The organism is Caproicibacter fermentans, assembly GCF_009746625.1.
Lineage (GTDB): Bacteria > Bacillota > Clostridia > Oscillospirales > Acutalibacteraceae > Caproicibacter > Caproicibacter fermentans.
Genome location: NZ_VWXL01000003.1, coordinates 56,377 through 105,285, shown reverse-complemented (window position 1 = coordinate 105,285; position 48,909 = coordinate 56,377). Strand labels below are relative to the sequence as shown.

Annotated in this window: 44 protein-coding genes and 2 pseudogenes (1 of these 46 only partly in view); 31 read left to right on the top strand and 15 right to left on the bottom strand. The window is 51.8% G+C overall.

Annotated features, from left to right (window positions below; genetic code table 11):
• Nucleotides 1–151: 151 nt before the first annotated feature.
• The 3 genes from CAFE_RS00790 to CAFE_RS00780 form a co-directional block, all read right to left on the bottom strand.
• Complete coding sequence (locus CAFE_RS00790; RefSeq protein ID WP_166525032.1) at nt 152–2,524, bottom strand: ATP-dependent helicase; 2,373 nt, start codon at nt 2,522–2,524, stop codon at nt 152–154.
• 160 nt (nt 2,525–2,684) lie between these two features.
• The gene (locus CAFE_RS00785) at nt 2,685–3,830 is read right to left on the bottom strand and encodes a sodium ion-translocating decarboxylase subunit beta (protein WP_407926833.1); all 1,146 of its coding nucleotides are present in this window, start codon (nt 3,828–3,830) and stop codon (nt 2,685–2,687) included.
• A gap of 38 nt (nt 3,831–3,868) precedes the next feature.
• Complete coding sequence (locus CAFE_RS00780) at nt 3,869–4,270, bottom strand: OadG family protein (protein ID WP_066644678.1); 402 nt, start codon at nt 4,268–4,270, stop codon at nt 3,869–3,871.
• Between the two features lie 181 nt (nt 4,271–4,451).
• Here CAFE_RS00780 and CAFE_RS00775 point away from each other — a divergent pair, with 181 nt between their 5' ends.
• Both CAFE_RS00775 and CAFE_RS00770 read left to right on the top strand, forming a co-directional pair.
• Nucleotides 4,452–5,312 (top strand): AraC family transcriptional regulator, encoded by an 861-nt coding sequence (locus CAFE_RS00775; RefSeq protein ID WP_066644668.1) that lies wholly within the window; start codon nt 4,452–4,454, stop codon nt 5,310–5,312.
• Nucleotides 5,305–5,862 (top strand): DUF1836 domain-containing protein, encoded by a 558-nt coding sequence (locus CAFE_RS00770; RefSeq protein WP_066644665.1) that lies wholly within the window; start codon nt 5,305–5,307, stop codon nt 5,860–5,862. The genes CAFE_RS00775 and CAFE_RS00770 overlap by 8 nt, the downstream gene beginning before the upstream one ends.
• A 139-nt stretch (nt 5,863–6,001) precedes the next feature.
• Here the strand turns inward: CAFE_RS00770 and CAFE_RS00765 are convergent, their stop codons facing one another.
• Nucleotides 6,002–7,123, bottom strand: coding sequence for an ROK family transcriptional regulator (locus tag CAFE_RS00765; protein WP_156989505.1), 1,122 nt, complete (start codon nt 7,121–7,123; stop codon nt 6,002–6,004).
• 215 nt (nt 7,124–7,338) lie between these two features.
• Here CAFE_RS00765 and CAFE_RS00760 point away from each other — a divergent pair, with 215 nt between their 5' ends.
• From CAFE_RS00760 to CAFE_RS00735, 6 genes are all read left to right on the top strand, one after another.
• Complete coding sequence (locus CAFE_RS00760) at nt 7,339–8,118, top strand: SDR family oxidoreductase (RefSeq protein WP_413814405.1); 780 nt, start codon at nt 7,339–7,341, stop codon at nt 8,116–8,118.
• A gap of 12 nt (nt 8,119–8,130) precedes the next feature.
• Nucleotides 8,131–9,651 carry an FGGY-family carbohydrate kinase gene (locus CAFE_RS00755; protein WP_156989504.1) on the top strand — a complete coding sequence of 507 codons (1,521 nt, stop codon included), beginning with the start codon at nt 8,131–8,133 and terminating at the stop codon, nt 9,649–9,651.
• A gap of 147 nt (nt 9,652–9,798) precedes the next feature.
• Nucleotides 9,799–11,181: a glycoside-pentoside-hexuronide (GPH):cation symporter gene (locus CAFE_RS00750; protein WP_066644657.1), complete on the top strand. Its 1,383-nt coding sequence runs from the start codon at nt 9,799–9,801 to the stop codon at nt 11,179–11,181.
• A 164-nt stretch (nt 11,182–11,345) separates the two neighbouring features.
• The gene (gene asnB / locus CAFE_RS00745; RefSeq protein ID WP_066644655.1) at nt 11,346–12,785 is read left to right on the top strand and encodes an asparagine synthase (glutamine-hydrolyzing); all 1,440 of its coding nucleotides are present in this window, start codon (nt 11,346–11,348) and stop codon (nt 12,783–12,785) included.
• A 389-nt stretch (nt 12,786–13,174) separates the two neighbouring features.
• Nucleotides 13,175–13,339 (top strand): hypothetical protein, encoded by a 165-nt coding sequence (locus CAFE_RS00740; protein WP_156989503.1) that lies wholly within the window; start codon nt 13,175–13,177, stop codon nt 13,337–13,339.
• A complete protein-coding gene (locus CAFE_RS00735; RefSeq protein WP_156989502.1) occupies nt 13,339–14,808 on the top strand; it encodes a recombinase family protein in 1,470 nt (489 codons plus the stop codon). The genes CAFE_RS00740 and CAFE_RS00735 overlap by 1 nt, the downstream gene beginning before the upstream one ends.
• 160 nt (nt 14,809–14,968) lie before the next feature.
• Here CAFE_RS00735 and CAFE_RS00730 read toward each other — a convergent pair whose 3' ends face one another.
• The 6 genes from CAFE_RS00730 to hsdR are packed head-to-tail and all read right to left on the bottom strand — an operon-like array spanning nt 14,969 to nt 22,559.
• Nucleotides 14,969–15,868, bottom strand: a complete 900-nt coding sequence (locus CAFE_RS00730; protein ID WP_156989501.1) for a GIY-YIG nuclease family protein — start codon at nt 15,866–15,868, stop codon at nt 14,969–14,971.
• 41 nt (nt 15,869–15,909) lie between these two features.
• Nucleotides 15,910–16,368 carry a PDDEXK family nuclease gene (locus tag CAFE_RS00725; protein WP_156989500.1) on the bottom strand — a complete coding sequence of 153 codons (459 nt, stop codon included), beginning with the start codon at nt 16,366–16,368 and terminating at the stop codon, nt 15,910–15,912.
• A gap of 4 nt (nt 16,369–16,372) precedes the next feature.
• Complete coding sequence (locus tag CAFE_RS00720) at nt 16,373–17,155, bottom strand: ImmA/IrrE family metallo-endopeptidase (RefSeq protein ID WP_233452647.1); 783 nt, start codon at nt 17,153–17,155, stop codon at nt 16,373–16,375.
• Entirely contained in the window at nt 17,152–18,747 is a 1,596-nt protein-coding gene (locus CAFE_RS00715) for a restriction endonuclease subunit S (RefSeq protein WP_156989499.1), read from the bottom strand. The genes CAFE_RS00720 and CAFE_RS00715 overlap by 4 nt, the downstream gene beginning before the upstream one ends.
• Nucleotides 18,744–20,186, bottom strand: a complete 1,443-nt coding sequence (locus tag CAFE_RS00710) for a type I restriction-modification system subunit M (protein ID WP_156989498.1) — start codon at nt 20,184–20,186, stop codon at nt 18,744–18,746. Before CAFE_RS00710 ends, CAFE_RS00715 begins: the two co-directional genes overlap by 4 nt.
• Nucleotides 20,187–20,204: 18 nt before the next feature.
• Entirely contained in the window at nt 20,205–22,559 is a 2,355-nt protein-coding gene (gene hsdR / locus CAFE_RS00705; RefSeq protein WP_156989497.1) for an EcoAI/FtnUII family type I restriction enzme subunit R, read from the bottom strand.
• 276 nt (nt 22,560–22,835) lie between these two features.
• Here hsdR and CAFE_RS00700 point away from each other — a divergent pair, with 276 nt between their 5' ends.
• The 8 genes from CAFE_RS00700 to CAFE_RS00665 all read left to right on the top strand — a co-directional run bounded on the left by CAFE_RS00700 (nt 22,836) and on the right by CAFE_RS00665 (nt 31,432).
• Nucleotides 22,836–24,767 carry a bifunctional 3'-5' exonuclease/DNA polymerase gene (locus CAFE_RS00700; RefSeq protein WP_156989496.1) on the top strand — a complete coding sequence of 644 codons (1,932 nt, stop codon included), beginning with the start codon at nt 22,836–22,838 and terminating at the stop codon, nt 24,765–24,767.
• Nucleotides 24,764–27,280 (top strand): phage/plasmid primase, P4 family, encoded by a 2,517-nt coding sequence (locus CAFE_RS00695; protein ID WP_330593681.1) that lies wholly within the window; start codon nt 24,764–24,766, stop codon nt 27,278–27,280. Before CAFE_RS00700 ends, CAFE_RS00695 begins: the two co-directional genes overlap by 4 nt.
• A 224-nt stretch (nt 27,281–27,504) precedes the next feature.
• Complete coding sequence (locus CAFE_RS00690; protein ID WP_066643482.1) at nt 27,505–27,858, top strand: HNH endonuclease; 354 nt, start codon at nt 27,505–27,507, stop codon at nt 27,856–27,858.
• Nucleotides 27,859–28,246: 388 nt separating this feature from the next.
• On the top strand, nt 28,247–28,858 hold the full coding sequence (locus tag CAFE_RS00685; protein WP_156989494.1) for a hypothetical protein: 612 nt from the start codon (nt 28,247–28,249) through the stop codon (nt 28,856–28,858).
• Nucleotides 28,824–30,095 carry a site-specific DNA-methyltransferase gene (locus CAFE_RS00680; RefSeq protein ID WP_461949996.1) on the top strand — a complete coding sequence of 424 codons (1,272 nt, stop codon included), beginning with the start codon at nt 28,824–28,826 and terminating at the stop codon, nt 30,093–30,095. The genes CAFE_RS00685 and CAFE_RS00680 overlap by 35 nt, the downstream gene beginning before the upstream one ends.
• Before the next feature lie 91 nt (nt 30,096–30,186).
• Nucleotides 30,187–30,429, top strand: coding sequence for a hypothetical protein (locus CAFE_RS19735; protein WP_175391632.1), 243 nt, complete (start codon nt 30,187–30,189; stop codon nt 30,427–30,429).
• 63 nt (nt 30,430–30,492) lie between these two features.
• The gene (locus tag CAFE_RS00670; RefSeq protein ID WP_156989493.1) at nt 30,493–31,176 is read left to right on the top strand and encodes a hypothetical protein; all 684 of its coding nucleotides are present in this window, start codon (nt 30,493–30,495) and stop codon (nt 31,174–31,176) included.
• Entirely contained in the window at nt 31,169–31,432 is a 264-nt protein-coding gene (locus CAFE_RS00665) for a DUF4314 domain-containing protein (RefSeq protein WP_156989492.1), read from the top strand. The genes CAFE_RS00670 and CAFE_RS00665 overlap by 8 nt, the downstream gene beginning before the upstream one ends.
• Here CAFE_RS00665 and CAFE_RS00660 read toward each other — a convergent pair.
• Both CAFE_RS00660 and CAFE_RS00655 read right to left on the bottom strand, forming a co-directional pair.
• Nucleotides 31,404–32,069 carry a DUF4386 family protein gene (locus CAFE_RS00660; protein ID WP_156989491.1) on the bottom strand — a complete coding sequence of 222 codons (666 nt, stop codon included), beginning with the start codon at nt 32,067–32,069 and terminating at the stop codon, nt 31,404–31,406. The genes CAFE_RS00665 and CAFE_RS00660 overlap by 29 nt on opposite strands.
• Nucleotides 32,070–32,146: 77 nt before the next feature.
• Nucleotides 32,147–32,584, bottom strand: a complete 438-nt coding sequence (locus CAFE_RS00655; RefSeq protein ID WP_156989490.1) for a MarR family winged helix-turn-helix transcriptional regulator — start codon at nt 32,582–32,584, stop codon at nt 32,147–32,149.
• A gap of 277 nt (nt 32,585–32,861) precedes the next feature.
• Between CAFE_RS00655 and CAFE_RS00650 the strand changes: the two are divergent.
• The 5 genes and pseudogenes from CAFE_RS00650 (at nt 32,862) to CAFE_RS00630 (ending at nt 37,990) form a co-directional block, all read left to right on the top strand.
• Nucleotides 32,862–34,491, top strand: a pseudogene (locus CAFE_RS00650) (terminase large subunit).
• On the top strand, nt 34,491–35,741 hold the full coding sequence (locus tag CAFE_RS00645; RefSeq protein ID WP_156989510.1) for a phage portal protein: 1,251 nt from the start codon (nt 34,491–34,493) through the stop codon (nt 35,739–35,741). Before CAFE_RS00650 ends, CAFE_RS00645 begins: the two are co-directional and overlap by 1 nt.
• The gene (locus tag CAFE_RS00640; RefSeq protein WP_156989489.1) at nt 35,738–36,469 is read left to right on the top strand and encodes a head maturation protease, ClpP-related; all 732 of its coding nucleotides are present in this window, start codon (nt 35,738–35,740) and stop codon (nt 36,467–36,469) included. The genes CAFE_RS00645 and CAFE_RS00640 overlap by 4 nt, the downstream gene beginning before the upstream one ends.
• Nucleotides 36,470–36,489: 20 nt before the next feature.
• Nucleotides 36,490–37,677, top strand: a complete 1,188-nt coding sequence (locus CAFE_RS00635) for a phage major capsid protein (protein WP_156989509.1) — start codon at nt 36,490–36,492, stop codon at nt 37,675–37,677.
• A gap of 1 nt (nt 37,678) precedes the next feature.
• Entirely contained in the window at nt 37,679–37,990 is a 312-nt protein-coding gene (locus tag CAFE_RS00630) for a head-tail connector protein (RefSeq protein ID WP_156989488.1), read from the top strand.
• A gap of 5 nt (nt 37,991–37,995) precedes the next feature.
• Here CAFE_RS00630 and CAFE_RS00625 read toward each other — a convergent pair whose 3' ends face one another.
• Nucleotides 37,996–38,268 (bottom strand): hypothetical protein, encoded by a 273-nt coding sequence (locus CAFE_RS00625; protein ID WP_156989487.1) that lies wholly within the window; start codon nt 38,266–38,268, stop codon nt 37,996–37,998.
• A 99-nt stretch (nt 38,269–38,367) separates the two neighbouring features.
• On the opposite strand from CAFE_RS00625, the gene CAFE_RS00620 reads away from it, so the two are divergent.
• From CAFE_RS00620 to CAFE_RS00600, 5 genes and pseudogenes are all read left to right on the top strand, one after another.
• A complete protein-coding gene (locus CAFE_RS00620; protein ID WP_330593679.1) occupies nt 38,368–38,703 on the top strand; it encodes a head-tail adaptor protein in 336 nt (111 codons plus the stop codon).
• Between the two features lie 12 nt (nt 38,704–38,715).
• Entirely contained in the window at nt 38,716–39,147 is a 432-nt protein-coding gene (locus CAFE_RS00615; protein ID WP_330593678.1) for an HK97 gp10 family phage protein, read from the top strand.
• Entirely contained in the window at nt 39,144–39,485 is a 342-nt protein-coding gene (locus tag CAFE_RS00610; RefSeq protein ID WP_156989486.1) for a hypothetical protein, read from the top strand. Before CAFE_RS00615 ends, CAFE_RS00610 begins: the two co-directional genes overlap by 4 nt.
• Before the next feature lie 2 nt (nt 39,486–39,487).
• Nucleotides 39,488–40,087 (top strand): major tail protein, encoded by a 600-nt coding sequence (locus CAFE_RS00605; RefSeq protein ID WP_156989485.1) that lies wholly within the window; start codon nt 39,488–39,490, stop codon nt 40,085–40,087.
• A 14-nt stretch (nt 40,088–40,101) separates the two neighbouring features.
• Nucleotides 40,102–40,491: pseudogene (locus CAFE_RS00600) on the top strand (hypothetical protein); the annotation flags it as partial.
• Nucleotides 40,492–40,691: 200 nt separating this feature from the next.
• Here the strand turns inward: CAFE_RS00600 and CAFE_RS00595 are convergent.
• On the bottom strand, nt 40,692–40,997 hold the full coding sequence (locus CAFE_RS00595; RefSeq protein WP_156989484.1) for a barstar family protein: 306 nt from the start codon (nt 40,995–40,997) through the stop codon (nt 40,692–40,694).
• 12 nt (nt 40,998–41,009) lie between these two features.
• Nucleotides 41,010–41,612 carry a ribonuclease domain-containing protein gene (locus tag CAFE_RS00590; protein ID WP_083209938.1) on the bottom strand — a complete coding sequence of 201 codons (603 nt, stop codon included), beginning with the start codon at nt 41,610–41,612 and terminating at the stop codon, nt 41,010–41,012.
• Nucleotides 41,613–41,759: 147 nt separating this feature from the next.
• Here CAFE_RS00590 and CAFE_RS00585 point away from each other — a divergent pair, with 147 nt between their 5' ends.
• The 5 genes in view from CAFE_RS00585 to CAFE_RS00570 are tightly spaced (at most 49 nt apart) and all read left to right on the top strand, a layout consistent with a single transcriptional unit that may run on beyond the window.
• On the top strand, nt 41,760–43,616 hold the full coding sequence (locus CAFE_RS00585) for a phage tail protein (protein WP_413814407.1): 1,857 nt from the start codon (nt 41,760–41,762) through the stop codon (nt 43,614–43,616).
• A gap of 49 nt (nt 43,617–43,665) precedes the next feature.
• Nucleotides 43,666–44,052 carry a hypothetical protein gene (locus tag CAFE_RS19840; protein WP_233452645.1) on the top strand — a complete coding sequence of 129 codons (387 nt, stop codon included), beginning with the start codon at nt 43,666–43,668 and terminating at the stop codon, nt 44,050–44,052.
• Nucleotides 44,052–44,765: a distal tail protein Dit gene (locus CAFE_RS00580; RefSeq protein ID WP_156989483.1), complete on the top strand. Its 714-nt coding sequence runs from the start codon at nt 44,052–44,054 to the stop codon at nt 44,763–44,765. Before CAFE_RS19840 ends, CAFE_RS00580 begins: the two co-directional genes overlap by 1 nt.
• A complete protein-coding gene (locus CAFE_RS00575) occupies nt 44,765–47,278 on the top strand; it encodes a phage tail spike protein (RefSeq protein WP_156989482.1) in 2,514 nt (837 codons plus the stop codon). Before CAFE_RS00580 ends, CAFE_RS00575 begins: the two co-directional genes overlap by 1 nt.
• 11 nt (nt 47,279–47,289) lie before the next feature.
• Nucleotides 47,290–48,909 carry the 5' portion of a DUF859 family phage minor structural protein gene (locus tag CAFE_RS00570; protein WP_156989481.1) on the top strand. 90 nt of this gene lie beyond the right edge of the window, so the window shows 1,620 of its 1,710 coding nt (coding positions 1–1,620); the start codon lies at nt 47,290–47,292; the stop codon falls past the right edge of the window.

The window sequence follows — 48,909 nt, the reverse complement described above, 5'->3', positions numbered from 1 at the left end:
ATCTGTTATGCTCTAAGAGCTTTTTATTTTTTTTCACAACTAAATTTTAAAGCAAAAAGCCGGAGCTGCCAATACCTTTTCGTATGGTTGCTCCGACTTTTTTTTCGTGCCGTTTTGCAACGGCCCCTTGTTTTTCAATCGCGCAGAGATGTTATATTTTTTGCAAACGGGCAAAGTTCGCCATCAGCTTTTTGGTTCCCGCCTTGTCGAACGCAATCTCCAGCAGGGTATCGTTCCCCATGGAGGAAGCGGACAGGACCACTCCGGGTCCAAAGGTTTTATGCACAACGCCGTCCCCGGTCCGAAAAACAACCTTCGTTTCCTCGGCCGGAGTGAAAGCGGGCCCAAAATTGCGGGCGGCCTCGGTGGTAACCGCCCTTGCTTCCCTTGCCGAAGTCGGAAGGACAACCCCCGGCTTCGGCTTCTTCCAGTCGCGCGAGCGGCTCTTCTCCAGCAGCTCCTCCGGAACTTCCCGCAAAAACCGCGAAGGCAGATTGTGCAGGCTGCTGCCGAACAGCATTCTGTACTCCGAGTTCAGTATGTACAGCTCTTCTTTCGCACGCGTGATCGCAACATAAGCCAGTCTGCGCTCCTCCTCGACCTCTCCGGGATTATAGAGCACCTGCATCCCCGGAAAAATCCCCTCTTCAAAGCCGGGAAGAAAAACAACCGGAAATTCCAATCCCTTCGCGGAGTGCATGGTCATCAGGACGGCGGCGTCGGACGAGCCGTCGTAATTGTCGATGTCCGTAAGAAGCGAAACCTCTTCCAAAAATCCGGAAAGACTCGCTTCTTCTCCGTTATCCTCCTCATACTTTATCAGGTTGGTCGACAATTCACGCACATTGTCCGCACGGTCCTGCGCATCCTCCTCACCGGAAGCCAGCAAAGCGTCCAGATACCCTGTCTTTTGCAGAAGCTGCTGATACAGCTCCCCGAGTCCTGTTTTCCCGTCCGAGGCCGTCTCAGACAGTTCCTGTATCATTTGGGAAAAAACGAGAAGTTTGGGAGCCGACCGTTTCAGCGGATCGAATTCATCCGCATGGCTGATGACGGAAAACAGACTTTCGCCCAGTTGGGCGGCAATCTCCGACGCCTGCGCAATCGTCTTGTCCCCGATGGACCTTTTCGGACGGTTGATGATCCGCTGAAGCCGCACTTCATCGTCCGGATTATTGATTACATTCAGGTACGCCGTCATATCCCTGATTTCACGGCGGTCATAAAAGCGCTGGCCGCCGATGATCCGATATTTGATTCCGGACTTAGCAAAAACCTTTTCCAAAGCGTTTGACTGCGTGTTCATGCGGTAAAGAACGGCAAAGTCGGAAAATCTGCGGCCGGATGCCACTCCTTCCAAAATTCTGTCCGCGATGAAAGAAGCTTCGTCCTGTTCGCTGGAGGCCGTTCTGGCCTGGATTTTTTTTCCTTCCTGATTTTCAGTCCACAGGGTTTTCCCCTTCCGGTTTTCGTTGTTCGCAATCACCGCGTTTGCCGCCGCCAGAATCGTCTTGGTGGAACGGTAATTCTGTTCCAGCCGGATCACTTTGGCGTTCGGAAACGTCTTTTCAAAGCTCAGGATATTTTCAACCGTCGCTCCTCGGAATTTGTAAATACTCTGATCGTCGTCGCCCACCACGCAGAGATTGCCGCTTTTCTGAGCCAGCATCTTGATAAACACATACTGTGCGTGGCTGGTATCCTGATATTCGTCAACCAAAAAATAACGGAACCGGTTCTGATAATAATCAAGAACGTCCGGGTTCTGTTGGAACATCCGGATGGTGTGCACAATCAGATCGTCAAAATCCATGGCGTCCGAATTTTTCAGCGCCGCCTGATAAAGGCGGTAAGCGGCACCAATCTTTTCAACCCGTTCGTCGCCCCCCGCGTCCCTGATATATTCATCCGGTCCGATGAGACTGTCCTTCGCGCGGGAGATTTCCGCAAGAATCGCTTTATAAGAAAGTTTCTTGTCGTCAATTCCCAGTTTCTTCTGGCAATCCTTAATAACTCTGCGGGAATCGTCGGTATCGTAGATGGTAAAATGCCTCGTAAAACCGAGGCGTTCTCCGTCCTTGCGCAGCATGCGGGCACAGGAGGAATGGAAGGTTGACGCCCAGACCTCGTCGCCGACTTCGCCCAACATGGCGCCAAGCCTGTTTTTCAGCTCTTCCGCAGCCTTGTTGGTAAAGGTGATGGCCAAGATCCTCCAGGGAGGGCAGGGGTCGTCCGCAAGCCGGTCGCGCGTTTGCGGAGATAGCTGTTGACCGCTTTCCAAAAAGCGCGTGACCTCCCCTGTCTCGTCCGGGGTCAAAGAAGGCTCCTGTAAGGATTGATAAGCATTTCCGTAACGAACCAGATTTGCGATACGGTTGACCAGAACCGTTGTTTTTCCGCTTCCGGCGCCGGCCAGAATTAAAAGCGGTCCGTTAACGGTAAAAACCGCCTCCCGCTGTTTTGCATTCATTCGGGAAAACTCTTTCTCAAGAACCTTTTTCCTCAGTTCCATATTTTTAGACATGTACTCCACCGCCAGAAATCAAAATCGGGTCTGCAGCCCGTATTCTTTATTGTATCGTATTCCGCGGAAAAGTGCAAACAAGCCCCCCTTCGGAACAGTCACAATACAAAAATCACCCGCACGTCATCCGGACGCGCGGGCGAAATAAAATTGCTGAAAATTACTTTAAGATGCTGAGCAAAACCCCCGCCGCGACTGCGGAGCCGATCACGCCCGCGACATTCGGCCCCATTGCGTGCATCAGCAGGAAATTGCCCGGGTCTTCCTCCTGACCGACTTTTTGGGACACACGCGCCGCCATGGGAACCGCGGACACGCCGGCCGAACCGATGAGCGGATTGACCTTATAGCCGCTCAGACGGCACATCAGCTTGCCGAACAGGACGCCGCCTGCGGTTCCGATGCAGAAAGCCAGCAGTCCCAGAATCACGATCTTAATCGTACCCCAGGAAAGAAACAGAGAACCGGTAGCGGTTGCGCCGACCGTTGTGCCGAGAAAAATCGTAATGATATTCATCAGCTCGTTCTGAGCGGTTTTGCTGATGCGGTCCACAACCCCGCTTTCACGGAACAGATTGCCAAGCATCAGCATTCCGACCAGCGGAGCGGCATCCGGAAGAAGGAGAGAAATCAGGATGGTCACGATGATCGGGAACAGAATCTTTTCCAGCTTGGAGACCGGGCGAAGCTGCTCCATGCGCACCAAACGTTCTTTTTTAGTCGTGAGGGCCTTCATGATCGGAGGCTGGATAATCGGCACCAGCGCCATATAGGAATAAGCCGCCACCGCGATGGGCCCCAGAAGCTTCGGAGCCAGCTGGGAAGTGACAAAAATAGCGGTAGGCCCGTCGGCCCCGCCGATAATGGCGATGGAACCCGCCTGCCTTGTCTCGAATCCAAGAAAAATCGCGCCGATAAAAGTCGTAAATATGCCGAGCTGAGCCGCGGCGCCCAAAAGAAAGCTTTTCGGGTTGGAAATCAGCGGGCCGAAATCCGTCATGGCGCCAATCCCGAGGAAAATGAGCGGCGGATAAATTCCCAGCTTGACGCCGAGGTACAGGTAATAAAACAGCCCCCCGTTTTCCGTATCGGTCGGCGCAGCCATAATCGCGGGATACAGGTTGACAAGCAGCATGCCGAACGCGATGGGAAGAAGGAGCAGCGGTTCAAACTGCTTCTTCACCGCCAGATAAATCAAAACTCCCGCAATTAAAATCATGACATAATTGCGCGGATCGTTGCCGACCAGGCCCGAGGTTTCAAATAATTTCATAACCGATTTGAGAAATCCACTGAATATCGTCACTTTACCAATCCTTCCCCTGCTCCAAAAGCCTCATTGAATTAAAACGGCCGCGTATTTTCCAGAAGGCCGGCCATTCCCCACGATGACCTTGCTCTGCTCTGCACCGCCGCGCGGCGCACGGAGGTAACCACACCGCCCGGAATCATACTGTATGCCGCGGCGGCAAGCACAGCCAGAATCTCTTCCGAGATTCCCTCCTCAACTGCGGGAGCTTCTTCCGCAGCCGGTTCGCTCGGCGCGGGAGCAGCGGCCGGAACCGGCTCCGGTTTGGGAACCGGCATGCTTTCCCGCGGCCGCTGATTCAGTTTGGATTGCAGGGAATTCACCGCTTTCCCATAGCCCTTAATCACCAGAGTTAAAAAAATCAGCATTAAAAATACGACTACAAGCCCTGTAATCAAGACCGTCAGTGATATTTGCACTTCCTGTTGAAAGTTCATTGTCCGTCCCCATTCCCGCATGAAAATTCCGGTCAAAGCCAGTTAAAAATGATTGAATATGCTTTTTATTATAACTGATCCCAAAATTGATTTCAATTATTTTCATCAATTTTTGTTTTTTATTGCATCTAAACCCGCTCGGAATTATAATAAAATTGAAGAAAAGGAGGTGCGGCGTCCCATGGGAGAAGAGGAATTCAGACGTTCATTCCGGGATCCGTTTCACAACAGTCTGGGCCTTGCGGTTTACAGCTGCGGCGTGCAGCGCTGCGCCTCGCGGCATTCCTGGGGTCCGGCAGTCAGGGATCATTATCTGATTCATTACATTGTGTCCGGGCGCGGGGAATTCCGCTCTTGCGGTAAACAGCACAGTTTATCCGTGGGGGACGGTTTTCTTGTGGTTCCGTCCCAGCTTGTATCCTACTCCGCCGACGACAGGGACCCCTGGACCTACTGCTGGGTGGGGTTTAATGGAAGCGACGCGAAACGCCTGATGGATCAGACGGGCCTTTTGGACCGGGAACCGGTTTTTCATTACGGGGGCGACGACAAGCTGGAACGCCTGCTGACCGATATCTGCAATTCTTCCGGATCAAGTCCCAGCGAAGAAGCCCGCATGGAATCCGGTCTTCTGCTGTTTTTGGCCGCGCTGATGGACCGGTTCGGGAAACCCGCCCAGCCGCAGGACAACGGATACGAGTATGTAAAAAAAGCCATTAAATTCATCGATTACAACTATTCGGGCGATATTACCGTAAGCAGCATCGCCGCCAGCGCCGGTATCAGCCGCAGTCACCTTTACCGCCTGTTTATGCAGCATATTTCCATGCCGCCGAACGAATACTTAATGCGTTACCGGATCGGTAAAGCCGCCGGACTGCTGAAGGCTGGCGGCCTGACGGTCGGAGAAGCGGCCTATTCCACGGGCTTTTCCGACCAGCTCTATTTTTCGAGGGTCTTCCGGCGGTACATGGGCGTTCCGCCGAGCCGTTACACCGCAGGCGGACACAGAAATACAGGGGAGGAAAAAACGCATGAGTGAGGCAACCGAACGGATTCAGAAATGGATCGGTCAAATCGAAGAATCGAGAGCCGTGGAATGGGAACGGCTCCCGGAAATTTATTTATATATGGATCAGGTGCTGACTTACATGAACAAGCAGCTTTGCCTGTATGAGCGGGACGAAGGGACGAATCTGCTCACCTCCAGCATGATCAACAACTATGTGAAGGACGGAGTTCTTCCCCGGCCGGAGCAAAAAAAGTATTCCCGCGATCATCTTGCAATTCTGACGGTGATCTGCATGCTGAAGCAGGTTCTTTCCATTCAGGATATTTCCTCTCTAGTGAAAACGCTGTTGTTAAACGCATCGCAAAATGAAATGTACGACCGCTTCTGCGAAGCCCAGACCTCCGCGATGAAGGAAGTCTGTGAGCGCATCCGGTCCACCTCGCAGCAAAGCGAGGCAGACCTGACCAGGCTGGCGATTGAACTTTCGATAGAAGCAAATGCCCGGCGCACGGCCGCGGAAAGAATCTTAAGCGAGCTTGCGAAAGAAAGCAAACCGAGAGCCGAGAAAGAAAAGAAATAGTCAAGACGGCCCCGCATGCCGAATGAGCTGAACCGTTAAAAACAGGCCGTGCAAAAGAAGCCTCTCGTTGTAGGACGCCAAGCTACAACGAGAGGCTTCTTTTAGTTGAACAAAGCATGAGCCGCGGTTGCTTCCGGCTTTATACGGAGTCCAGGTACCTCCGGATATATGGCAGTGCCGCTCCGACCGCCACATTGTCGGCGGGAGCATTGCTGATTTTAATAAAAGGCTGCGGATTTGGAAACGCCGTGCGGGAAAAAACCCTTTCATGCAGGCTGTCGATATCGTCCTTCGTGATGTAAGGCGCAATACTCCCTCCAAGAATACACGGAACGTCAAAAATCGCGTACAGGTCGTTCAGCGCAACGGACAAATCTTCGAGAAAGCTTGTCCATCTGCGAACATATTCCGCTTCGCCTGCTCTCAGCCTCTCGAAAAAGCGCGGCAGAGTGTCTTTGCCCTGCAGCAGCGCTTCGAGAGAACAATAGGCCTCCATGCATCCATGGCCGCCGCAATAGCAGTCCCGTCCGTCCCGCACAAGCGTCATATGCTCGATCGCTCCGCTGCACCCGCGGCTGCCCTGATGGATTCGGCGGTTCATAATCAACGCGCCGCCAAGGTGTTTCCCGACCGAAAGATAAACGGCGTCTTTTATTTTCCTGTCAAACCACAGTTCCGCAGTGGCGGCGCAGCGCGCGTCGTGGATAAAACTGCACGGCAGCTTGATCCCTTTCTCCAATTCGTCCACAAGCATTCCGGTACGGTACAGAATTTTCCCATACGTGATCTCTCTGCCGTCCGCCGAGGCAAGCGCCTGTACGGCAAACCCGATTCCCAGCACTGCCCCCGGGGTGACTTCCATCTCCGCCAAAAAATCAAGGACCGCGCGTCCGACTTCTTCATAATAGCCGCTTTCGTCACGAAACACACAGCGGGTTTCTTTTCTGAGAAACGTTCGGCCGTAGATGTCGACCGCCGTTATCAGAAGAACGTCCCTCTGAATCTCCACCCCGACCGCGACTCGCGCCTTTTCGCACAAGCTGTACGCAACCGCCTTGCGGCCGACCTGACCCGCAAGCAGGCCGCTTTTTCGGACAAGGCCCTGAGACTCAAGCTGATTCAGGTTCTGCGAAACCGTTGGCAGGCTCAGGCGAAGCCTGTTTGCCAGATCCTGTTTGGACAGCTTCTTCTCATGGTACAAAAGGCGGTAGATCAGAGAGTAATTATTTCTTTTTACATCTTTCAGCGTCAGACTGTTCATATGATATTAGTTAACTCACTTTTCAAAATATATTTTTATTATTTTAACACTAAAGCAGGTTCATTGCAACTAGTGTGGTAAACATGCACAAAAACGATTGACATAACTTTGTCATTAAATACGTATTGACAGATTCCCTCCCCATGTTATATGATAAAACCAGTTTTATAAAATCATTTTATAAAATCAATTTTAATAATTGAAAAGGAGCTATCATGATGGGGATTCTGGAAAAAATGCGGCTCGACAACAAAAAGATATTTGTTACCGGGGGAGCAAGAGGCTTGGGTAAAAGCATGGCGACCGCACTCTGTGAAGCGGGAGCCGACGTTGCGATTGTAGACCTCGACATCGAAACGGCGCAAAACACGGCAGAAGAGCTCGAACAACAAACCGGCAGAAAAGCCATGGCAATAAAGGCCGATGTTACAAAGCCGGAGGACGTGGACCGGATGATCGACACGGTGCTCCGGGAATTCGGAAAACTAGACGCGGCCTTTTGCAATGCCGGCATATGCCTCAACGTGCCGGCCGAAGAAATGACTTTTGCCCAATGGAAAAAGGTGATCGATATCAACCTCACCGGGATATTCCTCACCGCACAGGCCGCGGGCAGGGTCATGCTGCGGGAGGGCGGCGGCTCCATCATCAATACTGCTTCCATGTCGGCCCATATTGTCAACTATCCGCAGCCGCAGTGTTCCTATAACGCCTCGAAGGCCGGTGTGATTCAGCTCACAAAATCGTTTGCCGTGGAATGGGTGACACGGAACGTGCGGGTCAACTGCATCAGTCCCGGATACATGGGAACCGAGCTCACGCTGAATTCGCCGTCCCTCAAGCCGTTGATCGAACAGTGGAACGCGGTGGCTCCGCTTCACCGCATGGGCAAACCGGAGGAACTTCAGGCGGCGGCCGTTTATCTCGCGGGCGACGCAAGCTCTTTTACGACCGGCGCGGATTTTGTGATCGACGGAGCATTCACCTGCATTTAAGGAGGACATCGTATGAATTATTTGTTGGGTACAGACATAGGAACCTCCGGAACAAAGACCATTCTGACGGACACTTCCGGAAATCTGATCGCAGAGCACCTGTGCGAATATGATGTACTTACGCCAAAACCGCTATGGGCGGAACAGTGGCCGGACATTTGGGTTGACGCGGTCAAAGAATCCATACGGGAAACCGTAAAGAAAGCGGCGGTGGAGCCGGAGGCCGTAAAGGCTCTCTGCATCAGCGGCCTTTACGGCGGTTCCGGAATCCCGCTTGATTCGCAAATGCGCCCCGTGCGTCCGTGCCTGATCTGGATGGACCGCAGGGCCCAGGAGGAAAGCGACTGGGCCCTGGAACAGATCGGCGCTGAAAAACTGATGCGGATCACCCATAACGGATCCGACCCCTATTACGGTTTTACCAAAATGCTGTGGATCAAGCGGCATGAGCCCGAGAACTGGGAGAAAACAAAGCTTTTCCTTCCGCCGAACGCCTATGCCATTTACCGACTCACCGGCAAAATTGCCGAGGATTATTCCTCCGCCGGGAACACGGGCGGCATTTTCGACATGAACACCCACACCTGGTCAAAGGAACTTCTCGACAAAATGGGAATTCCCCTTTCCAAGCTGCCCCAAAACCTTGTGGAATCCAGCGACGTCGTGGGCGGGCTGACGGGAGAGGCCGCAAAAGAGCTGGGTCTTTGCAAAAGCATGCCGGTTTGCGCCGGAGGCATCGACTGCGGTGCGGCCAACATCGGCCTCGGGGTATTTGAGCCGGGCGTATTTGCGGCGGCAATCGGAACCTCCCTGTGCGGCGCTCTCATCACCGACAAGCCCGTGCAGGGAAGAGGCCTGATCGAGTGGCCCTATCTTTACAGGGCAAAGGAGCTTTCCTATTGCTTCGCGGGCGCCGCAACGGCGGGAGCAATCGTCAAGTGGTTCCGCGATACCTTTGCGGAGGCGGAGTACAGCCGGCAGAAAGCAGGGGGACCCAACGCCTACGCCGTATTGGACCGACAGGCGGAAAAGATTCCAGTGGGGAGCGGAGGGCTCATCGTCCTGCCTTATTTTATGGGTGAACGCAGCCCTGTGTGGGACTCGAACGCGCGCGGAACGATCATCGGGCTGTCGCTTGCGCATACAAAGGCCCATATCTACCGTGCGTTTTTGGAAGCGGTCGCCTATTCTCTCCGCGACGCCATAGAGGCTACCGGAGAAAAGGTCGGGGATATTCTCGTCGCAGGCGGCGCGGTGAAGTCAACTCTCTGGAAACAAATCTTCGCCGACGTCACCGGTCACAGGGTTGTCTGCCCGATCAACGATGTGGAGGCCAATCTCGGCGATGTCATGCTCGCGGGCCTGGGAACCGGTCTGCTGACCCGGGAGGGCATGCAAAAATGGCGTGTCCTAGCCGAACCTGTCGAACCGGATCCGAAAGCACATGCCAGATACGATTCTCTCTACCGATGCTATAAATCGATATACAAAAATCTCAGGAACGATATGAAAACTCTTTCGGCACTGAATTGACTTTCAAATGCCGCCTGATCATCATCGGAAAATCAGACCGCTGTTTGGCATACGGCCCGGGGATTGATCATCAGCCTGACCGGCAGTCCGGAGTTTCATCTGGAGTAATGCGGCACATTAAAAAAATATAATTTTGGGGTGAAGCGAATGAATCTGTTTTGGGACAAATGGAGAAAACGGATCGGCTATGGGATTGGAGACCTTGGCTGCAATCTGGTGTTCAGTACGATGGCGTCATATCTGATGATATTCTATACGGACGTTTTTGGAATTACCGCTGCGGCAGCCGGTACGCTGACCCTGGTAACAAAAATCATTGACGCCGGTACGGATACCGGGATGGGATTGATTGTAGACAGAACCCACACCCGGTGGGGCCAAGGGAGGCCGTATTTCATTGTCGGCGCAGTCCCGTTCGCTGTTTTCACGGTGCTGACTTTTGTCGTGCCGGATTTCGGCGCCACCGGCAAGCTCGTATGGGCTTATGTAACATACTCCCTGCTGTGTCTTTCGTATACGATCGTCAATATTCCTCTCAACACGATCGTTCCAAGGCTCACGTCCGATGTTCATGAGCGGGACTGCCTCGTGTCGACCCGTATGGTTTGCGCCATGATCGGCACCGCGGTGGTTATGACCATCACGACGCCTCTTGTCAAATTTTTCGGTCGCGGCGACAACGCCAAAGGATATCTGATCACTATGAGCATCTACGGCGTTGCGGCGATGCTGATCTTCGGCATCACCTTTCTGAATACGGAGGAGGTTGTGCCGACTTCCGTCACCCACGAGCATTCCAGACTGAAAGACGATTTGAAAGGGCTCACGGGCGCGAGCATCGTGCTTTTCATCCTGAATTTTTTATACTTCGGGCTCTATGTGATACGAAATACGTCCGTCCTTTATTATTTTACCTATAATCTGGGAAAAACCGACTGGATTGTTTTTGTCGGCCTCTTCGGCATCCTTTCGGGGCTGCCGATGCTCCTCATTCTCCCGTTCCTGGAAAAACATATTTCGAAACGCAATTTGATGGTGATCAGTTCGCTGATTTATGCGATCGGCGATTTGACGATCTACCTGGGTAAAAGCTCGACGGTCATGCTGATTTCCGGGCTCGCCGTGACGGGACTCGGGATATACGGAATTTTCGGCACAACATTTTCCATGCAGCCGGACGTGATCGATTATTCCGAATACAAAAACAAAAAAAGCATCGCCGGGATGATCGCCGCGTTTCAGGGCTTTTTTGTGAAAGCGAGCATGGGCCTTGCGAGTATGCTGGTCGGCATCTTTCTAACAATGAGCGGATATGTGCCGAACATTCCGCAGACGCCAAAGGCGCTAGCAGCCATAGAGACTGCTTTCATTTGGATCCCGCTTATCATATGCGTTTTGATTTGCATCGCAGTCTATTTTTACCGTGTCGACAGCATTCGCAGTGAAATGTCGGAAGAATTGGAAAACAGACGCAGAGTCAATGCGTCGAAGGGATCCGCCTCCGCTTCCTTGCAGCCGTCTTCCAACTAAGAATCTGGAAAAGGCCGCTGAAGGTTTTGAAAATTCGAGCGGCGTTCTGCAGAGACGCGCGGCCGACCGCTTCTCTTCGATCCGTCCCCCGGGGGCTGTTTTCTAGAACCATAATTACAATTTCACATAATATGATACTGTAACTTCGAAGGAGGGGGTTCCATATGTGTGGGATTGCAGGTTTTTGTAACTACAACGAAGATTTTACCGAAGAGGCCCCTTTTCTGGGTCAGCTGGCCAGGCGTATGGGCAATACGCTCAGGCACCGCGGACCCGATGAAAACGGGGTATTTATTTCAACCCACGCCGCCTTCGCGCATCAGAGGCTTGCGGTCATTGACCTGGAAGGCGGGAAGCAGCCGATGACCGCTTACGCGGGCGGATACCGGTACACGATTGTCTATAACGGGGAACTGTATAACGGCGACGAGCTGCGCCGTGAGCTTGAGTCGATCGGCTACGTGTTCGAAACCACGAGCGACACTGAAATTCTTTTGAAATGCTATATTCACTACGGCTCAGAATGCCCCAAGAAGCTGAACGGGATATTTGCCTTTGCCGTCGACGACGAAAGACGGAACCGCTGTTTTCTGTGCCGTGACCGGTTTGGCGTAAAGCCCCTGTTTTATACCCTTGCGGGTGACCGGCTGGTGTTTGGTTCCGAGATCAAGGCTCTGCTGCAGTACCCGGGAGTCAACCCGATTCTTGACCGCAATGGCCTCTGTGAAGTTCTTGGAATCGGTCCCGCCCGAACAGCCGGCGTTGGCGTGTTCAAGGATATTTATGAAATCAAGCCGGGGTTCTTTGCCATATCAGACCGAAACGGCTTTTCCGTCAAACCTTATTTCCAGATTGAAAGCCACGAACATCCGGACAGCTACGAGGATACGGTCAAACATGTACGCTACCTTCTGGAAGACGCGATCACTCGGCAGCTTGTTTCCGACGTTCCGTTGTGCACGTTCCTGTCCGGCGGACTGGACTCCAGCGTGGTCACGTCGGTCGCGGCGCGCAAGTATCGGGATTTAGGCCAAATTCTCTCCACTTATTCCTTTGAGTTCACAGGCAACGACCGATATTTCAAGCCAACCGCCTTCCAGCCGGACTCCGATGATCCCTGGGCGGCAAAAATGGCGGAATACTGCGGGACGAACCACACCGTCCTCAAATGCGACAATCTGAGCCAGGCCGACAAGCTCTATGACGCGGTGGACGCGAAAGACATGCCGGGCATGGCGGACGTTGACTCCTCCCTCCTTCACTTCTGCCGGATGATTAAAAAAGATCATGTCGTTGCGGTCAGCGGAGAATGTGCCGATGAGATTTTCGGCGGTTACCCGTGGTTTCATAAAAAAGAAGCGTTCGAGGGCCATTGTTTCCCCTGGTCACCGGACCTTTCCGTACGGACGGATCTGTTTAAACCCGAAATCAACGACGCGCTGGATTTGGAGGATTACGTGAACCAGCGTTACGAGGAATCCATTTCTGAAGTTCCAAAGCTGGAAAACGAGAACTCGCAGGAAGCGCGGCGCAGGGAAATTTCATACCTGAACATCAAATGGTTTATGACCACCCTGCTGGACGACAGGGCAGGGATAGTATAAACCAATGAGGAGTGGGACAAGAAAGTCAGGAAAATAGCCACTTTTTCGACACGAACTGGTTCATGTCAACCCTGCTTTTTGTTTTATCGACCAGTGTCTACAAAAACCAAAATCAGTGTTCTACTCATTTCGACATCGGGCGACCCTGAAGCTCCGATTCCTTATACCAATGATCTATGTGCATAGCTGTTTCGCACGGGTTTTCTAAAATCGCATCACGGCATTGAGAAAAAGCTGTCTGCCATGTGTGCGAGCCTCCCCGGCGCGTGAATAAAAAATCCCCTCTAAAGCTGTGTAACGATTTATAGAACCGATTTTCTACGGACAATCTTTATTCCAAATGCTTCCCACATATATTTTACTAATGAGCATTTTACGAGGTGAAATATATGTCCGACGATTCAAAAAGAATTGTATTGCCAAAGACGTTACAGGAACGGATGTTAAAATTCTTTTTGAAGGCGCAGTGCAAAGCCATGGAAGCAGATCTTGACGGTGAAAAAGATGAGCCACCACAAAATCCTATCAATAAAGATGATAGGAGCAGTGGCTGATGGAAACAGCAATTTATGTTCGGGTCTCCACGGAGGAACAGGCGCAGGAGGGTTTCTCCATCCGGGCACAGGAGCAGAAGCTCAAGGATTATGTAAGAATCAAAGATTGGTCAATCTATAAAATATATGCCGACGAAGGCATCTCCGGCAAGGACATTACCGGACGCCCTGCGGTCAAAGATATGATTGAGGACGTAAAAGCCGGGCTCGTTAAAAACGTGCTGGTGTTCAAGATCGACCGCCTTACACGCTCCACGGCGGATTTGATTTATCTGGTTGACCTGTTCAATGCCAATGATTGCGAATTCAACTCCTTAATGGAGTCCATTGATACACAAACGGCATCCGGCAGGATGTTTATCAAAATCATCGGGATCTTTGCGGAGTTTGAGCGCGAAAACATTATCGAGCGAACACGGGTCGGCGTCGAACGCAAAGTAAAGGAAGGGTATTCACTCTGCACATCGTCGGCAAGTTTCGGATATGACCGCGTGAAGGGTCAAAAAATGCAAACAGTAAATCCCGTCGAAGCCGAAGTCGTGCGGGAGGTTTTTGAAATGTTTGTGGACAACGGACTTACACTCACGGACATTGCGCGGCGGCTTAATTTGCGCGGTATATTAACGAAGAAAGACAAAACATGGTCGTCTGTGAAAGTCAGGCGCGTCCTCACTAATTGCAACTATGTGGGCGATGTACGCCACCACATAAACGATTCCAAACACAAGCAGGAATACGACGGTTTGCATGAAGCGATTATCCCACAGGAACTTTTCGATGCTGCGAAGGACATCCTTGATCAAAATAAAAAGGTGGGTATCACAAAGCCGCCCAATGACGAAAAATATTTTGCCGGATTTTTGGAATGTGCAAAGTGCGGCTACAAGATGAAGACCTATGAATCCCGCAAACAACTAAAGACAAAAATTCAAATTACGGTCGGATATGTATGCTGTAATCACACACTCGGGACCTGCACCGTCGGCAGTATGAGCCACAAGAAAGTGGAGGCGGCTTTCGAGGAATACATATCCCAAATCGCGGATTTTAATGATGCGGATAATCCTTCTCTTGCAGAAGAAAAAAAAATCAAGCATGACAAAAGTGAAGCAATCTTGTCACTGGAAGCCAAGCTGAAAAGCCTTGAAACAAGGGAACGCGAAACACTGGAGCGATATGTCCATAACGAAATCGACTTTGATGATTACCGCGAAATGAAGAAGCTGGTCGCATCGGATAAGCTGGTTCTGAGTGCCGAGCTGGAACGCCTCAGCGCTGCTCCCAAACCCATGGCGGTCAAGCCACAGGAAATCGCCCGGAATTTTCGAGAGAACTGGGATAAGTTATCGAACCACGAACGCCGCGCTTTCCTGAAACAATTTGTAGAACGGATTGTTATTGAAAGCGTGAAGCCGAAAGGCGAATTTTTTGGGCAGGTGAAGATTCGGGAAGTGAGGTGGAGAATGTAAAGCGCTTTTGCCGTATTGGCGTGTATGAACGCGCTGAAAAATTGTTGAGACAAATAAAACCTTTATGTCTTTAGAAACACCGAGGTTGCGGTAAATCACTGTTTAAGCGTCCTAGGCGGTGGGAAAAGTCAAGCAGAAGCCGATGATATTCTTGGTGGGGTTATCCTTCGCTTGTCTCTCTTGCTTCGAATTCCTTCAGCGTTTTACCTTCGGCAGTTTTCCACTCCACATTTCCGCTTGTTGACGCGCCAAGGACAAAGTCAGACGCACCCGATGGTGTTTTAAAGAGGATGTCCTTTTGCAAGGCTCCGTTCTCATCTATATATTTCCTGTTGTCCTCCCGTGCAGATTTAGCATGGTCAGGGCAACTCGAAAGTAGTTCTTCCCGAATCACACTCCCCGCGAGAATGACAAGTCCTTCGTTTGTCAGCCTCGCTTTGGCGTCGGCGCCGCTTCGCTTGATAAAGAAATTTTCTCCGGCTTGAGGGGTTTCCTCACCCGTTGGCGGGGCTGTTACCACGAGCTGCGAGAGCGGCTCAAACACCTTATGACCGAGGGTGCCCATTACGATCTTGGCGTAGTCAACGAACTCTTCCAGTTCACTTTCTTTTTCCTCTGTAATGTTGCCCAGTGTCGGATCATTACCGTTCTTCACCAGATATCGTTTTGCCGCAATCGCCATATTCGTAAAGCGGTTTTCAAGGTAGCTTATCTCAGTGGGTCCGAAAGAATTATTTGAGGTTGTAAAAACAACTGCCTCTGTCCAGTAGTCTTTTTCAGGGTTGCGCCTATGTTCCTGCAAGCGGTAGAGAATGCCCTCACCATTTTTTCTCACGCCAGCCTGACCGACGTAAACAACATCCTCGCCGGTCTGATCCGAAACTCCAAACAGAAAATAGACCCCGCTCTGTGAGAGATCATCGCGTCCCTTGCACTGATCCAATTCAGTGCGCGGAATTTTATAGGCTACTCCTGTCCAATTGGCAAGGGTACACTTAATGCACCCGTTGGGGTCGCCGTCTATCAGAAACAGGTTTATGCTTTTGCCTCTCGTAGCCATGGGTTATTTCCTCGCTTTCTGCACAATCATGAACTGTCGATTCATAATAGTATGTCTTTCCAATTAGCATCTTCCAAAATAGCTAGTCTATTAAAATCAAAGAATTTATCAAAGCCAGGCCTTTTCACGGGTTCCCCATTTTTAAATGATGCCGGTTGACAACGGTAACCCCGAGAACATTTTTTAATCATGGAGATGGGTAAATATGCAATAAATTCAGGTAACGCAAGATCACCATTGTAAAAGGGCATTGCGAGCACCATTTCCGGATGCAGTTTGGTTAACTTCCCTACATATCCATAAACCGGTTTATCGGTTTTATCTTCAGTTGGATATTCTCCTTTAACTTGCACTGGTCGGATAAGTTCCCCTGTTCCCGCAATATCTTTGGTAATAATGAAATCAAAGCCCTTGTCTCTATGTGGAAAATATACGTTCCATCCATGCGCCGCAAATGTTCCCGCCACCACAAGCTCAGCCGAATAATCATTTACAATCATTCTATCACCATCTCAAAATTGTCATTGATATATTATCTGGCCACGAGCCGCGTGTCCATTCGTAAAGGTGAAGAGGTAGATTTGAACCTGACAGCCATTTGGCTGCGTCGATTTCATCAAAGGCATCCTGATTCTTATTTTCAGTAATCGCCTCGTAAGCAAATGTTCCTTGTGGGATAGATTCCAACTTGGGCAACTTACGACGGGCAGCGGCAGAGGTGCGGATTTCTGTGATTGCATAGCCCCGGCTGCGAATCACAATATAGGGTTCTCGTGTGAATTCCAGCAGACGGTTGCAGCAGGCATGTTTAGAAACACGGAACTGTCGGGCAAGAGTGGCAATCAGTGTGTAATCCAACGCAGAACCAACCATCGCAAGGCGGAACTGGTCTTCTGGCAAGAGGAACACGGAAGCGAAACGATTGGCTTCAGCTTCTTTCGGACGACCGCCGTTTTGCACATCTTCCACTGTACAGCGAAAGCCCCGTTGCCCGTCCAAATAGTAGGTTGGAGTATGCTGCAAAAAATGATGCCCCAGTTCATGAGCAAATGTAAAGTTGATGCGCCCAGAGTTTGAAATATGCGTATTAATCAGGATGGCACGTTTTTCCCCGCAAAATAGCAGCAGACCGCTAAGCTTGGGATCGTCCGGCAGATTTTGTTTCCCGACGCGGATATGCTGCATCTGTGCTATTTCGTCGAGATGCGTTGCAGGCAGGTTAGTAATGCCCATGCTTTCTAGTACCTGCTTGGCTTTGGCTGCAGGATCATAGGCTGCCTCCATCATTCATCCTCCGCAAACAAATCCTCTATTGCCTGCTTTGCCTGAGCAGACAGATTATTAACATTACCGCGTGCTGCCATCGCAACTCGCTCTGCAGCTGTTTTGACAGCATCAGGAAAAGGTACCACATTGCTATAATCAATTGGCAGATCACCGACTTGTTTCAGCTCATTGCACAGCGTCATCAGTTCATCCACTTTGGCAGTAATGCGCTGCTGTTCGGCAAGGGGTGGGAGAGGAAGAAGTTGATTTTTAACCACCTCTCCTGTAATGGCAGCAAAGGTAGTTCCAGTCGCTTTCAGTACAAAATTCTGTTTTTGTGCTTGTAGCCAGTAAAACATGAAATTTATGTTTATCGTTCCGAGGGGCCGTACTGCACATAAACCCCGCCCAATACATATTTCTCGTTTGGCGATATTAACATCGCCGACGGGCGCGCGAACTGCTAATAAAATGCTATTTGGTGGTGCAATTTTGGAAGGAGAAGAGGTAAACTGATTAGACTTTTGAAGATATTTCTCTCCATAAAAACTCTTTCCTTGATGAAATTCGAGTCCCTGATTGTCGGTAGAAACACTATTTCCAGCGGGGGATTGTCCCATAATAAAATTATTAACTTCTCCCAACCTGCACCAAACCCACCCGTCCGGTAAATTATAAGGAATTTCGTCTTCGGTAATAGGTGGCAGTGGTTTTTCTTTTTTCAGCTTTCCTGCCTTGATGAGCGCGGTCTTTTCAGCCTGTATCCGTTTTAGCAGTTCGGATGCAGGCTCGTCATTTTTATCCTGCGGCACCAGCTTACCTTGTACTGCTGATTGTAAAATGCTTTCTGGCAAATCTTCTGCCAAATGCTTTTCCAACGCGTCCTGCTCATTTTCAGCGGCCTCCAGTTCATCACACAATGCCATCAGCTCGTCCACCTTGGATGCGATACGCTGCTGCTCGGCAAGGGGAGGAACAGGAATAAGGTAATTCCTCAAAAAATTCAATGAAACGAAAGACTGAACCCCTCCGGAAGATATCCGTTTCATTTGTTCCTGCTCTAACTCCAAAAAATAAAAAAAGTATTTCGTAATAAATGAATCCTGTCTATATGGTTTAAAAAGGGCAACATTTTTGATTGCAAACGGTTTGCTACTTTCAACTACTGCTGGATTCCCAATGCTCCCTATCATCGCAAATAAGATATCGCCAATATCAACTTTTGAACGTTGTGATATCGCTTCAAAATCTTCGTTTGAAATTAGTTTCACATTCTCGAAGCTGATTTGCCCATCACTTAAATTTTTGCTTGTTATCAACGGGAAACCGTCCGAAACATATTTTGGTGTGTCATGTGTGCCATCGCGTACATCACAGAAATTGTTCAGTCTGCACCAGACCCATCCTTCCGGCAAATCATAAGGAATTTCATCCCCAGTAATGGGAGGCAGGGGCCTTCCTCTTTTCAGCTTACCTGCCTTAATGTGTTCGTCTTTTTCAGCCTGTATCCGTTTCAACAGTTCGGATGCAGGTTCATCGTTTTTATCCTGTGGCACTAACTTGCCCTGCACCGCCACCTGTAGGATGGACTTTCTCAATTCAGAGGCTTTCATTCAATCTTCTCCTGCTCCAAGGCGACGGAAATTCGCGCCAGCACATCTTCCATGTGGGCGGAAAGCACAGCCTTTTCATTCAGATAATGAGAAATAAATTCTTCAGGCGGGAGAATCTCCTCGGTGTCGTGCGGAAATCCACAGAAGTCCAGATTGTAATCGGTGGCGATAATGTCTTCCACAGGGACAAATTGGGAAACGTCACTTTCCTCTTTGTGTTTCCACCAGTCCCGCACAGATTGAAAGTGCTCTGGCAGCATGGGCCGGGTTTTGGAAAAGTGCTTATAGCCCTGAGGCATTTCCAAACGATAATACCAAACGCCCTTGGTAGGTGTGCCCTTCTGGAAAAACAGCAGGTTTGTGTTGATATTGGTATAAGGAGCGAATACGTCCTTCGGCAGACGAACAATAGTGTGAAGATTACATTCTTCCAACAGTTTCTTTTTTATGGCAGACTTCACGCCGGTGCCAAACAGAAAACCATCCGGCAAAACCATGCCGCAGCGCCCACCATCCTTCAACAATACCATCATATGTACCAAAAAAAGATCGGCGGTCTCCGTATCACGCAACTCGGCGGGAACAGACTGAGAAATTGCCTTTTCCTCCGCGCCGCCGAAAGGCGGATTCGTGACGATGACATCAACTTTGTCCTTTGCAGTATAGTCCGTGGTCGGTGTACGCAGGGTGTTGTCATGACGGATATCCGGCACATCGATTCCGTGAGCAATTAGATTGGTTACGCATAACAGGTAAGGGAACGGCTTTTTTTCAATTCCGCGAATCGTCTGCTGCAGCATCCGGTATTCCTCGGTGGTATTGACCGTGAAATTGTCGATCACACTAGTCAGGAAGCCGCCTGTTCCACAGGCTGGATCCAGCACGGTTTCCCCCAGTTTTGGGGCCACCATATCGACAACAAAGTGTGTCACCGGGCGGGGAGTATAAAACTCCCCCGCCTTGCCTGCGCTCTGCAGGTCTTTCAGCATTGTTTCATACAGGCCATTGAACAGATGACCAGATGGCATGGAATAAAAGTCGATCTCTTCATTGATCTTATTCACGACCTGCCGAAGCAGCGTACCGGATTTCATGAAATTGTTGACGCCTTCTACAATACTGCGGATCAGCCACTTGCGATGCTTTGGATCGTTACTCGTATCCAGTTCACGCAAATCCGTGAACATAGCATCAATGTGAATAAGTAATGCGTCGCCGGTTATGCCCTCCGCGTCGTCCGCCCAGTTGCTCCAGCGATATTTGGAAGGGATGACAGGATAATAATCATCCTCGGTTGTCTCCCATTCCTGTTCTTTAAAATCAAAAGCCTTGAGAAACAACATCCATGTGATCTGCTCAATATACTGCGCATCGCCATTAATTCCTGCGTCGATGCGCATAATATCTTTAAGTGCTTTTGTAGTACCTGAAACGGCCATCTTAGCATCCTCCAAAATCTATGCGACGTATAGCTCCTGCTCCAATTCATGCAGCGCTTGTTCGAAATTCTTTTTTCCTTTAAAAATACGATTCAAGATATACATGGGATTACCGAATTGATTAATGGGATTCACCTTCAGTACATCCATGCTTTCCAGATCGGCGACTCCGATCTCGGCGTATTTTTCAAGTAGTGCATTTAGAACAGCCTGAGCCTTTTCACCATATTTTGCAAAATAATTTCGCTTTTTAACATTGTTGGCCCGCTCCCTGCGAGTCAACGGCGGCTGATCATATGCGATGTGACACACAAGATCAAAGGGGTCAAACTCTTGCCCGACCTGCTCCTGCAATTCTTCCAGCAACACTCCACGCTTGGCAAACTCATCCAGAATTGCCTGCTTGCGCTCTGCGCTGTTCCACGCCGAAAGAAAATCATCCAGCGTGGCGTACTGGTCAAGCACATTGCGACGGGTATAATCCGTAAGTGATTCCGTAATTAACTTGCCATCCTTGTCGATATACTGGACACGTTGCTTCAGCACAGTCACTTCCACATTGTCAACATAATATTTCATGCGGCGCTCATGCTGGGGATTATCGTCGCCGCCTTCTGGAGTGTCCGAGCCATCAGTAAGCTGGTCGCCACCCTGTGGCGGATCGTTAGGCAAATCGGGGATTTGACCATCTTCAGACGGCGTGAAAGTGTCATTCTGCTCCACTGGACCATCAAAGTCCGGATCAGCAAAATGTCGGGTTACTTCGCGAAAATCAAAAATGGTAAAAAACATCTTTCCAAGGTCTTCCCGCACACGGGTGCCACGACCAATGATCTGTTTAAACTCAGTTGGACTCTTAATCTCCGCATCCAAGACAATAAACTTGACCATCTGTACATCTATGCCAGTAGTCAGTAATTTTGATGTTGTGACAAGCACCGGATAGCGGCTGGAAACATCCCGAAAAGCGTCAATTTGCTTTTTACCAATGTCGTCGTCTCCGGTAATACGCATCACATAGCGCTCATCCTCTTTAACAAGGTCGGTGTTCTCATTCACAAGCGCCTGCCGCATACGGTCTGCATGCTCCGTATCCACACAGAAGAAAATGGTCTTATCGTAACGCAAATCATGTTTTTTCATGTAATTTGAAACAACCTTTGCCACCATGCGGGTACGCTGCTCCAAAACAAGCTCTCGGTCATAGTCGCTGGTGTTGTATTCACGATCGACAATTTCGTTGCCAAATTTGTCAGTTTGTCCCTTGTAGGGACGAAAGCCTTCGGCGTCCTTATCGAGAGTGACGCGAATGACACGATATGGGGCGAGAAAGCCGTCTTCAATACCCTGCTTAAGAGAGTAGGTGTAAATCGGCTCACCGAAATAGTCAATATTTGAAACGTCTTTTGTTTCTTTGGGAGTAGCCGTCAGACCAATCTGCGTGGCTGCGGAGAAATACTCCAGCACTGCGCGCCATGCGCTGTCTTCTTTTGCGCTGCCGCGATGACATTCGTCCACGACAATCAGATCGAAAAAGCCGGAGCTAAACTGTTTGAATATCTCCTTATCGCCCTCGCCGGTAAGACCCTGATAAAGTGCCAAATAAATCTCGTAGGATTTGTCCACCTTGCGGTTGCGAACGATCGTCATTTTATCTTTGAAAGGGGAAAAATCATTTACATAAGTCTGATCAATCAGTGCGTTGCGGTCAGCAAGGTATAAAATGCGATTCTTTACTCCGGCTTTCCACAGTCGCCAGATGATCTGGAATGCAGTGAATGTCTTGCCGGTTCCGGTCGCCATAACTAGGAGAATACGGTTTTGTCCACGCGCGATTGCCTCAACGGTCAAGTTGATTGCATTGCGCTGATAATAACGCGGTGTCCGGTCTTCCCTCTGGGTGTAATAGGGTTCTTCAATGATGGCTTCCTGTTGATCCGACAAGTTCGTGCCGGTTTTATACATTTTCCAAAGCTGCTCTGCTGTTGGGAATTTATCCAAAGGAACAAATTGCTCAGCGTCACCCGGCGCAGCCATCCGATTATGGAATGTAAAGCCATCGCCATTGGAAGTGAAAGCAAACGGAACAAGCAACCGCTCTGCATAGTCCAGCGCCTGCTGCATACCATCTGATACGGCGTGATTATTATCTTTTGCTTCCACGATGGCCAATGGGATGTGTGGTTTATAAAAAAGCAAATAATCTGCGTATTTGGCCTTGTCACGCTTATAAGTACCTCCGCGAGCGATAATACGCCCCTTTGTGATTGCATATTCCTCGCGGATTTGTCCGTTTGTCCATCCAGCAGCCTTAATTGCAGGGGTGATGTACTGTGTCCTGATTTCCTGTTCAGACAACTGCTTTTTATTCATGTTATCGTTCACCCCATTACAGTTTTGTTTATACCAAATATCGGTTTTCTGTAATTTTTTATAGAGCTTGTAAAAGCAGCAACCTTACAATTGCTATTAATTTTGATGTAGTTATTACAGCTGCTTTAACTTTTATATTGTAGCTCATATCGTGGTGAATGGCAATTAAATATGGTATAAAATGTAATATTCTAAGCATTTGGTGGGGACAACATTTATTCTGAATTCGACATTCATAAACATATAAGAACTGCCGTTTTAGGAGGGATTGTCAGTTTGGAATACAGATGTGTCCTCGCGCTGGAAGAATTGCAAACCTACCTGTCCGACGCACCCCTCGTCGCTTTCGACTTTGAAACCGCGCCGGATGACGCATACCGGAACGATGACCGCGCCGCGCTGGACGCGCACAAGTCGCATATCGTCGGCATCAGCTTCTCGGTGACCGAAGGCGACGCCGTCTATCTACCGCTGTCGCACCGCGTCGGGGAAAACGCCGTCGATCAGGAGGCAATCTGGGCGTGGCTAAAACCGGAGCTCTTCATGAATCCCTCCGTCACCAAGGTCGTCCATAACCTCGCGTTTGAAAGCGCATTTTTGTACGCGCGCGGCATCGTGGTGCAGGAGCCCTGCTACGACACCATTGCGGCGGCGCAGCTGGTGTATAAAAACGAGAAGGAATTCCGGTCGCTCGGCGACTGCGGGCTCAAAATGCTGGTACCGGAATACTTCGGCGAACAGCTGCCATCCTACACCGAAACGGTCGGCTGCCTTCATTTCGATGAGCTCGATCCGCAGGCGGAGCGCACCGTCCGGTATGCCTGTGCCGACTCAGATTATGCCCTTCGGCTGTATCATCTGCTAAACAGTTGGTTTGACCGCTTCCTGCCGAAGCATCGGTTCATCGCGGAAAAAATCGAGTCGCCCACTGCCGTCTTTGTTGGCCTGATGCGGTATAACGGGCTTCCTTTCGATGTGGAATTAATGAAAGCGAAACGGATTGAAGCCGAAAAGCATCTTACGGAAATTCGCAAATCAATTGAATTCATCATCGGTGACATTCCCATCGGCGCGAACGCCAGCACCGCCGCTTTCAAAAAATACCTGTTTGACCACCTGAAACTTCCGAAAGTGAAACAAACGGAGAAGGAACAAAACGCGCTCGATGACGAAGCGCTGATTTTGCTCAAAGAACACTGTGAAAAGAACCGTCCGGAGTTGGTTTGCCTCTTTGATCTGGTGCAGGAGTACCGGCGCTGGGGAAAGATCAAATCCACCTACATAGACGGATACCTCAAATATGTCAACACGGCCACCGGGCGCATCCATCCCGATCTGCTGCCGCTGGCGACTGAAACGGGGCGCTTCGCATCCAAAAATCCGAACTGCCAGAATATGCCCCGCGTCGGTGCGGACGATATCGGCATCCGAAATTTTATTATAGCTCCGGAAGGCAAAATCCTGCTGTCGCTTGATTTCTCACAAATCGAGCTGCGCGTGGGCGCGTTCTATTGTAAGGATGAAAAAATGCTTGAAACCTACCGTTCCGGCGGGGATATCCACGCCCAGACCACCTCGGTCATTTACAAAATCACGCTGGAGCAGGCAAAGGACAAAAGCGCGCCGGAGTACAAGGAGCGGCGCACCATCGCCAAGAACTGCAACTTCGGCACCTTTTTCGGGCTGTTTCCGAAAGGACTGCAAAAGACGCTGAAATTCAAGGCCGGGCTGGATGTGTCGCTCAATGAATGTGAGAGCATTATCCGCAACCTCAAGGCCGGATACCCTCGCCTTTCGCGCTGGCAGGAGGAAACGAAAAAGCGCGCCGAGTTCCGCAAATATACCGAAACATGGCTCGGTCGGAGGCGCTCCCTGCCGGGCATTACCGCGAAGGACTGGAAAGTGAAGTCCTTCGCGCAGCGCGTAGCCATGAACACACCGATTCAGGGCACGGCGGCGGACATTCTCAAACTTGCTCTCGGGCGGATTGTCCGGGGCCTGCCCGAACGCTCATGGCTTTGTCCTTTACTGCAGATTCACGACGAACTGGTCTTTGAACTGCCCGAAAATCACCTCAAAGAGGCCGTTATTTTCATCAAAAACTGCATGGAAACGAAGCCTTTTGACGCGTTCTCAGTGCCGATTGTGGCGGAGGCCTCCGTTGGAACCCGATTTGGGGAGTTGCATGAACTGGAGGAATGCCTGTGAGTGAATATTCTCTGAAGCCGGTTCCGGTCAGTCCGGGAGAATTCCTCGGCGCGTTTTTTGAACCGGCGGAGTCCGTCTGCCTGCGAATCTTCTCCGACCGCCCCGATAACGCGTTTTCCGGTCAGAAACTGAAAATCGAACAAGGGCATTTCGACAAAATTGTCGATACGCTAAAAGCCCACAACAGGCAGAATCGCGGGATATATTTTGTCATCAACTACGGCGGGCATGAGGATTCCGAAATTACCCGCATCAACGCCCAGTTCATGGAGTGCGACGATATTCCGCTGGAAGAGCAGCTGGCGAAAATTCAGGCTTTTCCGCTCGAACCATCGCTGATCGTCAGGACCCGAAAGTCGCTTCACTGCTACTGGCTGATGAAAAATGCCAAAGTGGAACGCTTCCGGCCTATCCAGAAACGGCTGATCGCATATTTCGGAGCAGACCCGGCTTGCGTAAACGAAAGCCGGGTTTTCCGTCTCCCGGGCTTTCTGCACTGCAAAGAAGAACCTGTTCCTGTGGAATGCGTTAAATTCAATCCGGAACTGCGGTATACCCAAAAAGAGCTCGAGGCTGTTCTGCCGAAACTTTCTGAAGAAAATGAGCCGCTGCACGTTGCTTCATCGCCGAATAAAGATCGGGGCTCCCAGAAAGGGCTGGTGCTGGTGGGCCGCCGCTGTGCGTTCATTCAGCACTGTAAAAGGAACGCAAAAACCCTCTCAGAGCCGGACTGGTACGCCATGATCTCCAATCTGGCGATTTTCGAGGGCGGCGAGGTCGTCATCCACAAGCTGTCGAAACCGTATCCGGCTTATGACTATAACGCCACACAGGCGAAGATCGACCATTTCTATCAATCCGGCACCAAACCGATGACCTGCCGGAAGATTGCGGAGCGCGGTTTTGTCTGCCCGAAAATGCGCGGCGGCAGCTGCACCTGCAAATCACCGGCGGGGTTGGCGTTTCACCCGATGAGCGTGGAAGAACTGAAAAAAGCGCTCGCATCCGTCAAACCCAAACAGGAGGCCGCCGTCGACATTCATACGGCGCGCCGGTTTATCAACGATTATTTGTATAACATCGACCCCGGAATCGCGGGTGCGTTTATCGGCGACAATATTAAGAACCACTTTAAATTTAAGGCGGCTGACCTCAAAACGCTTCCGGCCTACCAAAAAGAATTGTATAAAGCTTTTTCGGCGACGCAGGAAGCGCGCAAGGAACGGTGCGGGAGCGAGATTCCCGCGTGGTATGAAGTTTCCGAAAAAGGAAAGTGGAATTTCCTGCCCGGTGTGCTCGCCGACCATTGCGCCGAGAACGAGCATTTTTTTTACTGTGCCGACAGCTACTATTTCTATGAAAACGGCGTGTATCTGCCGAAAAACGACAAAACCGCACAGCGAAAGGTGCGTTCCTATATGAACGCGCGCTACGCGCTGGCGGCTGAAATTCGGGACGTGGAATGGCAATGGCAGGTGCTGGTCGACAAAACAGTGCGTGAAATCAATGTAAATCCCTACATCATGAACTTTAAAAACGGGCTGTACAACGTGATGACCGATGAATTCCTGCCGCACGGCCCGAAATACCTGTCCACAATCCGGCTGGGCGGAAATTATGACCCGGAGGCACGGTGCCCTATTTTCATGCGCTACCTTTCCGATGTCCTGCCGGAAAGCGAAGTCCCGCTGATACAGGAGATTCTGGGATATTTTCTCGTCCCGGTCAACAAAGCGCAGAAATCGTTTGTAATTGTAGGAAAAGGCGACAGTGGAAAATCGACGTTCCTGTCCGTGGTGCAGGACGTCCTGCTCGGCGCTGACAATGTATCCACCCTGACCTGGCAGGCGCTGGACGAGAAATTCGCAACGGTCCAGCTTTTCGGCAAACTGGCGAATGTGTTCGCCGACCTCCCGTCCGAGAATATCCGTGACACGGGAACCTTCAAGGCAATCACCGGCGAGGACTATATCTCCGCACAGCATAAATTTAAGGAATATTTCTCTTTCAAGCCGTTTGCGCGCCTGCTGTTTTCCTGCAACAGTGTCCCCAAAAGCTACACCGACCGCTCGGACGGCTTCTACCGCCGCTTGATGCTGATCCGCTTTGACCGGGCGATACCGGAGGAGAAACGCGACCCGAATCTGAAAGAAAAGCTGGCCGCCGAGGCCGACGGCATACTGGCGTGGTCAATGGCCGGGCTCCGGCGTTTGATGGAGAATTCCTACCGGTTTTCCGAAACCCAGCGGACGAAGGCAGAACTCGCGAGCTACAAGGCGGAGAACAGCAGTGCGCTGGCGTTTGTTGGAGAATGCTGCGAAATAAACGGCGGACACACCTGCATGAGCGAAGATCTGTTTTCGACCTATCAGGAATACTGTTCCGCAAACGCGCTGAAGCCTGTCTCTCAAATCCGTTTCAACCGTGAATTGGAAGCAATACCGGGGCTGTCCCGTGGACGGGATACCGTCACCCGCAGGCATGTCTGGGTCGGCATCCGGCTTTCAGAGTGACGGTTCTTCCCGAACGCACCGCGAACGGACGCCGAATATACCCGTGGACGGATTTCGTTCAGTCTTACCGCCGTCCGAACACACCGAACGGAGTCCACGTATTCTTTGCGTATGAACGCGCCAAACAAAAAACATGCTCAAACTTAATAAAAGGAATTAATATTCCCGTCTAAAGTCCGTCTGATCCGTCCGTGCCCGTCCGATTTTTACCCGGAGGTGTCCTTATGCCCCACAAGCCGAAGAAACCCTGCGCCTTCCCCGGCTGCCCAAACCTGACCGACGGCAGGTACTGCGAAGCTCACGCTTCGCAGGCAAACCGCGAGTATAACAAGTACCGCCGCGACCCCGACTCGAACAAGATCTACGGGCGGCGCTGGAAAACTATCCGCGCCCTGTATCTCTCGAAGCACCCGCTCTGCGAGCAGTGCCTCAAGGCCGGGCGCTATGTCCCCGCCGAGGAAGTCCATCACATCAAACCAATCGCAGAAGGCGGCACCCATGAGGAGTCGAATCTTATGTCGCTTTGCAAGTCCTGCCACTCCGCGATCACCGCAGCAACTAAAAACAGACACCGCTGACCCCAGGGGGGCGGTTGAATCTCTGCGGCCCTGCCTTGCGGACAGCGCGGCAGGCCTTCGCGCGCGACACGCGCGAATTCAAAAATATCAGAATTGCCCCGAAACGCTGATGTTTCGGGGCTTTGTTCGTTTTGAAAAACAAGCCTGACAGGCTGTTTTTTCAAATAGTCAGCTTTTTTCAAAAAGCGTACAGGCTGTCTGCGCGGAAAATCCCGGAGATTTTCGGGCATCTGGCAGGAGGACACGCGGGCGGCGGACCGCGACAGGGCGGGACAGGCCGCGATAGGAACGGACAAACCGCGACAAAAAGAGCGGAAAAAGCGGGCACATTTTGAAAAAAAGCCGCATATACATGCAAAGACACTTTTCAAAAAAGGGAGGCGGCGCTATGCCCAGCGGAGGCGCAAGGAAGGGCGCGGGGCGCAAACCGAAGCCGCTCGCCGAGAAGCTGGCGGCAGGAAATCCGGGACACCGGCCTTTGAAAAAAGTGGAATTCACGGGCACCGGTGGCGTCGACCCGCACGAGCCGCCCGCGTATCTGCGCGTTATGGAAAAGCGAGAGCAGGAGAACCGTCCCGGCATCCCCACGCCGACCGAACTGTATACCGACACGGTCAAATATCTGGAGCCGTCCGGCTGCCTGAATCTGGTTCCCGCCGCGCTGATTGCCGATTACGCGATGGCGAAATACTACCTGCTCCACGCGCAGTATGAGCTCGGCAAGACGGCGACGGTTGTCAAAATCAAAAAGGGGCTGAAAAAAGAGCCCGCCGAAACCTATGAGATCACCGACTTTGCCGAGGCCATGCTGAAAATGCAGAAAAACGTGCTGGCGACGTGGGAGCCGATCTGGGATATCGTCTCGCGCAACAGCGAGCAATTGGTGACGAATCCGAAAAAAGACCTGCTGGCGGTCATCATCGGCGGCCGCAGGCGCAAATCGAAGCCGAGAGGAGAACCGCCCGATGGATTCCATGCAGATACAAAAAGTCCCGGCTGAAAAGCTGAATCCGGCAAAATACAATCCCCGCAGGGATCTGCAGCCGGGCGACCCGGAATACGAAAAGCTGCTGCGCTCGGTGGATGAGTTCGGCTATGTCGAGCCGATCATCTGGAACCGGCGCACCGGAAATATCGTCGGCGGGCATCAGCGCTTCAAGGTTCTGCGGCAGCTGGGTTTTGACGAAATCGACTGCGTCGTCGTTGACATGGATGAGGCGCGGGAAAAAGCGCTCAACATCGCGCTGAACAAGATTTCCGGCGACTGGGATACCGCAAAGCTGGCGGAGGTTTTCAAGGACATCGAGCAGTACGGCATTTCACTTGACATAACCGGGTTTGAAGCACCGGAGATCGATAAACTGTACCAGAAACTGAACCGCGAGGACGGTAAAATCGTCGAGGACGATTTCGACAGCGAGGCCGAAGCGGCGAAGATCACAGAGCCGGTCACCCGGCCCGGCGACGTGTGGCTGCTTGGCAGGCACCGTCTCATGTGCGGGGACAGCACAGACCCGGACGCAGTCGCGCGGCTCCTCAGCGGCAAAAAAGCCCGGATGGTTTTTACCGACCCGCCGTGGAACGTGGATTACGGCGGCGACGCGAAGCACCCCAGCTGGAAGCCCCGGCAGATTCTTAACGACAAGATGACTGAGGAGCAGTTTTACGCGTTCCTGCTTTCGGCGTTTAAAGCGATGGCTTTCACCTGCGAGCCGGGCGCGATGGTCTACATGGTGATGTCGGCGCAGGAATGGGGCACGGCCATGAGCACCATGAAGGAGACCGGTTTCCACTGGTCGTCCACCATCATCTGGGCGAAGGACTCGCTCGTTCTGTCCCGGAAGGATTACCACACGCAGTATGAGCCGATCTGGTACGGCTGGCTGGACGGCGAAAAGCGCCTCTGCCCTTTGCAGGATCGCCAACAGAGCGACCTGTGGCAGATTCCCCGCCCGAAAAAATCGGAGGAACACCCGACCATGAATCCCATTGCGCTGGCGGGGCGGGCAATCACGAATTCTTCCCATACCGGCGACATGACGCTTGATCTTTTCGGCGACTCCGGCACCACGCTGCTCGCGGCGGAGCAGTCCGACCGCGTCAACTGTTCCATGGAGCTTGACCAAAAATACTGCGATGTGATTGTAAAACGCTATATTGAATTTCGCGAAAGCGACGAAGGCGTCTTTCTCCTGCGCGGCGGAGAAAAGCTGGCGCACAACGAAATTGAAGGCTGACACCCATGTTTTTCAACTTGATTTTACCCCCGAAAAGAGTGATGAATGGTACTGCGGAAACGCAAATCATAAATTTTCGGAGGTAACAAAAATGGAATTCAGGTTTAACGTAACAGGCTCGGAACGCAAAAGGCTGGCAGGCGCGATCAGCGAAATCCTCAATGCCCCGATGAAATACCTCGGCGCGCCGGGCTTCGGTTATGAGGTCGGCGATTATACGGTGGATAAGAATGGAACGGTCAGCGGCGAATACCGCCCTTCCCTTCTTTCCGCTCTTGCCGCGCACGGATTTGAACCGGAACCGTACCAGACCCTGCACTTCATCACGCCGTGAGGCACCCTGCTGATCGAGGAACACTTCGATACCGACGAAGAAGCCCGTGCCGCAGGATACGGAATGTATTTCACTCATGAGGGGCGGGATATCTATAGCAAGGCAAGCGGAAACGGCGAACATTCCGTCAAGTTTACGATTGTCGGCGCACCCCTTGAGGAAGCGCCCGATACAGCCGAGACGCCCGAAGAATCCGACCGCCTAATCATCGAGATGCCAATGGATGGTTTTACGCCGGAAAAGCTGGATAACCTGAAAAAGATGGTGGGAAGCAAGGCCGCGCTCATCAAAACCGCCCTCGGCACGGATGACCTTGCCATCATATCAACCGGCGAAACACTCCGCTTCCCATGGTTCTCCGGCGGCCTCGACGGCGACACGGTGAGCGCATACACGCAGTTCATCACCGCCCTTTGCAAAACGGCAAAAGAGAAAAAGCGCGTAACCGCGAAGGTACAGGACGAATTTGAAAACCCGCGCTTTACCATGCGGGTGTGGCTGATCGGCCTCGGAATGGTGGGCGACGATTACAAACTGGCGCGGAAACTTTTGCTCCAGAACCTCACTGGAAACGCTGCATGGCGGCACGGCGCACCGGAGAAAAAGGCAACCAGCGACCTCGCTGACGGCGCGGACGCTGGCGAAGAAGACCCGGCGGCGATTGCCGCCCCGGCGGAGGGAGAAACCGCACTTGCCACCGACACGGGCGCGGACGTGGACGAAGAAGCGGGTGCCGACCATGAATAACTTTCCTTCAAAAGAAACCGTTGAGCGCCTCCGGCGGGAATACCCCGCCGGAACACGGGTGGAACTGATCTCAACGGATGACCCCTACACCAAGCTCAAGCCCGGCGACCGCGCGACGATTCGCGGCGTGGACGATGCCGGAAACATCCTGTGCGAGTGGGACTGCGGCTCCGCGCTGAGTCTGATTCAGGGCATTGACCGTTTCCAGCTAGTTGGAGATAATATTACTATAATAGCAATCCCGCCCCAAAAATGAACAGCCATATCCCGCCGAGAGAAGAAAATATTCGATTTATAACGAAAAGCCTTTTAAGCCCCAGAAATTCCAAATTTCCAATCGAGAGTCCTACCGCGATGATTATGCCGCTATAACCAATCCAGTTTACAACACATCCCGAAATAATAGCACTCATTGAAATGCAAAAAATCATTGCAGATAGGAAAACAAACGCGATATGTTCAGTGACCGTTTCTCCGATGTAAGTATTAAAAGTGTGAAAAAGAGTCTCAGCATTTTTATCCGTAATTGAGTGCTCAAAGCGCATTTTCGAGATTTCAGGAAAAAGTTTAGTATATCTCGTTATTCCTGCATACAGTAACACTCCATATACGATTCCACACATCTTGCCGCATTCTGAAAAAATAAGCTCGCCCTTCAGTCCTTCGACTTTCCCGACCAAGATTGAAGCGAACACAAGGAAAAAACCGCCGAGTCCAAACAAATAATAAAGAAACGGCACCGATTTTCTTTTTTGATACAGTTTCTCTATAATCACCAACGGCTCCTGCCTTAAAATTTTTGGATACCCGAATGTGAAAACTAACCCAATAATACTACCACAGATTAATAGTGATGAAATCATCGAAAAAATTGCTGCTGACAAAGTAATCATAATTTTACCTCTTTCAATATTTAATCGGACTATTTTATATTAAGATAGTTTACGGTATAAACTATTGGACAAAAAAATTATTCATTAAGTATTTTTAGAACTCCTGCCAAAATATCATTAAACTTATTGAGTTCGTCTTGATTTAATGTACTTAACAACTTATTTATTTTTGAGTTCCTTTCCTGCTCTTGCCTAGTGTGGTTTTCGAACGCTATTTCGCCCAAGTCTGATAATCGCAATGGAAGTTCTTTACCGTTATTTGAATCTGACATTTTTATGACAAGACCTTTTTTTACTAGATTGGATATTATTATCGAAACCCGTCCTTTTGTTATGCCCATAGCTTCACATAATTCTCGTTGAAGAATTCCTGAGTTTTCTCCAATTATCGCTATAGTGTGGATTTCAGTAATGTATAATTTTACATCTGTACCATAACTCTTCGCGGTTCTATTCCTTTCACCCGCCCAGTTAATGATTCGCCAGAATGTCATAAAAATATCATCGGTATGCATTCGTACTTCACCTCTTTGTACTTAGTTTATACCGTAAACCATACTTTGTCAACACATGGGAGAATAATAAATTTTTCATGAGGTACATATCTTCCAGTCGCAAAGCCTATACCACTTTATTTTTCCCTGGGGGGTAATGTCGAGTGCTTGTCTATCGAAAATTGTAATTTTGTGGGTTGTCCGGCGTCCTAATGGGAGAATCCGCCGCATAAAATTGTTAATAAGCCTGCCGGGAGTCCCGAAAAGGACTCCCTTTTTCATATTCGGAGGTGGTGCTGTGGATGATTTCAGAACCCTAAAAAGCTACAAGCCGTCCCGTTTTAAGGCAACGGGCTCGGTATATAAAGAACGCTTCGCGGACTCGGCGGTGTATTTTGTCAATAACCTTCGCCATACCAAAGGGCGCTGGTACGGCGAGCCGTTTGAACTCATCGACTGGCAGGAGCAGATTATCCGCGATCTGTTCGGTATTGTCCGCAAATTCGACGAATGCCGCCAGTTCAAAACAGCGTATGTGGAGATTCCGAAAAAGCAGGGCAAATCCGAACTCGCGGCGGCGGTCGCTTCTGCTCACCTGCGCCGATCTGGAACATGGCGGCGAAATTTACGGCTGTGCCTCCGACCGCAGTCAGGCAAGTATCGTGTTTGATGTGGCGGTGAACATGGTCGACCAGTTTCCGCAGTTAAACAAGCTGATGAAGTTGAACCTCGGGCAGAAGCGCCTGACCTTCACGCCGCTTGACAGCTTTTATCAGGTTCTGTCCGCCGACGCGTACACAAAGCACGGCCTGAACGCTCACGGCGTTATTTTTGATGAGCTTCATGCCCAGCCAAACCGGCAGCTGTTCGACGTCATGACAAAAGGCTCCGGCGACGCGCGTGAACAGCCCCTGCATTTCATCATCACTATAGCCGGAACCGACCGCAACTCCATCTGCTGGGAGATGCACCAAAAGGCCGAGGACGTTCTTCGCGGCAACCGCATCGACTCAACCTTTTATCCCGTGATTTACTCCGCCGACGACGATGAGGACTGGACTTCCGAGGAAGTCTGGCGCAGGGTCAATCCCTCTCTCGGCATTACGGTGACAATGGAAACCATGCGTCAATCCTTTGAGGACGCGAAGCAGAACCCAGTCAATGAGAATATCTTCCGCCAGCTGCGCCTGAACCAGTGGGTGAAGCAGTCCGTCCGCTGGATGAACATGGAGAAGTGGGACGGCTGTGCTTTCAAATTCGACCCAAAGTCGCTTGAAAAGCGTATCTGCTACGGGGGCTTGGATTTATCCAGCACCACGGATATCACGGCTTTCGTGCTGGTGTTCCCGCCCGAGGATGAGGATGATAAATATATCGTACTGCCCTATTTCTGGATTCCGGAGGAATCGCTCGAAACCCGTGTCAAGCGCGACCATGTGCCGTATGACTTGTGGAAAGCGCAGGGCTTTTTAAATACCACCGAGGGCGACGTTATTCACTATTCCTTTGTCGAGAAATTCATCGAAGAACTCGGAAAGAAATACAACATCAAAGAAATCGCTTATGACCGCTGGGGCGCGTGGGAACTGACACAGAATCTGGAGGGTCTGGGCTTCACCGTCGTGCCGTTCGGGCAGGGCTTTAAGGATATGTCCCCGGCGACAAAGGAACTGATGCGCCTGACGCTAGAGCGGAAAATTGCCCACGCGGGGAATCCGCCTCTGCGCTGGATGGCGGATAACCTCTGCGTCAGCACCGACGCCGCCGGAAATATCAAGCCCAACAAACAGAAGGCGACCGAGCGCATCGACGGCGTGGTGGCGCTCATTATGGCGCTGGACCGCGCCATCCGCAACGAGGGTGCACTGCCGGGCAGCGTGTACGACACGCACAGCCTGCTGATGTACGGAGAGGATGGGTGGAACTGATGGGCTTTTTCTCACGGAAAAAGAATCCCAAGAACAGCCTCTCCACCTCAAAAAACTTCTTCTGGGGCGGCTCCACCTCAGGCACCTTTGTCAACGAGAACACCGCCATGCAGACGGCGGCGGTATACGCCTGCGTCCGTGTGATTTCGGAAGCCATCGCGAGCCTTCCGCTGCACGTTTACCGCTATGAGGAGAACGGTTCCAAACTCCTGCCCGGCCATTCTCTGTATAACATCCTGCACAACGCGCCAAATCCGGAGATGACCAGCTTCGTTTTCCGCGAAACTCTCATGAGCCATCTGCTTCTATGGGGCAACGCCTATGCGCAGATTATCCGGGACGGCGGCGGTCGGGTGCTGGCGCTTTACCCTCTGCTCCCCAACAAGACGGATGTCTGGCGCGGCCCGGACGGCCAGATTTACTACACCTACTGGCGGAACACGGATGAAAGCCGCCCCAATGAGAAAAGCGGCGGCGTGACGCTGTCCAAAGACGACGTTCTGCACATTCCCGGCCTGAGCTTTGACGGGCTGGTCGGCTATTCGCCCATCGCGCTCACCAAAAACGCGGTGGGCATGGCAATCGCCACAGAGGATTACGGAGCTTCTTTTTTTGCCAACAACGCGAATCCAGGCGGCATTCTGGAGCATCCGGGGACACTGCAGCATCCCGATCAAATCAGGGCGGCGTGGGAGATGCTCTACAAGGGCGGAAACAAAGCACACCGGATCGCCGTTCTGGAAGAAGGGCTTAAATTCCACCCGATTTCGGTGCCGCCGGAGGAAGCGCAGTTTCTGGAAACCCGCAAATTTCAACTCGACGAGATCGCCCGCATTTTCCGTATCCCGCCCCATATGGTCGGCGATCTGGAAAAAAGCAGCTTTTCGAACATCGAGCAGCAGTCTCTGGAATTTGTAAAGTATACGCTCGACCCGTGGGTGGTTCGGTGGGAACAGGCCATGAATCAAGCCCTGCTTCTGCCGTCCGAAAAAGCATCCGTTTTCATCAAATTCAATCTGGACGGCCTGCTGCGCGGCGACTACGCAACCCGCATGAATGGATACGCCATCGGGCGGCAGAACGGCTGGCTGTCGGCAAACGACATCCGGCGGCTTGAGAATATGAACGAAATCACGCCCGAGGAGGGCGGCGATCTGTATCTTGTCAACGGCAATATGGTGAAACTGGCCGACGCGGGCGCGGCGTATATGAAACAATCCTCAGAAAGCAAAGGGGGTTCCGGCTCATGAATGAACAGTCGCGGGCGAACGGCTCGCAGAACGCACCGACTCCAAGGCGCAAATTCTGGAACTTTGTAAACAACGACGGTGAGGAGCGCACTCTGTATCTGGAGGGCGCTATCGCCGACGAAACGTGGTGGGGCGACGAGGTCACGCCGAAGCTGTTTAAGGACGATCTGCTCTCCGGCTCCGGCGACATTACTGTCTGGATCAATTCTCCGGGCGGGGACGTGTTCGCCGCCGCGCAGATTTACAATATGCTTAAGGAGTATTCCGGCAAAGTGACCGTCAAAATTGACGGAATCGCCGCTTCGGCGGCCTCGGTCGTCGCCATGTCGGGCGACCAGGTGCTCATGTCTCCGGTTTCCAATCTGATGATCCATAATCCCTCGACCGTCGCCATCGGGGACGGCGACGAAATGCTCCGGGCAAAGGCGATGCTCGATGAAGTGAAAGAATCCATCATAAATGCCTACGAAGCGAAATCCGGCCAGTCGCGCGCCGCAATCTCCCACATGATGAACGACGAAACGTGGATGAACGCCAAGAAAGCGGTGGAACTTCACTTTGCTGACGGCATTCTTTATACGGAGGCCGCGCTGCAGGATACCTCCGGCGGGCTGATTTTCTCCCGCACGGCGGTTCAAAATTCACTTTTGAGTAAATTTCCGGCAAAAAAGCCGCTTCCAAAAGTATCCGCCGTCGAGCGAGAATCGCGGTTGAATCTTTTAAAATAACATATCGGGAGGAACTGATGATGCCCACAATTCTTGAACTGCGCGAGAAACGCGCCAAAGCATGGGAAGCCGCCAAGACCTTTCTTGATCTAAAGAAAACCCCGGATGGAATGCTGACCGCCGAAGACGCCGCCGCCTACGATAAAATGGAAGCCGAAATCATCGCGCTCAAACAGCAGATTGACCGCGAAGAACGGGCGCGCGAATACGAACAGGAGCTTGCCTCCCCCACCAGCCAGCCGCTGACCGGGAATCCCGGCGTTCCGGCGCAGGCGCAGTCCGGCAGAGCGTCCGACGCTTACAAAACAGCCTTCTGGGACGTCATTCGCGGGCGCAAAGCAGCAAACGCTTTGCAGGTGGGCACCGACAGCGAGGGCGGATATCTGGTTCCGGACGAATTCGAGCGCCAGCTGATAGAAACCCTCGAGGAACAGAACATTTTCCGGCAGCTTGCCCGGATTATTCAGACCGCCAGCGGCGACCACAAAATCCCGGTAGTGGCAACCAAAGGCACCGCCAGCTGGGTGGATGAGGAAGGCCAGATTCCCGAGAGCGACAACAGTTTTTCTCAGGTAACGCTCAGCGCGTATAAGCTGGCGACGCTGATTAAGGTCAGTCAGGAACTGCTGAACGATTCGATCTTCCCGCTGGAAAGCTACATCGCGAGCGAATTCGCCCGGCGCATCGGAGCCAAAGAGGAAGAAGCGTTCTTTGTCGGTGACGGCACGAAAAAGCCCACCGGCGTTCTCGCCGCGACAGGCGGCGCGCAGGTGGGCAAGACAACGGCGGCGGCAGCCGCCATCACGCTGGATGAAATTCTCGATTTGTACTATAGCCTGCGGTCGCCATACCGGGCAAAGGCTGTGTTTCTCACAAACGACACGACCGTGAAAACCATCCGCAAGCTGAAAGACAGCAATGGGCAATACCTCTGGCAGCCGGCGATTACCGCTTCCGCGCCGGATACGATTCTGGGCAAACCCATCTATACCTCCGCCTATGTTCCGGCTATCGCGGCAAGCGCGAAAACCGTGGCCTTCGGAGATTTCAGCTATTACTGGATCGCCGACCGTCAGGGACGCACATTCCAGCGGCTGAACGAACTGTACGCCACCACCGGGCAGGTGGGCTTCATCGCCACCGAGCGGGTGGACGGAAAGCTGATTCTGCCGGAAGCGGTGCAGGTGCTGCAGCAGGCGGCGTCATGATATGGCGGATTTGCTTGAGAGAGTAAAGAAAAATCTGATTCTGGAGCATGATCAGGATGACGCTCTGCTCCAAAGCTTCATCGCCGCCGCGACATCTTACGCCGAAAAATACCAGCATGTGGCAGACGGCTTTTACGCCGAAAACCCGATGCCTGCGACCACGGAACAGGCGGTCACTATGCTGGCGAGCCACTTTTATGAAAGCCGCGACGGCTCCACCGGGGGCTTTTTCGCCGACAGCGTTCCGGCGGGGCAGCAGGTATGGGATACCGTGAATATGCTTCTTAGACTGGACAGGAATTGGAAGATATGAATATCTTAGCGCGCATATGTATCTCTCAATTTCGCCATGCTGGTACGACCGTGAGGTTTTTGAAAAGTTTGCCCATCAATTACATCACAAGTCAGATCTCCTATACGTGGCTTAATACGTGTTTCTAACCAATCAGTTAAGCTTGTATTATCCGCTGCTTTTCGTGTGAAATCATAGGAATCAACCATTTGATCATTTGGGCAACGAAGCCGTATAACGACTTCCTCTGTCTCTAATACCTTGTCCTCAAATTCTTTCGCTGTAATTTTTCCAGGCATATAGTTGCTCCTCCCTTTTATCTAATAATTAGTTAATAACTCGATAATAACATCATAATAACATATTGTCAATCAAGTTATTAAAAGAGGTGACAAGTCGTGAGTTTTGGCAAAATGAACGCTTTCATTGACATCATCCAGACCGAGCAAAGCAAAGACACCGAGGGCTTTGTCACCTCAACCGATACGGTGCTTGCCAGCGTGCGTGCTTACCGGGAAGACCGCCACGGGAACGAGATCTGGGCGAACCGTGCGGCGTGGTCGGCGGCGACCAGCCTGTTCCGTTTCCGCAGGATTCCCGGCGTGGTAATCCGTCCCTCTCTTTTACTCGTCTGCTCCGGCGAACGGTTCCGCATCCTCAGCGCGGAGGATGTGCGGGGGCGCGGCATGTACACCGAGGTTCTGGCGGAACGGCTGGAGCCGAGCAAGCATTGAGGAGGGATTCCTGTGGCAAAGGTAAGTTTTTCTATGCCGGACGACTTTTTGCGCAAAGTCTCCGCGCTCGGCGAGAAAACCGACGAGATCATTCCCCGTGTACTGGAAGCGGGCGGCGAGGTCGCTCTCGAAAAGGTTCACGATAATCTGGAATCGGTCATAGGCCGGGATACCAAATCCCCTTCGCGCTCTACCGGAGAGCTTGAGTCGGCGCTGGGGCTTTCTCCGGCGAGGATGGATAAGAACGGCAATTTTAACGTTAAGGTAGGCTTTTCGGAACTGCGCCCGGACGGAGAGAGCAACGCAAAAATTGCCAACATTCTTGAGTACGGCAAGCACGGACAGCCGCCGAAGCCCTTTTTAAAGTCAGCAAAGACACAGGCGCGCAAGCCAGGCATCGAGGCGATGAAGGAAAAGCTGGATGAGGAAATCAAAAAAATATGAATATCCTTCAGGAACTAACCGAACTCATCACCGAACTGGGGCTTGCGGTGGAAACCGGCGTTTTTTCCGGAGAAGCTCCCGCAGAGTATATAGTTATAACGCCGCTGACCGATTCGTTTGAGCTGTTCGGCGACAACCGCCCGGGATATGAAACGCAGGAGGCGCGCCTGTCGCTCTTTTCCAAAAGAAACTACATTGCGCTGAAAACCAGCGTCCTCCGCGCGCTGCTGGCCGCCGGTTTTACCGTCACCGACCATCGATACATCGGACATGAGGACGATACCGGTTACCACCATTATGCCATTGACGCGGCAAAACCGTATGCATGGGAGGAATGAAGATGGCCACCATCGGCATGGATAAACTTTATTACGCGAAAATCACCGAAGGCACCGACGGGGATGAAACATACGCGACGCCAACCCAGCTTGCAAAGGCAATTAAAGCCGATCTCACCATTGATCTCGCGGAAGCGACGCTCTACGCTGACGACGGCACAGCCTATGTCGTCAAGGAGTTCAAAACCGGAACCCTGTCGCTGGGTGTTGAGGACATCGGCGCTCAGGCGGCGCAGGATTTGACCGGGGCGGTCGTGGACGACAACGGCGTTCTGGTGTCCGCCGGTGAAGACGAGGGCGCGGCGGTGGCGGTGGGTTTCCGGGCACTCAAACCGAACGGGAAATACCGATATTTCTGGCTGTACCGCGTAAAATTCGGCATTCCCGCCGCGAATTTGCAGACTAAGGGCGACTCCATCACCTTCCAGACCCCGACCATTGAGGGAACCGTGATGCGCCGGAACAAGACCGACAGCAAGGGCAATCACCCGTGGAAAGCCGAAGTAACCGAAGGCGACGCCGGAGTGTCCGACGCAACCGTTACCGGCTGGTACTCGCAGGTTTACGAGCCGGTTTACACCGCGCCGCCGTCCGGCACATAAGGGAGGATTTTTTCATGGAAGAGGAACGCGGCGCGCTGATTGAAATCGGCGGCGAGGAATACGAGTTGATTCTCACCACAAGGGCGACAAAAGCAATCGCCGGGCGCTACGGCGGCCTTGAAAATCTGGGCGAAAAACTGATGCACTCGGAGAATTTTGAGATGGCGCTGGATGAGATCGTCTGGCTTCTGACACTGCTCGCGAACCAGTCCGTTCTGATTTACAACCTGAAGCACAAGGACACGCCGAAGGAACTGCTGACCGAGGAGGAAGTGGAGCTTCTCACCTCGCCCCTGCAGCTGGCGTCGTATAAAAACGCCATCACCGAAGCCATGCTCCGGGGCACCGCCCGGAACGTGGTCAGCGAAAGCGCGGAGAATCCATTAAAAAACACACCAGCGGGTGAGCGACAGCGAACTTTTCACCCGGCTGTATTATTACGGAACCGTTCAGATGCACATGGAGCCAGAGCAGTTCTGGCTCACGCCCATCGGGCTTTTTCTGGATTTATGGGCCTGCCACAAGCAGTTTCTGGGGATCGAGAGACCACATCGGGAACTGACAGTAGATGATGTAATACCAAGCGGTTTTTAAGATCAATACTCTACATCTCAACATGTAAAGTGATCTCATTATACTCCTGGGCAGCCTCTTTAAAAACATCAATAATTTTACTGATTTCAGAAGTTAACTCTTGAGATTGCTCCGTTTCCGGCTTGAAGATAATGGTTATGTCCGCCGGAACATACATAATTCCGGTTATGGAATCCCAAAGCGCATCTAAATTTTGACCATACCACTCAGGCAATTCCAATTCCTGTTGTATTACTTGATGAATCTCACCTAAATACTTACATTTCGAGAAATCAAGAACTCTCTCCTTAGGAATAAAATATTTCGTATAATTCATGATATCCTCTCCTTATTGAATTTGAACAAAAGTCATATAGTGGTCATAAGTAGCAAAAATTAAACCGTCATTTGAAAAAAGCAACCGCTGAGAATTCCGCAAACCATTATCATAATTGATATCAGCTTCATACCAAACACGACCAAATTCTTGCGGAAGATGACCGTTTCTATTTTGGTAAACTTCCCCGCCAATACTTTTCCCGGGAGCAACTTTGTTCAGATTCCCCTGCCAGCTAATCCATCCCAAATTAATGGCCTGCTTTTTTGTAATATAATTTGGCGGAAGTTTTCCAGTGTTTTTTACTGCAATATCCGCGCCGTTCATACCGTCCTGTGTTGCAGTGCCAGCAAAAGCGGCTTCTATGTTTTTCATTTCGCATCTACAATTGTTGTGAACAGGAGGCTCATCATCTGGCATTTCATCTTTTTTATATATTTTACCATGATGACTGCGGCAAACAAAGCATGTTTTTAAATCCAACTGTGCAATCCAGTTTTTATAATCGGAACTCTCATGCGTTGGCGGTCGAAAAAACTCTAATATGTCCTTTTTAACTCTAGACAAAGCAATTGGTAATGGCCAAATATGGGTTTTGTACACAAAATAGCTCATAAGTATTTCCCCTTATTAAAATGATAGGAATATGAAAACCCCTTCACTAATAGGGGCAACGCTATATAAGTTGCACTGAAAAGGGAAACAAAGTAAAAGAATATTTACAATTATACAATATAGATTTGGATCTGGAGGTGACCGCATATCGCAGACGATTTTGGGGTGCGAATCGGCATTGAGGGAGAAAAGGCTTTCAAAGACGCACTCCGCGACATCAACCAGAGTTTCAAAGTCCTCGGTTCCGAGATGCAGCTGATCACCAGCCAGTTTGACAAAAACGACTCCTCTGTGCAGGCTGTCACCGCCCGGAACGAGGTTCTCAATAAAGAAATTGACCAGCAGAAGGGAAAAATTGAAACACTTCGCGCCGCTTTGCAGAACGCATCGGATTCGTTCGGCGAAAACGACCGCCGGACACAGAACTGGCAGATTCAGCTGAACAAAGCGCAGGCCGACCTCAACGGCATGGAAAAAGAACTACAGAAAAACAACAGCGTTCTGGACAGCGCCGGGAAAGAATTCGACTCCGCCGAAAAACAGGCGAATCAGTTCGGCAATGAAATCACAAGCGCATCAAAGCAATCGGAAGAGGCGTCCGGACGCTTTGATAAGCTCGGCGGTGTCATCAAGGGGATTGGCGCCTCCCTGGGCGTGGCTCTGGCCGGAATCGGCGCGGCTGCCGTGGGCGCGGGCAAATCGCTGGTGGACGCTTCCGTAAACTCCGCCGCATACGCCGACGAAATTCTCACTATGTCCGACCAGACACACGTCGGTACGGAGGCGCTGCAGGCCTACCAATACGCCGCCGAACTGATCGACACGCCGCTCGAAACCTTTACCGCGAGCATGGCGCGGAATGTTCGGTCTATGGATTCGGCGGCGGGCGGTTCAAAAGAGGCGGCTGCGGCTTACGCAAGGCTCGGCGTTTCAATTCAGGATTCGAACGGACACCTGAGAAACGGCGAGGACGTTTACTGGTCGGCGATCGACGCACTCGGGAAGATATCCAATGAAACCGAACGGGACGCGCTTTCGATGCAGATCTTCGGAAAATCCGCGCAGGACCTGAATCCGCTGATTGCGAAGGGCAGCGCGGGAATTAAAGAGCTGACCGCCGAAGCGCAGAACATGGGCGCGGTCATGTCGGGTGACCAGCTGAGTTCCCTCGGAAAATTCGACGATACGGTTCAGCGGCTGAAATCCGGGGCCGAGGCGGCAAAGAATGTCATGGGCACAGTCCTTCTCCCGCAGATGCAGACGCTCGCCAGCTCCGGCGTGTCGCTGCTCGGAACCTTCACGAAGGGACTTTCGAACGCGGGCGGCGACTGGACAAAGATATCAGCGGCGATTGCCGCGACAATCGGCGGACTGACCAGTTCCATCCTCGCAGAGCTGCCGAAGGTCGTGCAGGCGGGGCTGGACATTGTGCTGTCAATTGGAAACGCGATCACGGCAAATCTGCCGACAATCATCAATTCGGCGGTTTCCATCGTCATGACGCTGGTGCAGGGACTGGTAAGCGCTTTGCCGCAGATCACGCAGGGCGCGCTGCAATTAGTACTGTCACTGGTGGACGGTATCATCGCCAATCTTCCGCAACTGGTGAACGCTGCGCTGACGATGGTGATTACGCTGGCGTCGGGCATCGGCGACGCACTCCCAAAGCTCATCCCCGCCATGATCGACGCGGTCCTTACGATTGTGAACACGCTTCTCAATAACATGGATAAGGTCCTCGCCGCCGCGTTTAAGATCATTGAAGGGCTGGCGAGAGGACTGATCAACGCCCTGCCAAAGTTGATCGACCGGCTTCCGCAGATTATTGATTCCATCGTGAATTTCATTGTGAATAACCTACCCCTCATCATCGAAACAGGGGTCAGAATCATTGTTGAACTGGCGGCTGGCTTGATCAAGGCTATCCCGACGCTCGTAGCAAAGTTGCCGCAGATTATTTCCGCTTTGGTGAACGGCTTCGGCAAGCTGCTCGGCGCATTTTAGCAATATCGGAAGCAACATTGTATCCGGCATCTGGCAGGGCATTTCCGGAATGAAGGACTGGATTTATGCAAAAGTCCGCGACTTCTTTGGCGGAATCGTTGACAGCGTAAAGGGGCTGCTCGGGATTCACTCCCCGTCGACCGTGTTTGCCGGTATCGGCGGCTTCATGGCGCAGGGGCTCGGGCAGGGCTTCAGTAAGGCGATGAACGATGTTTCCGCCGATATGCAGAATTCGATCCCTACAAATTTTAACCTCGATCCTGCACTGGGTGTCGGCGGGTTTACAGGCGGTTCCGCTGGCATGGCGGAAGGCTCCGGCGGCTTCACGCTTCACATCGAAAACTTCGTCAACAACACGGAAAAGGACATCCAGCGCCTTGCCTATGAATTTGAATTTTATCGGCAGCAGGCAGCGGCGGCAAGGGGGAACGCGTGATGCTGAGCTTCACGTTCGGAGGCAAGGACAGCTTTCAGGACTTTGGCATCTATGTGGCTTCCCGTCCGCACCTTCCGTCGCCGGAGCGCCGGGTAACCTACATCGACGTGCCGGGAATGGACTCCCGGCTCCGTCGGGACGAGGGTACCTACGGCGACATCACGCTCTCGGTGGAATGCTCGTTTCTCGGCGACTCCGTTCCGAAAATCAGTGCCGTCAAGGGCTGGCTGCTGGGCGCAGGCGAAGCTGATCTGACTTTCAGCCACATTCCGGGACGGAAGTATCGCGCGCAGGTGGTGAACAGCATTGACTTTGAAATCGTGCTGAAAATCACTTCGCATTTCGTGATACTGTTCAACTGCCAGCCGTTTCAGTACGCAACGGACAATACGCCAATTGTTGTGACGGACGGTTCCGGATATGTTCTGTCAAATCACGGAACAGTGAAAGCTCTTCCGGTCATTAAGGCAACTGGCTCCGGCGCGGGCGCTCTGACGGTAAACGGGAGCACTGTGTCTTTCAGCAACATCGACAGCACGGTGACGCTTGATTCCACGATCCAGGAAACGTATCAGGACACCGGTACAGAACTCATCAGCAAGAATTCCACCAAGACCGGCGATTACCCAGTGCTTTTGCCGGGTGAAAATGCGATCTCCTTTTCCGGAGGGATCACGTCCATTGAAATAACTCCGAACTGGCGGTGGCTGTAATGGTTTTAGTCTACGATTCCAAAGCGCAGGAATTTTCGAATGACGGACTGGGTACGGTTTCTCCCATCTCATGTACGGTTTCGGAAGAAATCAACGGCGCGTTCGAGCTGGAGTTGACGCATCCAATCGATTCCTTTTTCAAGTGGAAGCGACTCCAGAAAAACAATATCATTCGGGTGAATACGCACCGTGGGATTCAGGCATTCCGCATCTACCGGGTGGTCAAGAACGTTGTCGACGGCACAATCAAAGTAAACGCCCGGCATATTTTCTATGACCTGTTGGCTAACTTTGTGGAGGACGTCCGACCGACCGGCAAGACCGGTGCGGAAGCCGGGCAGCAAATTCTGAGCGGATGCCAATATCTGACTCCGTTTACCTTCTCAAGCGATATCACGCATACTGCCACCGCCTACTTTATCCGCCAGTCTCCGGTGCAGGCTTTTCTCGGCGATACCGATCAGGCGTTTATCGCCCGATGGGGCGGCGAGATTGTCCGGGATAATTTCAGCATCGCCGTCAACACCCGGCTTGGGTCAGACAACGGAGTGCGGATTGCCTATGGAAAGAACATGGCGGGTCTGGAATTTCAGGAGGATGCGTCCGGCGTGGCGACACGGATTCTGCCGACGGCTCTGACCGAGGACAATCAGATTCTGCTGCTCCCCGAAAAGTATGTCGACAGTTCCCATATTGCTGAATATCCGTTCCCCATCGTCGCCATGCTGGACACCGGCTTTCAGGTCGGGAAAGAAGTGGACGGTGCGGTTCCGTATCCCACAGTCGATTCCTGCTATTACGCCATGCGACAGTTTGTTGCAGGCCGGTACCTCACCGGGGCCGACGTCCCGGCACTCTCCCTCTCCGTGGATTTCGTGGATTGGAAGGACATTACCGGTTACGAGAAATATAGGCCTCTGCTCACCGTAAATCTCGGCGACGACGTGACGGTTGACTATGCGCCATTCGGTGTCAGCGTCAAGCTTCGGGTGTGCGCGGTATCGTACAACTGCCTGACCGACCGGTTCGAAACACTGACCCTCGGAGAGAAGCGGATTTCTGTCGTGAATTCCATCAACTCCGCTTCGCAGCAGATCAGCGAAGTGAAGCAGGAAATTTCGTTTAGCAATCAGAACGTGTCCTCTGTCACGGAAAACGTATCTGACCTGAACAGTGACGACAAGCTGACTCCGGGTGAAAAAAGCGCCGCCCTGCGCGAGTGGAGTTCCTTTGCCAATGAAAAAGGAACGCTCAGCACGCAGGCCACAGCGCTTGGAATTACGACCGAACTATCTGCCTACAACGACGCGTTCCAGCTCCTCTCCAATTATCTGAACGACGGCGCGCTGTACACGGACGGCATCCCCCTCTGGCTGGATGATGGGCATCGGGACACCACCACTGACATCAGCGGCGCACAGTACCGGCAGAAATTTGAGGATTACTACTCCACCCGAAACACTCTGGTTCAGGCGATTACCGCGAAGCTCAAGGCACTGGCCGATACCGCGCAGAACGGAGTCGACGCCAATACGGGTGAAATTACGACGATTAATTCGACGCTCACGACAGTTCAGACCGATGTCGGCGGCCTGCAAGCCACCGTTTCCAGCATCGACGACCAGATTTCCAACACCGAGGACGGCATCGCGCTCCGTCTCTCGAACGCGGAATCGACCATCGAGCAGCACAGTGCTTCCATCGTCACTAAAGTGGAAAGCAGCACCTTCGGCGGATATGTTTCAGAAAATGACGCGCAGCTTTCCGACGTTGATACCCGGCTGACCTCTATGCAGCAAACCGTAGACGGCTTGTCGCTTTCGATCAGCCAGACCGGCTACCGGAATCTGCTGAAGAATTCGGCTGGTCGGAACGGGTTGACCTTCTGGAGCACAACCGGAACAGTCACTACCGTTTCCAATACGGACACCTCAAACAACACGGTCAGCAATTCCGCGTTCCAATTGACGGCAGACAGTACCGTTTCACAGGATTTTTCCCTGAAATTCAACGCGGCACATACGGCTTCTTTGCTCTTTCGGGCTTCCGGCTCCGGCGGAACAGTTACGGTCAGCATTACACAAAACGGTGCCGAATCCGTTTTATATGACAACGCGAATACCGGCATAGACTGGACGTTTGTCACCTTTCCGTTCAACTCGCTTGATACAGTCTGTACGCTCAAAATCTCCGCATCTATTGAAATTCTCGCGTCCGATCTGATCGTGTCCGAGGGCACGAATATCGCACCTTGGGTGCAGTCCGACGAGGAGCTTTACACAACCAATTTCATCGCCGACAGCACCGGCCTGACGATTGGGAGCAATACCACTGACATGAAAGCTCACATCTCCACTTCGGCTTTTGAAATCTATCGCGGCGACGATTTGCGAATCAACGTCGCGCCGGATGGAACGCGCCTGCAGAAAACCATTATTGAGGACGATCTCACCGTCGGCAGCGTTAAGGAAATTGTCCGGGCCGGGGTCGGAGTGGACTTTGTTGTAATATAGGGAGAAACCGTATGAGTGAAATCGTAAGCGCCCTGCAGAACGGATCGCAGATTAAGGTTGTGTATTCCTACACCCAGAATATCTCCGCGAACACGTCGACGATCACCGCTTCCCTGTATGTTCACCGCGACAGCTACGGACCGTCGTATGCCGATTCCTGTACCGCGTATATTAATATCAACGGCGCTCGGGCTATGACATACACGGCGGGCTTCACCATCGGGTCGAGCTGGATACAGATTGGCAGCACCGTTACCGCAACCGTCGTGCACAATGCCGACGGTACCAAAATTGTCAACATCGCCGGATTCTTCAGTTCCAGCGTCACCTCAAAGCTGGAAAATCTCAGCGTTTCCCAGAACATCACACTGACAACGATTCCAAGGGCGAGCCAAATCACGGCATCCTCCGGTTCTTTCAATATCGGAAGTTCCATTACAATCTACACGAACCGGAGGAGTATTTCCTTCACACATGCCTTGAATTTGTATTTCGGCGGCTATGCTACAACGATCACCTACGATATTACCGACAGCTATGTTTGGAACACCTCTGGGTGGGCCTCGGCCATGTACCAGCAGATTCCGAACACGAACACCGGAACCGGCACGCTGCGACTCATCACCTACGACGCGGGCGGCAGCGTGGTCGGATACACGGAACTGGGAATTACGGCCCATGTGGTAAACAGCAATCCGTCGTTCACCAATTTTTCCTATGCCGATGTGGATTCCAATACCGTCGCGCTGACAGGCGATTCTTCCCAGATCGTCCAGACAAAATCGAATCTCCGGGTGACCGTGACCGGCGCGGCGGCACAGAATTACGCGACGGTTTCTTCCTACCGAATACAGTACGGCTCCAAGACGGTAACGAGCAGTTCCAATGTCATCAGCTTCGGCACCGTACCTGCGAGCGACAGTCTGATCGTGACCGTCGTGGACAGCCGGGGCAACACTGCTCAGCAGAGCGCAGCAATTTCAACCATTCCCTATTCCCCGCCGGTGATTTCTTCCGTTTCACTCTCGCGCGTGAACAACATCGAAGCCGGAACGGTGCTGGAATGCGCCGGGACATACGCGGCCTACATGGTAATGAAAAGCCAGTATTCCCTGAAATACCGGTACAAGACAACTTCTTCCAGCACATGGAGCAATTACGTTACCGTCACGCCGACCGTGAGCGGCGGCGATTTCTCGTTCAATGCCAGCATCGGGAACTTCAATATCAACTCGTCGTTCAACTTTGAGATCGTGGCCTCCGACTATTATACTTCAACCACACAACCGGCCCTGCTGCCTACGGCAAAGCCGGTCTTTTCCATCCGCGACGGACAGATCGGCATCAACAAAATCCCGGAAAACGGGGCGCTGGACGTCAGCGGCGACGTTTATATCTCCGGTTCCAAAGCCTACAACGACGGTTATCATCCCAGCGCCGATACCGTGGGCGGGCTGCACATTCTGCGCGGCGCGGCTTCCGGGACCACTGCCACACAGACGGCCTACGGTTCCATCTACTACTCGGCGGATATCAACATCAGCTTCGGAACGACTTTACCGGTGGTTCCGTATGTTCTGACGTCGTTCAACACGAACGGCTTTGGCTACTGCGTCATCAAAAGCACAAGT

Excerpts from the sequence above, each read along its gene's own strand:
- CAFE_RS00790 (WP_166525032.1), bottom strand. The coding sequence starts at position 2,524 with ATGTCTAAAAATATGGAACTGAGGAAAAAGGTTCTTGAGAAAGAGTTT.
- CAFE_RS00780 (WP_066644678.1), bottom strand. The coding sequence starts at position 4,270 with ATGAACTTTCAACAGGAAGTGCAAATATCACTGACGGTCTTGATTACA.
- CAFE_RS00775 (WP_066644668.1), top strand. The coding sequence starts at position 4,452 with ATGGGAGAAGAGGAATTCAGACGTTCATTCCGGGATCCGTTTCACAAC.
- CAFE_RS00770 (WP_066644665.1), top strand. The coding sequence starts at position 5,305 with ATGAGTGAGGCAACCGAACGGATTCAGAAATGGATCGGTCAAATCGAA.
- CAFE_RS00765 (WP_156989505.1), bottom strand. The coding sequence starts at position 7,123 with ATGAACAGTCTGACGCTGAAAGATGTAAAAAGAAATAATTACTCTCTG.
- CAFE_RS00760 (WP_413814405.1), top strand. The coding sequence starts at position 7,339 with ATGATGGGGATTCTGGAAAAAATGCGGCTCGACAACAAAAAGATATTT.
- CAFE_RS00755 (WP_156989504.1), top strand. The coding sequence starts at position 8,131 with ATGAATTATTTGTTGGGTACAGACATAGGAACCTCCGGAACAAAGACC.
- CAFE_RS00750 (WP_066644657.1), top strand. The coding sequence starts at position 9,799 with ATGAATCTGTTTTGGGACAAATGGAGAAAACGGATCGGCTATGGGATT.
- asnB (WP_066644655.1), top strand. The coding sequence starts at position 11,346 with ATGTGTGGGATTGCAGGTTTTTGTAACTACAACGAAGATTTTACCGAA.
- CAFE_RS00740 (WP_156989503.1), top strand. The coding sequence starts at position 13,175 with ATGTCCGACGATTCAAAAAGAATTGTATTGCCAAAGACGTTACAGGAA.
- CAFE_RS00735 (WP_156989502.1), top strand. The coding sequence starts at position 13,339 with ATGGAAACAGCAATTTATGTTCGGGTCTCCACGGAGGAACAGGCGCAG.
- CAFE_RS00730 (WP_156989501.1), bottom strand. The coding sequence starts at position 15,868 with ATGGCTACGAGAGGCAAAAGCATAAACCTGTTTCTGATAGACGGCGAC.
- CAFE_RS00725 (WP_156989500.1), bottom strand. The coding sequence starts at position 16,368 with ATGATTGTAAATGATTATTCGGCTGAGCTTGTGGTGGCGGGAACATTT.
- CAFE_RS00720 (WP_233452647.1), bottom strand. The coding sequence starts at position 17,155 with ATGATGGAGGCAGCCTATGATCCTGCAGCCAAAGCCAAGCAGGTACTA.
- CAFE_RS00715 (WP_156989499.1), bottom strand. The coding sequence starts at position 18,747 with ATGAAAGCCTCTGAATTGAGAAAGTCCATCCTACAGGTGGCGGTGCAG.
- CAFE_RS00710 (WP_156989498.1), bottom strand. The coding sequence starts at position 20,186 with ATGGCCGTTTCAGGTACTACAAAAGCACTTAAAGATATTATGCGCATC.
- hsdR (WP_156989497.1), bottom strand. The coding sequence starts at position 22,559 with ATGAATAAAAAGCAGTTGTCTGAACAGGAAATCAGGACACAGTACATC.
- CAFE_RS00690 (WP_066643482.1), top strand. The coding sequence starts at position 27,505 with ATGCCCCACAAGCCGAAGAAACCCTGCGCCTTCCCCGGCTGCCCAAAC.
- CAFE_RS00685 (WP_156989494.1), top strand. The coding sequence starts at position 28,247 with ATGCCCAGCGGAGGCGCAAGGAAGGGCGCGGGGCGCAAACCGAAGCCG.
- CAFE_RS00680 (WP_461949996.1), top strand. The coding sequence starts at position 28,824 with ATGGATTCCATGCAGATACAAAAAGTCCCGGCTGAAAAGCTGAATCCG.
- CAFE_RS19735 (WP_175391632.1), top strand. The coding sequence starts at position 30,187 with ATGGAATTCAGGTTTAACGTAACAGGCTCGGAACGCAAAAGGCTGGCA.
- CAFE_RS00670 (WP_156989493.1), top strand. The coding sequence starts at position 30,493 with ATGTATTTCACTCATGAGGGGCGGGATATCTATAGCAAGGCAAGCGGA.
- CAFE_RS00665 (WP_156989492.1), top strand. The coding sequence starts at position 31,169 with ATGAATAACTTTCCTTCAAAAGAAACCGTTGAGCGCCTCCGGCGGGAA.
- CAFE_RS00660 (WP_156989491.1), bottom strand. The coding sequence starts at position 32,069 with ATGATTACTTTGTCAGCAGCAATTTTTTCGATGATTTCATCACTATTA.
- CAFE_RS00655 (WP_156989490.1), bottom strand. The coding sequence starts at position 32,584 with ATGCATACCGATGATATTTTTATGACATTCTGGCGAATCATTAACTGG.
- CAFE_RS00645 (WP_156989510.1), top strand. The coding sequence starts at position 34,491 with ATGGGCTTTTTCTCACGGAAAAAGAATCCCAAGAACAGCCTCTCCACC.
- CAFE_RS00640 (WP_156989489.1), top strand. The coding sequence starts at position 35,738 with ATGAATGAACAGTCGCGGGCGAACGGCTCGCAGAACGCACCGACTCCA.
- CAFE_RS00635 (WP_156989509.1), top strand. The coding sequence starts at position 36,490 with ATGCCCACAATTCTTGAACTGCGCGAGAAACGCGCCAAAGCATGGGAA.
- CAFE_RS00630 (WP_156989488.1), top strand. The coding sequence starts at position 37,679 with ATGGCGGATTTGCTTGAGAGAGTAAAGAAAAATCTGATTCTGGAGCAT.
- CAFE_RS00625 (WP_156989487.1), bottom strand. The coding sequence starts at position 38,268 with ATGCCTGGAAAAATTACAGCGAAAGAATTTGAGGACAAGGTATTAGAG.
- CAFE_RS00610 (WP_156989486.1), top strand. The coding sequence starts at position 39,144 with ATGAATATCCTTCAGGAACTAACCGAACTCATCACCGAACTGGGGCTT.
- CAFE_RS00605 (WP_156989485.1), top strand. The coding sequence starts at position 39,488 with ATGGCCACCATCGGCATGGATAAACTTTATTACGCGAAAATCACCGAA.
- CAFE_RS00595 (WP_156989484.1), bottom strand. The coding sequence starts at position 40,997 with ATGAATTATACGAAATATTTTATTCCTAAGGAGAGAGTTCTTGATTTC.
- CAFE_RS00590 (WP_083209938.1), bottom strand. The coding sequence starts at position 41,612 with ATGAGCTATTTTGTGTACAAAACCCATATTTGGCCATTACCAATTGCT.
- CAFE_RS19840 (WP_233452645.1), top strand. The coding sequence starts at position 43,666 with ATGAAGGACTGGATTTATGCAAAAGTCCGCGACTTCTTTGGCGGAATC.
- CAFE_RS00580 (WP_156989483.1), top strand. The coding sequence starts at position 44,052 with ATGCTGAGCTTCACGTTCGGAGGCAAGGACAGCTTTCAGGACTTTGGC.
- CAFE_RS00575 (WP_156989482.1), top strand. The coding sequence starts at position 44,765 with ATGGTTTTAGTCTACGATTCCAAAGCGCAGGAATTTTCGAATGACGGA.